Annotated in this window: 51 protein-coding genes and 1 pseudogene (2 of these 52 only partly in view); 34 read left to right on the top strand and 18 right to left on the bottom strand. The window is 64.5% G+C overall.

Annotated elements, in window-relative coordinates; translation table 11 throughout:
• The 6 genes from P9217_RS07210 to pqqE all read left to right on the top strand — a co-directional run.
• Positions 1-388: the end of an ABC transporter permease gene (locus P9217_RS07210; protein WP_278086938.1), read on the top strand. 473 nt of this gene lie to the left of the window's left edge; 388 of the gene's 861 nt are visible here — the last part of the coding sequence; its start codon lies beyond the left edge, outside the window; its stop codon occupies positions 386-388.
• Between the two features lie 300 nt (positions 389-688).
• A complete protein-coding gene (locus tag P9217_RS07215) occupies positions 689-841 on the top strand; it encodes a hypothetical protein (RefSeq protein WP_278086322.1) in 153 nt (50 codons plus the stop codon).
• 99 nt (positions 842-940) lie between these two features.
• Positions 941-1,879: a pyrroloquinoline quinone biosynthesis protein PqqB gene (pqqB, locus tag P9217_RS07220; RefSeq protein WP_278086937.1), complete on the top strand. Its 939-nt coding sequence runs from the start codon at positions 941-943 to the stop codon at positions 1,877-1,879.
• On the top strand, positions 1,876-2,634 hold the full coding sequence (gene pqqC / locus P9217_RS07225) for a pyrroloquinoline-quinone synthase PqqC (protein ID WP_095826027.1): 759 nt from the start codon (positions 1,876-1,878) through the stop codon (positions 2,632-2,634). The genes pqqB and pqqC overlap by 4 nt, the downstream gene beginning before the upstream one ends.
• Positions 2,631-2,927, top strand: a complete 297-nt coding sequence (pqqD, locus tag P9217_RS07230) for a pyrroloquinoline quinone biosynthesis peptide chaperone PqqD (protein ID WP_127213794.1) — start codon at positions 2,631-2,633, stop codon at positions 2,925-2,927. Before pqqC ends, pqqD begins: the two co-directional genes overlap by 4 nt.
• Positions 2,924-4,045, top strand: coding sequence for a pyrroloquinoline quinone biosynthesis protein PqqE (gene pqqE / locus P9217_RS07235; RefSeq protein WP_278086321.1), 1,122 nt, complete (start codon positions 2,924-2,926; stop codon positions 4,043-4,045). Before pqqD ends, pqqE begins: the two co-directional genes overlap by 4 nt.
• Before the next feature lie 101 nt (positions 4,046-4,146).
• Here pqqE and P9217_RS07240 read toward each other — a convergent pair whose 3' ends face one another.
• The gene (locus tag P9217_RS07240) at positions 4,147-4,824 is read right to left on the bottom strand and encodes a GntR family transcriptional regulator (RefSeq protein ID WP_095777416.1); all 678 of its coding nucleotides are present in this window, start codon (positions 4,822-4,824) and stop codon (positions 4,147-4,149) included.
• A gap of 126 nt (positions 4,825-4,950) precedes the next feature.
• On the opposite strand from P9217_RS07240, the gene P9217_RS07245 reads away from it, so the two are divergent.
• The 10 genes and pseudogenes from P9217_RS07245 (at position 4,951) to P9217_RS30410 (ending at position 14,494) form a co-directional block, all read left to right on the top strand.
• Positions 4,951-5,538: an amino acid synthesis family protein gene (locus tag P9217_RS07245; RefSeq protein WP_067328500.1), complete on the top strand. Its 588-nt coding sequence runs from the start codon at positions 4,951-4,953 to the stop codon at positions 5,536-5,538.
• The gene (locus P9217_RS07250; protein ID WP_278086320.1) at positions 5,531-7,324 is read left to right on the top strand and encodes an alpha/beta fold hydrolase; all 1,794 of its coding nucleotides are present in this window, start codon (positions 5,531-5,533) and stop codon (positions 7,322-7,324) included. Before P9217_RS07245 ends, P9217_RS07250 begins: the two co-directional genes overlap by 8 nt.
• Positions 7,321-8,358 carry an LLM class flavin-dependent oxidoreductase gene (locus P9217_RS07255; RefSeq protein ID WP_127248478.1) on the top strand — a complete coding sequence of 346 codons (1,038 nt, stop codon included), beginning with the start codon at positions 7,321-7,323 and terminating at the stop codon, positions 8,356-8,358. Before P9217_RS07250 ends, P9217_RS07255 begins: the two co-directional genes overlap by 4 nt.
• A gap of 22 nt (positions 8,359-8,380) precedes the next feature.
• Entirely contained in the window at positions 8,381-9,853 is a 1,473-nt protein-coding gene (locus P9217_RS07260; protein ID WP_278086319.1) for an aldehyde dehydrogenase, read from the top strand.
• Positions 9,854-9,918: 65 nt separating this feature from the next.
• Entirely contained in the window at positions 9,919-10,923 is a 1,005-nt protein-coding gene (locus P9217_RS07265) for an ABC transporter substrate-binding protein (protein WP_067328491.1), read from the top strand.
• 61 nt (positions 10,924-10,984) lie between these two features.
• Entirely contained in the window at positions 10,985-11,845 is an 861-nt protein-coding gene (locus P9217_RS07270) for an ABC transporter permease (RefSeq protein WP_278086318.1), read from the top strand.
• Between the two features lies 1 nt (position 11,846).
• Positions 11,847-12,647 (top strand): ABC transporter permease, encoded by an 801-nt coding sequence (locus P9217_RS07275; RefSeq protein ID WP_278086317.1) that lies wholly within the window; start codon positions 11,847-11,849, stop codon positions 12,645-12,647.
• On the top strand, positions 12,644-13,723 hold the full coding sequence (locus P9217_RS07280) for an ABC transporter ATP-binding protein (RefSeq protein WP_278052636.1): 1,080 nt from the start codon (positions 12,644-12,646) through the stop codon (positions 13,721-13,723). The genes P9217_RS07275 and P9217_RS07280 overlap by 4 nt, the downstream gene beginning before the upstream one ends.
• Positions 13,724-14,022: 299 nt before the next feature.
• A pseudogene (locus P9217_RS30405) lies at positions 14,023-14,094 on the top strand (hypothetical protein); the annotation flags it as partial.
• Between the two features lie 88 nt (positions 14,095-14,182).
• A complete protein-coding gene (locus P9217_RS30410) occupies positions 14,183-14,494 on the top strand; it encodes a DAK2 domain-containing protein (protein ID WP_336618889.1) in 312 nt (103 codons plus the stop codon).
• Between the two features lie 88 nt (positions 14,495-14,582).
• Here the strand turns inward: P9217_RS30410 and P9217_RS07290 are convergent, their stop codons facing one another.
• A complete protein-coding gene (locus tag P9217_RS07290) occupies positions 14,583-15,440 on the bottom strand; it encodes a LysR family transcriptional regulator (RefSeq protein ID WP_278052633.1) in 858 nt (285 codons plus the stop codon).
• Positions 15,441-15,568: 128 nt separating this feature from the next.
• Here P9217_RS07290 and P9217_RS07295 point away from each other — a divergent pair, with 128 nt between their 5' ends.
• The 3 genes from P9217_RS07295 (at position 15,569) to P9217_RS07305 (ending at position 18,245) form a co-directional block, all read left to right on the top strand.
• Positions 15,569-16,651, top strand: a complete 1,083-nt coding sequence (locus P9217_RS07295) for an amidohydrolase family protein (protein WP_278086316.1) — start codon at positions 15,569-15,571, stop codon at positions 16,649-16,651.
• Positions 16,652-16,662: 11 nt separating this feature from the next.
• A complete protein-coding gene (locus P9217_RS07300; RefSeq protein ID WP_066994002.1) occupies positions 16,663-17,016 on the top strand; it encodes a Rieske (2Fe-2S) protein in 354 nt (117 codons plus the stop codon).
• Positions 17,017-17,315: 299 nt separating this feature from the next.
• Positions 17,316-18,245 (top strand): dihydrodipicolinate synthase family protein, encoded by a 930-nt coding sequence (locus P9217_RS07305; RefSeq protein ID WP_278086936.1) that lies wholly within the window; start codon positions 17,316-17,318, stop codon positions 18,243-18,245.
• A 14-nt stretch (positions 18,246-18,259) separates the two neighbouring features.
• Here the strand turns inward: P9217_RS07305 and P9217_RS07310 are convergent, their stop codons facing one another.
• The 5 genes from P9217_RS07310 to P9217_RS07330 are packed head-to-tail and all read right to left on the bottom strand — an operon-like array spanning position 18,260 to position 23,904.
• The gene (locus P9217_RS07310; RefSeq protein ID WP_278086315.1) at positions 18,260-18,922 is read right to left on the bottom strand and encodes a TetR/AcrR family transcriptional regulator; all 663 of its coding nucleotides are present in this window, start codon (positions 18,920-18,922) and stop codon (positions 18,260-18,262) included.
• Between the two features lie 52 nt (positions 18,923-18,974).
• Positions 18,975-19,499 carry a hypothetical protein gene (locus P9217_RS07315; RefSeq protein WP_278086314.1) on the bottom strand — a complete coding sequence of 175 codons (525 nt, stop codon included), beginning with the start codon at positions 19,497-19,499 and terminating at the stop codon, positions 18,975-18,977.
• Positions 19,492-22,371, bottom strand: a complete 2,880-nt coding sequence (locus P9217_RS07320; protein ID WP_278086313.1) for a sarcosine oxidase subunit alpha family protein — start codon at positions 22,369-22,371, stop codon at positions 19,492-19,494. The genes P9217_RS07315 and P9217_RS07320 overlap by 8 nt, the downstream gene beginning before the upstream one ends.
• Positions 22,368-22,637, bottom strand: coding sequence for a sarcosine oxidase subunit delta (locus tag P9217_RS07325; RefSeq protein WP_067322843.1), 270 nt, complete (start codon positions 22,635-22,637; stop codon positions 22,368-22,370). The genes P9217_RS07320 and P9217_RS07325 overlap by 4 nt, the downstream gene beginning before the upstream one ends.
• A gap of 13 nt (positions 22,638-22,650) precedes the next feature.
• Positions 22,651-23,904 carry a sarcosine oxidase subunit beta family protein gene (locus P9217_RS07330; RefSeq protein WP_278086312.1) on the bottom strand — a complete coding sequence of 418 codons (1,254 nt, stop codon included), beginning with the start codon at positions 23,902-23,904 and terminating at the stop codon, positions 22,651-22,653.
• A 356-nt stretch (positions 23,905-24,260) separates the two neighbouring features.
• On the opposite strand from P9217_RS07330, the gene P9217_RS07335 reads away from it, so the two are divergent.
• From P9217_RS07335 to P9217_RS07345, 3 genes are all read left to right on the top strand, one after another.
• Complete coding sequence (locus P9217_RS07335; RefSeq protein WP_066993921.1) at positions 24,261-24,701, top strand: hypothetical protein; 441 nt, start codon at positions 24,261-24,263, stop codon at positions 24,699-24,701.
• Between the two features lie 9 nt (positions 24,702-24,710).
• Positions 24,711-25,295, top strand: a complete 585-nt coding sequence (locus P9217_RS07340) for a hypothetical protein (protein ID WP_245307477.1) — start codon at positions 24,711-24,713, stop codon at positions 25,293-25,295.
• Between the two features lie 254 nt (positions 25,296-25,549).
• On the top strand, positions 25,550-26,314 hold the full coding sequence (locus tag P9217_RS07345; RefSeq protein WP_095799402.1) for a pseudouridine synthase: 765 nt from the start codon (positions 25,550-25,552) through the stop codon (positions 26,312-26,314).
• A 12-nt stretch (positions 26,315-26,326) separates the two neighbouring features.
• Here P9217_RS07345 and P9217_RS07350 read toward each other — a convergent pair whose 3' ends face one another.
• Together P9217_RS07350 and P9217_RS07355 are read right to left on the bottom strand one after the other, a co-directional pair.
• The gene (locus P9217_RS07350; protein WP_278086311.1) at positions 26,327-26,908 is read right to left on the bottom strand and encodes a histidine phosphatase family protein; all 582 of its coding nucleotides are present in this window, start codon (positions 26,906-26,908) and stop codon (positions 26,327-26,329) included.
• 196 nt (positions 26,909-27,104) lie between these two features.
• The gene (locus P9217_RS07355; protein WP_067322894.1) at positions 27,105-28,439 is read right to left on the bottom strand and encodes a dicarboxylate/amino acid:cation symporter; all 1,335 of its coding nucleotides are present in this window, start codon (positions 28,437-28,439) and stop codon (positions 27,105-27,107) included.
• Between the two features lie 233 nt (positions 28,440-28,672).
• Here P9217_RS07355 and P9217_RS07360 point away from each other — a divergent pair, with 233 nt between their 5' ends.
• The 3 genes from P9217_RS07360 to P9217_RS07370 all read left to right on the top strand — a co-directional run bounded on the left by P9217_RS07360 (position 28,673) and on the right by P9217_RS07370 (position 32,390).
• Entirely contained in the window at positions 28,673-30,538 is a 1,866-nt protein-coding gene (locus P9217_RS07360; protein ID WP_095826079.1) for a sensor histidine kinase, read from the top strand.
• The gene (locus P9217_RS07365; protein ID WP_278086310.1) at positions 30,535-31,923 is read left to right on the top strand and encodes a sigma-54 dependent transcriptional regulator; all 1,389 of its coding nucleotides are present in this window, start codon (positions 30,535-30,537) and stop codon (positions 31,921-31,923) included. Before P9217_RS07360 ends, P9217_RS07365 begins: the two co-directional genes overlap by 4 nt.
• Positions 31,924-32,135: 212 nt before the next feature.
• Complete coding sequence (locus tag P9217_RS07370; RefSeq protein WP_170950361.1) at positions 32,136-32,390, top strand: hypothetical protein; 255 nt, start codon at positions 32,136-32,138, stop codon at positions 32,388-32,390.
• Here the strand turns inward: P9217_RS07370 and ggt are convergent, their stop codons facing one another.
• From ggt to P9217_RS07385, 3 genes are all read right to left on the bottom strand, one after another.
• Positions 32,391-34,130, bottom strand: a complete 1,740-nt coding sequence (gene ggt / locus P9217_RS07375) for a gamma-glutamyltransferase (RefSeq protein WP_278086309.1) — start codon at positions 34,128-34,130, stop codon at positions 32,391-32,393.
• Positions 34,131-34,355: 225 nt separating this feature from the next.
• Complete coding sequence (gene rhaI, locus P9217_RS07380) at positions 34,356-35,648, bottom strand: L-rhamnose catabolism isomerase (RefSeq protein WP_278086308.1); 1,293 nt, start codon at positions 35,646-35,648, stop codon at positions 34,356-34,358.
• Positions 35,649-35,808: 160 nt separating this feature from the next.
• Positions 35,809-37,911, bottom strand: a complete 2,103-nt coding sequence (locus tag P9217_RS07385) for a bifunctional rhamnulose-1-phosphate aldolase/short-chain dehydrogenase (RefSeq protein WP_278086307.1) — start codon at positions 37,909-37,911, stop codon at positions 35,809-35,811.
• Positions 37,912-38,098: 187 nt separating this feature from the next.
• Between P9217_RS07385 and P9217_RS07390 the strand changes: the two genes are divergently transcribed.
• The 7 genes from P9217_RS07390 to P9217_RS07420 all read left to right on the top strand — a co-directional run bounded on the left by P9217_RS07390 (position 38,099) and on the right by P9217_RS07420 (position 45,283).
• Positions 38,099-38,908 (top strand): DeoR/GlpR family DNA-binding transcription regulator, encoded by an 810-nt coding sequence (locus P9217_RS07390; RefSeq protein ID WP_278086306.1) that lies wholly within the window; start codon positions 38,099-38,101, stop codon positions 38,906-38,908.
• Positions 38,909-38,963: 55 nt separating this feature from the next.
• Positions 38,964-39,959, top strand: a complete 996-nt coding sequence (gene rhaS / locus P9217_RS07395; RefSeq protein ID WP_095782942.1) for a rhamnose ABC transporter substrate-binding protein — start codon at positions 38,964-38,966, stop codon at positions 39,957-39,959.
• 120 nt (positions 39,960-40,079) lie between these two features.
• Entirely contained in the window at positions 40,080-41,636 is a 1,557-nt protein-coding gene (locus tag P9217_RS07400) for a sugar ABC transporter ATP-binding protein (protein ID WP_278086305.1), read from the top strand.
• Complete coding sequence (locus P9217_RS07405) at positions 41,633-42,610, top strand: ABC transporter permease (RefSeq protein ID WP_067322800.1); 978 nt, start codon at positions 41,633-41,635, stop codon at positions 42,608-42,610. Before P9217_RS07400 ends, P9217_RS07405 begins: the two co-directional genes overlap by 4 nt.
• On the top strand, positions 42,607-43,608 hold the full coding sequence (locus tag P9217_RS07410) for an ABC transporter permease (protein ID WP_095799395.1): 1,002 nt from the start codon (positions 42,607-42,609) through the stop codon (positions 43,606-43,608). Before P9217_RS07405 ends, P9217_RS07410 begins: the two co-directional genes overlap by 4 nt.
• A complete protein-coding gene (rhaM, locus tag P9217_RS07415) occupies positions 43,608-43,922 on the top strand; it encodes an L-rhamnose mutarotase (RefSeq protein WP_067322795.1) in 315 nt (104 codons plus the stop codon). Before P9217_RS07410 ends, rhaM begins: the two co-directional genes overlap by 1 nt.
• Positions 43,919-45,283, top strand: coding sequence for an FGGY-family carbohydrate kinase (locus P9217_RS07420; RefSeq protein WP_278086304.1), 1,365 nt, complete (start codon positions 43,919-43,921; stop codon positions 45,281-45,283). The genes rhaM and P9217_RS07420 overlap by 4 nt, the downstream gene beginning before the upstream one ends.
• An 85-nt stretch (positions 45,284-45,368) precedes the next feature.
• On the opposite strand, the gene P9217_RS07425 is transcribed toward P9217_RS07420, so the two are convergent.
• Both P9217_RS07425 and galE read right to left on the bottom strand, forming a co-directional pair.
• Positions 45,369-46,625 carry a D-amino acid dehydrogenase gene (locus tag P9217_RS07425; RefSeq protein ID WP_095799393.1) on the bottom strand — a complete coding sequence of 419 codons (1,257 nt, stop codon included), beginning with the start codon at positions 46,623-46,625 and terminating at the stop codon, positions 45,369-45,371.
• A gap of 181 nt (positions 46,626-46,806) precedes the next feature.
• Complete coding sequence (galE, locus tag P9217_RS07430; RefSeq protein ID WP_095799492.1) at positions 46,807-47,802, bottom strand: UDP-glucose 4-epimerase GalE; 996 nt, start codon at positions 47,800-47,802, stop codon at positions 46,807-46,809.
• A 280-nt stretch (positions 47,803-48,082) separates the two neighbouring features.
• On the opposite strand from galE, the gene hemA reads away from it, so the two are divergent.
• Complete coding sequence (hemA, locus tag P9217_RS07435) at positions 48,083-49,360, top strand: 5-aminolevulinate synthase (RefSeq protein ID WP_278086303.1); 1,278 nt, start codon at positions 48,083-48,085, stop codon at positions 49,358-49,360.
• Positions 49,361-49,371: 11 nt separating this feature from the next.
• Here the strand turns inward: hemA and P9217_RS07440 are convergent, their stop codons facing one another.
• Positions 49,372-50,538 carry a pyridoxal phosphate-dependent aminotransferase gene (locus P9217_RS07440; protein WP_095826053.1) on the bottom strand — a complete coding sequence of 389 codons (1,167 nt, stop codon included), beginning with the start codon at positions 50,536-50,538 and terminating at the stop codon, positions 49,372-49,374.
• A 105-nt stretch (positions 50,539-50,643) separates the two neighbouring features.
• Positions 50,644-51,066 carry a large conductance mechanosensitive channel protein MscL gene (gene mscL / locus P9217_RS07445; RefSeq protein WP_278086302.1) on the bottom strand — a complete coding sequence of 141 codons (423 nt, stop codon included), beginning with the start codon at positions 51,064-51,066 and terminating at the stop codon, positions 50,644-50,646.
• A 250-nt stretch (positions 51,067-51,316) separates the two neighbouring features.
• Here mscL and P9217_RS07450 point away from each other — a divergent pair, with 250 nt between their 5' ends.
• Positions 51,317-54,802: a PAS domain-containing hybrid sensor histidine kinase/response regulator gene (locus tag P9217_RS07450; protein ID WP_278088277.1), complete on the top strand. Its 3,486-nt coding sequence runs from the start codon at positions 51,317-51,319 to the stop codon at positions 54,800-54,802.
• Here the strand turns inward: P9217_RS07450 and P9217_RS07455 are convergent, their stop codons facing one another.
• Positions 54,803-55,462: a response regulator transcription factor gene (locus P9217_RS07455; protein WP_066996819.1), complete on the bottom strand. Its 660-nt coding sequence runs from the start codon at positions 55,460-55,462 to the stop codon at positions 54,803-54,805.
• A gap of 121 nt (positions 55,463-55,583) precedes the next feature.
• Positions 55,584-55,863, bottom strand: the 3' portion of a protein-coding gene (locus P9217_RS07460; RefSeq protein ID WP_066996874.1) for a hypothetical protein. Its footprint extends 158 nt past the window's final position; the window shows 280 of its 438 coding nt (coding positions 159-438); the start codon falls outside the window, past its right edge; it ends in the stop codon at positions 55,584-55,586.

Consider the following 55,863-nt stretch of genomic DNA (forward strand, 5'->3'; position numbering starts at 1 on the left):
CGGTTACCTATTCGTGCTGCCGGCCCTGTTCCTGTCGGGGATGATGCTTTGCGCGCTCGGCATGCTCCTGTCCTGGATGATCAAGCAGCTCGAGAACTTCGCCGGCATCATGAACTTCGTGATCTTTCCCGGCTATTTCGCGTCGCCGGCGCTCTATCCTTTGTGGCGCATCCAGGAAGCGAGCCCGCTGCTTTACAAGCTCTGCCTCGCCAACCCCTTTACCTATGCCGTCGAGTTGATCCGCTTCGCCTTCTACGGGCAGATCGATTGGGTGTCGCTGGGCGTCGTCGCCGGCTGCACGCTGCTGTTTCTCGGGGGGGCCATCATCGCTTATGACCCTTCGCGCGGACTGATAACCCGCAAACAAGGCGCGGGAGGAAACGGTTGATGGAACGGATGCGCCTGGTTCGCAGCCTGGTTGCGGCTGTCATGCTCATGCCCCACGCCGGCGCCACGGCCGCGAACACCGATCCGGACTGGGCCCTGCATGCAGCGCAAGGTGCCGCAACTGGTCGCCGGGGTGAGCTTGATCGAACGGGAGAGACACGAAGCTAAGGAACTCATCCCTGAGCTAGGCAGTTGTGTTTTGTTCCTGGGTTTTGGCTGTTTGAGAACCCAGCGTTTCATTTGTCCGTTTGTGAGGTGATGGATGACCGGTCCCTTCGGGCTGGCTAAAGAGGAGAATGCAATGAACAAGAAGAGCTGGAAGAAACCGACGATGTGCCAGGTTGCCGCGGGCTTCGAGATTTCGCGGTATCTGCCTGCTGAAACGCCTCCCAGGAAGCAGGCCGCAGAGCTGCGTGTCCCTGGCTGCGGGGGCATGCATCCCCTTGCCGCTTGAGGTCGTCGAGACGGGGGCTGCCGCGGGAAGCGCGGGCGCGAAGCCGTTTGGCACCGAGAATTTGGCGTCGGTCAAATGGGCCGCAGAGCAGGCATCGCCATGCGCGTGAAGATCATAGGATCGGCGGCGGGAGGCGGCTTTCCGCAATGGAACTGCAACTATCGCCTGAGCCGCTCGGCTCGGAACGGCATGGCCGGCGTGCATTCGCGGACCCAGTCGTCCATTGCCGTATCGGCTGACGGGACAGGCTGGGTTCTGTTCAACGCGTCGCCCGACATTGGCCGGCAGATTGCGCAAACGCCCGAACTGCAGCCCGCGGCCGATGCGCCGCTGCGCTCGACGCCCATCCGCGCGGTCGTGCTGACGAATGGCGACGTCGACCATGTCGCCGGCCTGCTCAGCCTGCGGGAGCGGCAGCCCTTCGCAATCTATGCAACGGCACAGGTGCTGGCGACGCTGGCGGCGAATTCGATCTTCAACGTTCTCGATCCGGCGATCGTGCCGCGCCGCCTTCTGGCGCCAACGGAGCAAGTGGCGATCTGCAACGCGGACGGCCAGCAGACCGGCGTGGTCGTCGACGCCTTTCCCGTGCCCGGCAAGATCGCGCTCTATCTCGAGCAAAGAGGCGATCCAAGCGCCGATTTCAGCTCCGACACGGGCGCCACGATCGGCGTGCGTATCAGCGGGGCTGGAAGTCGCGCCGCTGTCTTCTACATTCCCGGCTGCGCGGGCATCGATGCCGCCCTGCGCACGCGTCTGGCGGACGCCGCCTGCCTTCTGTTCGACGGCACTGTCTATACAGACGACGAGATGATCATCGCCGGCGTCGGCCAGAAGACCGGTGCGCGCATGGGGCACATCGCAATGTCTGGAGAAGCGGGTTCGATCGCCGCCTTGGCCGATGTGAGGACCGGCCGCCGCGTCTTCATCCACATCAACAATACCAATCCTGTTCTCGACGAGAGTTCCGCCGAACACGCGGCGGTCAGAGCGGCTGGCTGGGAAATCGGGAGCGACGGAATGGAGATCGAACTTTGAGCGACTTCCACGACGCGGCGCGACATGGTCTGTCCAAGAGCGAGCTCGAGGCGGTGCTGCGGCAGGTCGGCGCCGAGCGTTATCACAACCGCCATCCCTTTCATCACAGGATGACCAGTGGCGTGCTGACGAAGGCCGAAATGCAGGCCTGGGCATTGAACCGCTACTGCTACCAGGCCGTCATTCCGCGCAAGGACGCCATGATCCTGGCGCATGCCGAGGATCCGGCGTTTCGCGCCGCCTGGCGCAAACGCATCGAGGATCACGACGGCGAGGACGGCTGGAGCGGCGGCATCGCGCGCTGGCTGCATCTGGCGACCTCGCTCGGGCTCGATGCCGAAGCCGTCAAGAGCGAAAGGCTGGCGCTGCCGGCGACCCGCTTCGCCGTCGGCGCCTACCTTTCCTTCTGCACGAACCGCACGCTGCTCGAGGCGGTGGCATCGTCGCTGACCGAGATGTTCTCGCCGATCATCATCGGCGAGCGAGTGCCGGCGATGCTGGCCAAATACGACTACATCACCGACGACACGCTGGCCTATTTCAGCCGGCGGCCGGAACAGGCATCGCGCGACGCCGACTTCGCCCTCGCCTATGTGCTGAGCCACGCCGACACGGCCGAGCGCCAGCAGCGGGCGATCGATGCGCTGGTGTTCAAATGCGATATATTGTGGGCGATGCTCGATGCACTTCAACATGCCTATGGCGCGCCGGGAAACGTCCCTCCGGGCGCCTTCCAGCCGGAGGCAACCCGATGATGGCGCTGCGCGAGAGAGCCATCGTCTCCTTGCAATCAATGCCATCGCTGCCGAGGCACGTGCGTATTCAGTACGACCCCGTGCGACAGGCCTTCGCCGTGCTTTCGCCGGAAAAGGTATTCTGGCCGAACGATATCAGTCTCGACATATTGCGCCGCTGCGACGGGCGGTCCGCGGTCGGCTACATCATCGCTGGTCTTGCGGCCGATTACGATGCTGAACAGGAGGCCGTAGCGGCCGATGTCATCGCCTTCCTGCAGGAATGGTCGGACAAGCTGTTGGTGAAGCTATGAGCGAGCCGCTTCTGCCTCCGATCGGCATGCTGGCGGAACTGACGCATCGCTGCCCGCTGCAGTGCCCTTATTGCTCCAATCCGCTCGAATTGCTCAAGGCCGATCGTGAGCTCGACACCCAGACCTGGCTCGATCTTTTCTCGCAGGCCGCCGATCTCGGCGTTCTGCAGGTGCATCTGTCGGGCGGCGAGCCGACGCTGCGCCGCGATCTCGAGCAATTGATCGCCGGGCTTTCGACGCGCGGCGTCTACAGCAATCTCATCACCGCCGGCATCAACATTGCCGAGGGCCGCATCGAGGTCTTTGCCGAAGCCGGGCTCGACCACCTGCAGCTGAGCTTCCAGGGCGCCCGCCCGGCGACGACCGACCGTATCGGCAACCACAGCGGCAGCCACGAAAAGAAGCTGGAGACGGCACGCCGCGCCCGCGCGGCCGGGCTGCCGCTCACCATCAATGCGCCGATCCATCGCCACAACATCGAGGAAGTGCCGGAATTCATCGACCTGGCTCTTTCGCTGGACGCCGAGCGGCTCGAGATCGCCAATGTGCAGTATGCCGGCTGGGCGCTGGCCAATCGCAATACCCTGATGCCCGAACGCGCCGCGGTCGAACGGCAGGCGGAGATCGTCGCGGCGGCGCAAGCACGGCTTGCCGGCGTCATCAACATCGATTTCGTCCCGCCGGATCATTTCGCCGTCTATCCCAAGCCGTGCATGGGCGGCTGGGCGCGCGACGCCTTCATGGTGACGCCCGACGGCACGGTGCTGCCATGCCATGCCGCGCAGACCATTCCTGCGCTCCGCTTCGAGCGTTTCGGAGAGCGCTCGCTGGCCGAGATCTGGACCGATTCACCGGCATTCAATGCCTTTCGCGGTACCGAATGGATGCTGGAGCCGTGCCGAAGCTGCGAGCGGCGCGAGATCGATTGGGGCGGCTGCAGATGTCAAGCGATGGCGATTGCCGGCGATGCCGCTGCAACGGATCCGGTCTGCATCAAATCGCCGATCCATGCCCGGGTGGGCATGCTCACCGACGAAACGCAGCGCCCCGCGGCAGACAATGCGGCGGGCGAACCCTTCATTTACCGTCGGATAGGAGCTGTGGCGGAGCTCGCCTGACCGTCTTCTCGTAGGTGGTCCCCAATAGGATAAACCGGAATTCGGCATGGCGGGATTTGGGCGAAAGCGCGTCGCCTGAATCCGTTCCAGCGCGACACGCTTTAGAGAGGGTCAAGGCGGAGTTTGTCCCGGGCGATCTTCCAGGCGGATTCGACGTGGCGCCGTGCCGCGGCTTCCGCCTCCTGCGGCTTACGCGCCCGGATCGCATCCATAATCGCGTTCATCTCGGCGATCGCCGGCTCGCGACGGTTTGCCGAGGCGATCGTCATCGAACGCAGCTGGTTGATGCGCACATTCAACCCGCTGACGATCTCCCAGGCGACACGCTTGTCCGCAGCCTCGAAAAGCGCTTCGTAGAACTTCGTCGTCGCGCGCATCACTGCCGGCGGCTTGCCCGAGGCCCAGGCCTCGAAGAGCTCGCCGAGGGCGTGCTCCAGTACGGCCAGTTGGCCATTGGTGGCCGATTGCGCGCAGGCGCGCGCCGCGATGCCCTCGAGCAAAGCCCTGAGCTCATAGATCTCGTCGGTGCGGCCGATATCCGGTTTGGCCACAGCCGGACCATGCCCGGGGATCATCTGCACAAGGCCTTCAGCCTCCAGCTGCCGCAGGACCTCGCGCACAACCGATCGGCTGACGCCGAGCTGGTCGCAAAGCGGCCGCTCGACCAGCCTTTCGCCGGGCTGGAAATGAAAATCCATTATGGCCTCGCGCATGCGCTCAAGGGCCAATGTTCTCAAGGTTTTGGCGCTGCGATCGATGCGAAGCGTGTCGTCCTGCATGTCTCTGCTCCCTTGGCCGCCACGAAAACAGATTCCATGGCAGGTTGACAAGGTATTTGGTGCTCCATACTATGGTATACCATAAGACGACAGGCGTCTCTCGAGCGCCACCTGACAGAGGTTTCCATGCAGCCGGCCATTCGCAAGATCGTCACTTACAGCGAGAACACGCTGATCGAAGGCGGCAAGGCAGCATCCAAGCCGCTGCGTCTGATCGGGGTCGCCGCCGTGCTGACGAACCCCTGGGCGGGTCGCGGCTTCATCGAGGATCTTTCGCCCGAGATCCGCGCCTTTGCGCCGGTGCTTGGAGAAACCCTGACCCGCGAGATCGTTGCCGCCGCCGGCTCGGCCGAGGCGATCGAGGGCTACGGCAAGGCCGCGATCTGCGGCACGTCGGGCGAGATCGAGCATGCCTCGGCGCTGATCCACACACTGCATTTCGGCAATCACTATCGCCGCGCCGTCGCCGCCAAGACCTATCTCGCCTTCACCAATCTGCGTGGTGGACCGAACACACCGATCATGATTCCGCTGATGGACAAGAATGACGAGGGCCGCCGCTCGCACTATTTGACCGTGCATTTCCAGATCGGCGACGCACCGGCGCCGGACGAGTTGGTCGTGGCGCTCGGTGCTTCGATCGGCGGCCGTCCTCACCATCGCATCGGCGACCGCTATCAGGACCTCAAGGAAGTGGGCGACCTGCATGGCTGACGCCGTCGCACCTGGATGGACCCGGGCAGCCGCGCCCGACGGAACCGGCTTTATCCGCGCCGGATCGGGCGCGCCGGTGCTGTTCATCCACGGCGTCGGCATGAACGCGACGATCTGGCAGCCGCAGATCCAGCGGATGGCTGACCGCTTCGACCTGATCGCCATCGACATGCTTGGCCACGGCCGCTCGCCGCTGCCGCCGCAGGAGCCGGAACTCGCCGACTATGCCGCGCAGGCGATCCGGCTGCTCGATCATCTCGGCCTCGACAAGGCGTCCGTCGTCGGTCACTCGATGGGGGCTTTGGTCGCGCAGGAACTCGCGCTGCTAGCGCCGGAGCGCATCCGCCGTGTCGTGTCGCTCAACGCCGTGTTCCGTCGTCCGCCTGATCTGGCCCAAGCCGTGCTCGAGCGCGCGGCGGCGCTCACCGGCCACGGCGATGCGGCGGGGGTCGCCCAGACCATCGCCCGCTGGTTCGGCGATCCGGTTCCGGCCGAGCTCACGGCGGCGGCCGAGAAGGCGGCGGCAGCGTTGAGCGAGGTCGATCCCGAAGGCTACGCCCGCACTTATCGCCTGTTCGCCCGTGCCGACCGCGACCACGCCGAGCGCCTGCAGACCCTGGCCATGCCGGCCCTGTTCATCACCGGCTCCGAGGACAAGAACTCCTCGCCGGCAATGTCGGCCGCCATGGCCAGGCTCGCGCCGCATGGCCGCTGCACCGTTCTCGCCGGCCAAAGGCACATGATGGCGGTGGCGGCACCGGATCTCACCTCACGATGCATCGCCGAGTTCCTGAACGAAGGTGAAAGCCTGGAGCAAGGAGCAGCAGCGGACGCCAGCTTCGACAGCGGCGAGTTCCGGCGTGCGCTCGGCTCCTTCCTAACAGGCGTCACCATCGTCACCACGATCGGCGCGGAAGGCGAGCCGCGCGGGTTCACCGCCAACTCGTTCACATCGGTGTCGCTTGATCCGCCGCTGGTGCTGGTCTGCATCGCCCACAAGGCGCTCGGTCATCCGGTGTTCGCGACATCGAAGAGCTTCGCCATCAACATTTTGAACGAGACCCAGAAAGCGGCCTCCGGCATCTTCGCCTCGAAGGCAGCGGATAAATTCGCGTCGGTCGACTGGCGCCCGGGGAAGACCGGCAGTCCGGTTCTCGACGGCTCGGTCGCAACCTTCGACTGCGATATGGAGCGGTTGGTCGAGGCGGGCGACCATTCGATCCTGATCGGCCGCGTCCGCGACTTCCAGCACAATACCTCGCAGCCTCTCGGCTATTGCCGCGGCGCCTACATCACGCCCGGGCTCAGTCAGGAGGCGCTGGCCGCCGCCCAGCCCGGCACCGATGTCGGCGCCATCCTCGAAAACGGCGGCCGTATCCTGTTCCTCGAAACGCCAGACGGCTTCCTCGAACTGCCGCGCGGCCGGGGGCTGGGCTCGGCAAGCGACGGCAAGAGCCTCAACGGGCTTCTGGCCGCAAAGGCCATCGAGGCCCAGCTCGGCTTCCTCTTCGCCGTATGGGACGACGCGGGCAATCCCTCGCGCACCCATGTTTACTATCGCGGTACCTTCGACGTGCCGGCTTCCAGCGATCGCGGCATCCGGCTGATCGACATCGACGCGATCGACGGCTTGAAGATCGCCGATCCGGCCATCCGCTCGATGCTCACCCGCTATGTGCGCGAATGCACTGAAGACGCATTCGGCGTCTATGTCGGCAACGAGGTCGAAGGCGAGGTAAGGCCGCTCGCCAGGACCGCCGCCCTCAATACAGGTGACCAGGGATGAAGTTCTCGCTCTTCGTGCATATGGAACGCTCGGATCTCGCCAAGCCGCATTCGGAGTTGTTGCGCGAGTTGGGTGAGCTGGTCCTGCTGGCGGAACAGGCGGGCTTCGAGACCGCCTGGATCGGCGAGCATCACGGGATGGAGTTCACCATCTCGCCCAATCCATTCATCAACATCGCCTATCTTGCGGCCAAGACCAGCCGCATCCGCCTAGGCACCGGAACCATCATCGCGCCCTTCTGGCACCCGATCAAGCTTGCCGGCGAGGCGGCGATGACCGACGTGATTGCCGGCGGCCGGCTCGACATCGGCATCGCCCGGGGCGCCTACAGCTACGAATATCAGCGCGTCTTCCCCGGGCTCGATGCCTGGGGCGCCGGGCAGCGCATGCGCGAGATCATTCCGGCGATCCGAGGTCTCTGGGACGGCGACTACGAGCACTCCGGCGAATTCTGGCAGTTCCCGCCAACCACCTCCTCTCCCAAACCCCTGCAAAAGCCCTACCCGCCGATCTGGGTGGCGGCGCGCGATCCGAACTCGCACGACTTCGCTGTCGCCAACGGATGCAAGGTCCAAGTGACGCCACTGGCGTCCGGCGACGATGAGGTTGCAAGCCTCATGCAGCGGTTTAACGACGCCTGCGCCGCGCATCCTGAAATCCCGCGTCCGGAAATCATGCTCTTGATGCACACGTTCGTCGCCGAGGACGCCGCCGATGCCGATCGGCTGAGCCAGGATCTGTCGAACTTCTACTGCCAGTTCGGCGCCTGGTTCCAGAACAAGAAGCCGGTGCACCAGGGCATTTTGGAACCGCTGAGCGCCGAAGAGATCGCGGCCATGCCGCAATACGCGCCGGACAAGATGCGCCAGAACCTGGTGATCGGCGAGGCGCACGAGGTGGTCGCGCGGCTGAAAGCCTATGAGACGCTAGGCTTCGACCAGTACTCGATCTGGATCGACAGCGGCCTTTCGCACGAGCGCAAGAAGAAATCGCTGCAATTGTTCATCGACCGGGTGATGCCGGCCTTCATCTGATCGCGAACGAACGGGCAAGGCCATGACCGACGCCGCATTCAGGAACTTCATCGACGGCCGCTTCGACGAGCCGTCGGCCAGCTTCGACAGCGTCGATCCGTCGACCGGTGCGCCATGGGCGAAGATGCCGGCTGCAAGCGAAGCCGATGTCGACCGCGCCGTCGAGGCCGCGCATCGTGCGCTGCGCACCGGCCCTTGGGCATCGATGACAGCAACCGCGCGAGGCAAGCTGCTGGTCAGGCTCGGCGACCTCGTGGCCGCCAATGCGGGCCGCCTGGCCGAGCTGGAGACGCGCGACACCGGCAAGATCATCCGCGAGACGCGCGCCCAGATCGCCTATGTCGGCGACTATTACCGCTACTATGGCGGACTCGCCGACAAGCACGAAGGCGCGCATGTGCCGATCGACAAGGCCGATCTCGACGTCACCATCCGCCGCGAGCCGATCGGCGTGGTCGCCGCGGTGGTGCCGTGGAACTCGCAGCTCTTCCTCTCGGCGGTCAAGCTCGGCCCGGCGCTTGCCGCGGGCTGCACGGTGGTGCTCAAGGCCTCAGAGGACGGCCCGGCACCGTTGCTCGCCTTCGCCGAGTTGGTCAGCGAAGCAGGCTTTCCGGCCGGCACCGTCAATATCCTCACGGGCTTCGGCCAGGAGTGCGGACGGCGCCTGACCTGTCATCCGCTGGTCTCGCGCGTCGCTTTCACCGGCGGCCCGGCCACGGCGCGCGCCATCGTCGGGAACACGGCGGAAAACCTCGCGCACACGACGCTCGAGCTCGGCGGCAAGAGCCCGGTCGTCGTCTTCGCCGACGCCGACCTCGACAGCGCCGCCAATGCGGTCGTCGCCGGCATCTTTGCGGCGACCGGACAGAGCTGCGTCGCCGGTTCGCGCCTGCTGATCGAGCGTACCGTAAGACAAGAATTCCTTGGTCGGTTGAAGCGCAAGGCCGAAGCGATCCGCATCGGCGATCCTCAGGATCCGGCCACCGAGATGGGGCCGCTCGCGACCCTGCGCCAGCGCGACCGGATCGAGACCATCGTGGCCGAAAGCCTCGCCGCCGGGGGCACGCTGGTCACCGGCGGCAGGCGCCCCGACGCCGGCGCCGGCTTCTACTATGCGCCGACGATCATCGATGCCGGTGATAGCAACCTGCCCTGCGTGCGCGAGGAATTGTTCGGGCCGGTGTTGAGCGTGCTCGCCTTCGACACCGAGGCCGAGGCATTGGCTCTAGCCAACGACACGCCCTTCGGTCTCGCCTCCGGCGTCTTCACCTCGAATCTCGGCAAGGCGCACCGCATGGCGCGCGACATCCGTGCCGGCGTCGTCTGGGTCAACACCTATCGCGCCGTGTCGCCGCTCGTTCCCTTCGGCGGCTACGGGTTGTCGGGTCTTGGCCGCGAAGGCGGGCTCGACGCCATCCGCGACTACACGCGCTCGAAATCGGTCTGGATCAAGACCTCGGACGAGCCGATTCCCGATCCCTTCGTCATGCGCTGAGAACGCATGCCGAGGGTGCAGCGACAAGAACAAGAAACGGAACAGAGAAATCAGAGGAGAATGACATGAGACTGATCTTAGCCGGCGTGCTCGCCGGACTGCTATCGGCAACCGCCGCCAAGGCCGACGAAATGGTATTCACCAGCTGGGGCGGCACCACGCAGGAAGCGCAGACCAAGTCCTGGGCCGAGCCGTTCGCGGCGAGCTCCGGCATCAAGGTGCTGCAGGACGGCCCGACCGACTACGGCAAGCTGAAGGCCATGGTCGACGCCAAGAACGTGACCTGGGACGTGGTCGACGTGGAAATGGATTTCGCCATCAAGGCCGCCAAGGACGGGCTGCTCGAGCCGATCGACTTCGCCGCCGTGCCGAAGGCCGATCTCGACCCGCGCTTCAGCAACGAGCACGCCGTCGGCAGCTTCTACTATTCCTTCGTGCTGGCCTGGAACAAGGGCGCCGTTTCGGGTGAGCCGACAAGCTGGGCCGACATGTTCGACACCAAGAAGTTTCCCGGCAAACGGACCTTCTACAAATGGTCGGCGCCGGGCGTGATCGAGATCGCGCTGCTCGCCGACGGCGTGCCGGCGGACAAGCTCTATCCGCTCGATCTCGAGCGCGCTTTCAAGAAGCTCGACACGATCAAGTCGGATATCGTCTGGTGGGGCGGCGGCGCGGAGTCGCAGCAGCTCATCGCTTCGGGCGAGGCTGCCTTCGGGCAGCTCTGGAACGGCCGTGTCTTCGCGCTCGAGAAGGACGGCGCCGATGTCGGCGTCTCCTGGAACCAGAACCTCACCGCCGCTGACGTTCTCGTCGTGCCGAAGGGCGCCAAGAACAAGGACAGCGCGATGAAATTCCTCGCCGCCGCGACCAGCCCGACCGGCCAGGCGAAATTCGCCGAGGCAAGCGGCTACGCGCCGATCAACACCAAGGCCAAGGCGGAAATGCCCGCCGACGTGGTGAAAGGGCTGCCCGACGCGCACGTCGAGGGTCAGATCAATCTCGACATGAACTACTGGGCCGAGCACCGCGACGAGATCGCCACGCGCTGGTACGCCTGGCAGACCAAGTAGCGCCACAGCAAGCCGGAGGCGCGGCAAGCCGCGCCCCCTTCGGGACGACGGGAACCGATCGATGCAAGCACACTCCCTCAGCCGCGGCTCGGTTGCCGGCCTGCCGGCCGGCAGCGGCGGCGCCCTGCCGGCCTTGGTGCTGGTCGGCCTGTTCTTTGTCGTGCCGGTGGTCGCGCTCTTGCTGCGCAGCGTCACCGATCCCGAGCTCGGCCTGCAGAACTATGCCGCGCTGTTCGGCAGCGGCACTTATGTGCGGGTGTTTCTCAACACCTTCCTGGTCGCGGCCGTCGTCACCGTCGTGACCATCCTCGTCGCGTTTCCGGTCGCCTGGGTGCTGGCGATCATGCCGCCGGCGCTCGGTTCGGTCGTCTTCGGCATCATCATCCTGTCGATGTGGACGAATCTCCTCACCCGCACCTATGCCTGGATGGTGCTTTTGCAGCGCACCGGTGTGATCAACCGGGCGCTGATGGGGCTCGGCGTCATCCAGGAGCCGCTGCCGCTCATCAATAATTTGACCGGCGTCACCATCGGCATGGTCTACATCATGCTGCCCTTCATGATCCTGCCGCTGGTCGGCACGCTGCGCGCCATCGATCCGATGACGCTGCGCGCCGCCGCCCTTTGCGGCGCAAGCCCGTCGCAGGCATTCCGCCGCATCCTGCTACCGCTGTCGCTGCCCGGCATCGCCGCCGGCGGGCTGATGGTCTTCGTCATGTCGCTCGGCTATTTCGTGACGCCCGCGCTACTCGGCGGCACATCGAACATGATGCTCGCCGAAATGATCGCCCAGACGGTGCAGTCGCTGCTCAACTGGGGGCTCGGAGGTGCTGCGGCCTTCGTGCTGCTCGCCGTCACCATGGTGCTCTACGCGATCCAATTGCGTATGGTCGGCGCCAGGCGCCTCGCCGGAGGGCTCTAAGATGCTGCTCGACTACGACCGGCTCGGATGGCTGCGTGCGGCGCTCGCCGGCTTCACTGCGCTCATCGCGGCTTTCCTTCTGTTACCGGTGGTCTTCATCGTCCTGTTGTCGTTCGGCTCGTCGCGCTGGCTGGCCTTTCCGCCACCCGGCTGGACGCTGAAATGGTATCAGGAACTGCTCGCCGACCCGGCCTGGGTCGACGCCGCTTTGACCAGCGCGAAGATCGCCGCGATGGCCGCCATCCTCGCGGTTCTGATCGGCCTGCTCGCCTCCTTTAGCCTGGTCAGGGGCGAGTTTCGCGGCCGGCAGCTCCTGCGCGGCCTGCTGCTGACGCCGATGGTGCTGCCGGTGGTGGTTTTCGCCATCGCCATCTACGCCTTTTTCCTGCGCATCGGGCTCGCCGGCACGACGATCGGTTTCGTCATCGCCCACACGATCCTGGCGCTGCCCTTCGCCATCATTCCGATCGCCACCGCGCTCGAAGGTTTCGACAAATCCATCGAGGACGCGGCGATCGTGTGCGGCGCCAGTCCGCTGCAGGCAAGGCTCAGGATCACCCTGCCCTCGATCCGCATCGGCATCTTCTCGGCGGCGATCTTTTCCTTCCTCGCCTCATGGGACGAGGTGGTGGTGGCGATCTTCATGGCGAGCCCGACCCTGCAGACCTTGCCGGTGAAGATCTGGGGCAGCCTGCGTGCCGATCTGAGCCCGGTCGTCGCCGCCGCCTCCAGCCTGCTCGTCGGCCTCACTCTCGCCCTGATGATCGTCACCGCACTCCTTCGCAGAAGACTGTCCAGATGACCCAGCCATTCCTGTCCATCCGCGCGGTGAGAAAGGCGTTCGGCGCCTTCGTCGCCGTCCACGACGTCACCATCGATGTGCCGAAGGGCGAATTCCTGACCTTTCTCGGGCCGTCAGGCTCCGGCAAGTCGACGACGCTCTATGCGATCGCCGGTTTCCAGGATCCGACGTCGGGCGACGTGCTTTTGGAAGACAAGTCGCTGCTTTCGGTGCCGTCGCACAAGCGCAACATCGGCATGGTGTTCCAGCGCTACACGCTGTTCCCGCATCTGAGCGTCGCCGAGAACGTAGCCTTTCCGCTGCGGGTGCGCCGCCGGCCGGATGCCGAAGTGAAGCGCAAGGTCGCCGATATGCTGGCGCTGGTGCGCCTGGAAAAATTCGCTGAGCGCTATCCCGGCGCGCTGTCCGGCGGCCAGCAGCAGCGCGTGGCGCTTGCCCGCGCGCTCGCCTACGATCCCCCGATCCTGTTGATGGACGAGCCGCTCTCGGCCCTCGACAAGAAACTGCGCCAGGAAATCCAGGCCGAGATCCGCCGCATCCACCGCGAGACCGGCGTCACCATCCTCTATGTCACGCACGACCAGGAAGAGGCGCTGCACCTTTCCGACCGCATCGCCTTGTTCAAGGAAGGCCGCATCGAGCAGATCGGCACCGGCGAGGACCTTTATCTCAGACCAGCGAGCGAGTTCGTCGCTGGCTTCATCGGCAATTCCAACTTCCTGCCGGCGGAGCACCTCGAAACAGAGAACGGCGTTGCCTTGGTGCGGTTGGCCGATGGCTCGATCGTCAAGGGCGTGAAAGCCACACAGGCGCTCGGCCGCGGCCAAAAGGCCAGACTGATGGTGCGGCCGGAAGCGTTCCGCCTGACCCCCATGGAGGGGAATGCATCGCTTGCCGTCGAGATCGTCGACACCGCCTTCTTCGGCGATCGCCGACGCGTCGTGGCGCGCACCGGGTCGGGCGACGAGATCGACGTCAGGCCAACTTCGGATACAGCCGAACCGGGCGGCACCGATGCCGCTTCGGGACGGCAGATTTTCTTCGATCCCGCTACGGCCTTCCTGTTTCCGGTCTGAAGCCGGGCTGGGTCATCCCCGCGACTGGCTCGCCGCCATCCAGTGCCACGTCGTCACAACCGCGACATGGCCGGCGCCTCGATCACCGTCATGCATCTCGATGACGAATTGCAACGCATGATCGACCATCCGTGCGACTGCGCCATGTTCCGGAGCTGAGCGAGATGGACTTCACGTCCGGGGATTTGAAAGCCCTTTTCGGCACTTTCTCCGAGCGGATGGCGACGGAACGCGACAGGCTCTGCGCGCTCGACGGAGTGATCGGGGACGCCGACCACGGCGTCGCCATGGAACAAGGCATGAAAGCCGCGGCCGAAGCGGCGCAAGCCGCCGAAGGCACGCTGCGGGATATATTCAATATCGCGGCCAAAGGCTTTCTCAACGCAGTCGGCGCCTCCTCCGGACCGCTCTACGCAACCGCGCTTTTGCGCGGTCAAGGCCGCGGGTCCGCGCGCATCGATGCCGACCGGCGAGTTGCGTACCATCATTGCGGCGATGCGCGACGGCATCGCCCAGCGTGGCAAGGCGGAACCCGGCCAGAGGACAATGCTCGACGCCTGGGGGCCGACCGCCGACGCGGCAGTCAATGGCCGCAACGCCGATGCCATAGCCGCCGCTGCCCGCCGGGGCGCGGAAGCGACGCGCGACATGATCGCAACCGTCGGTCGCGCCGCGCGTCTCGGCGAGCGCTCGCTCGGCAATGCGGACCCCGGCTCGGTCTCGGCCGCAATGCTGGTCGAAGAAATCTGCAGGGCGATAAAGATCGCTTAGGCGGTGTGCCGCCATGCGATCAGCACTTGCCAGCAGGCCTGCATTCGATACAGGAGGCGCTTCAGCCGTTTACGATCGATTGTATCGATCAACTCTCCAGCGACATGACGGCAAGGTGAAGCGCGCGGACGCCCTTCTTAATGATCGGCTCATGTCGGCGTCGGGCGAGGACCGCCGTGTAGACGGGCTGATGCAGAGTTGGAGCTTCTTCCACGATGTGGGAGGGGCGCTCGGCGGCGAAGCGTCGCGCATCGTCGGCGCGCATGTAGCATGTGCCGCCGGCCCGCCGCAGCATATTGTCCGCAAGCGTCTCGGAGCCCATCGAAAGCCGGCACGCAGTCAGGTTTGGCAGCGCCTCGGCATGAGCCTTCTCGAGCACCACCGTGTAACCCGGCCGGATGTAACTGTCGGGGCTTACATCGCAAAGCCTGCGCGCCGTGGTCGAGACCATCACATATTCCTCGACCATGAGCTGGTCATATGTGATCTCGGGCAGGTAGCGCGGAGCATAAACAACGGCAATATCGAGGTTTCCCAGGCTTAGATCCGATATCATCTGCGGCGAATAATCGGATTCGACGTGGATCGAGGACCGGGGCAAGACTTGCAGCAGCATTTCCAGCCAACCAGGCAGGATCGAGCGGGTCATCCCGACCTGGGCAGCGACCCGTAGGCTGCCCTCGAACCTGTTGAAGGCGCGCACATCGTGACGCGCCTGGGACCAGGTCGACAGCATCGACCGCGCATAGGCCTCAAACCGCCGCCCTGCCGCCGTCGGCTCGGCACCGGCGCGGCCGCGGTGGAAGAGCTCGGATCCAACGGCGGTTTCTAGATTTTTGATACGGGTGCTGACCGTCGATTGCGTCAGTCCGAGGCGCTCCGCCGACCGGTTGAAGTTCCGCGATTCGATGATGTCCAGAAAGGTCTCGACCTGTTCCAGCTGCATGGGCCAGCCAATCGATTTTTACGATCGTATCGGCCCGATCATACGCTTGATCCAAACACTGACAAGGCGGAAGTTCGATGCAGGAATCCAGAGGCGTTCAGCGGCGCCCGCATCATCAAGAGGGACAAGTGTTCATAGTCGATTGCGATTGCCACAATTACTGGTCCAGCGCGACGGTGCTGGAGCCCTACCTGTCCGGCGTCTGGAAAGACATGTTCATCGAAGGCGAGAAGACCGGCCCCGTCGGCGCCTTTCCGCACGGCCATCGCCCCTGGTTTCATCCGCAGGATTTCTCCCGGAAGGACGTGCGGCCGAAGGTCGAGGCGGACAATTACCTGATCATGAAGGAGAAGCACCTCGATAAATACAATATCGGAGTGGCAATCCTGACTGGCGACGAGCCGATCGAGGCTTCGACGCTGGCAAATCCCTATTACGCCAGCGCGCTGGTAAGCGCCTATAACGACTATCAGATCAATGAATGGCTGCCGAAAGACAGCCGCTTGATGGGCTCCATCGTCATCGCGCCGCAGGACCCACGCCTTGCGGCGGCGGAGATCCGGCGGCTCGGCGCGCATCCCCGGATGGCGCAAGTTCTGGCCTCCCAAGGCTCGGTGCGGCCGTATGGCGATCCGTTCTATCACCCGATCTTCGAGGCCTGTGCCGAGGTCGGCTTGCCGTTCGCCATACATCTTGGCGGGCATGGCGGCATCAACTGGAATGCCGTCGCGCCCGCGCCCACGACTTTCTTCTGGGAGACCCATGCGATCCTGCACATGTCGGCCATGTCGCATGTCGCGAGCATGATCGCGCATGGTGTGTTCGAAAAATGGCCGGATCTTTACTTTGTCGTCATCGAGTGCGGCATCGCCTGGGTGCCGTCGGTGCTCTGGCGACTTGACGCCGACTACAAAGCCCTGCGCAAGGAGACGCCATGGCTGAAGATGCTGCCGTCGGAATATTGTCGACGCAACATACGCTTCTCCACGCAACCATTGGAGCAACCGTCGAACGCCAAACACCTCTGGGCGATCCTGGAGGCGATGGACGGGGAGAACACGCTGCTGTTTGCGTCCGACTACCCGCATTGGGATTACGATGACGTCAACACGCTGCACATCCCGCCGGAATGGCGCGGCAAGGTGCTCGGCCAGAATGCGCTGGACGTCTACAAGCGGATCCCCCGCCCGCAAGCCGCCGCGGCAGCGTGACGAGGACCCAAATGGCCGAGAAGACGTATATTTGTCGCGCCGACGAGATCCAGGTCGGGACGCCATTCATCGCCAAGGTGCGCAGCCTGTCGATCGGCGTGTTCCGGATCGGCGATAGTTTCCATGCGCTGCTGAATGTTTGTCCTCACCGAGGCGCTCCGCTTTGCGAAGGGCCGCAATGCGGAACGACCGCTCCCGTCGAGGGACCCGAATTCATCTACCACCGCGAGAACGAAATCGTTCGCTGCGCCTGGCATGGGTGGGAGTTCGACATCCAGACGGGTGCGGCCCTGGTCAACCCGTCCGTTCGCGCGCGGACGTTCCCAGTCACCGTCGAGGCCGGGAGCATTTACGTGACGGCCTGACCAGAGCGGCGCGCGCCTTGGCGACCGGTTAGGCGCCGTTACCCGAAGCAGCCGTCTTATGCGCCCGGCTCTTGGCATGCTGCTGCTGGCGCCGATCGCATCGGCATCCGCTGCAATAGGCCGCTGACGGTCGGCGGCGGTTTTTTCGCGACAAACCGCTGGGCTATGGCGAAGACGCATTTGCGGCTTGGCAGGTCAACATGTGGCGTTAGAAATGGGAAGCTGGTGCCGACCGGCGATACGGCATGCGTCCCTTCTATGACGCCTCCGCCGGCCACACCCCAACCAAGGAGCATTCCATGACCTGGAGCGGCGTGTTTCCAGCAGTGACGACCAAGATGCAGGCTTCCGGCGCAGTCGACCTGAAAGCCACGCAAGCCAGCATCGAGCGGCTTGTTCAGAACGGCGTGTCGGGCGTAATCGTCCTGCCCATGCTTGGCGAGAATGCCACGCTGACACAGGCCGAGCGCGATGCCGTGGTTGCAGCAGCCAGGGAAGTCGTGGCGGGACGGGTGCCGCTGCTCTCCGGTCTTGCGGAATTGTCCACCGACGACGCGGCCGCGGCGGCTCGCAACTACCAGAAGCTCGGAGCCGAGGGGCTGATGACCTTCCCCAGTCTCGCCTATCGCACCGACCGCCATGAGACCGTGGCATGGTATAAGACCGTGGCCGAGGCCAGCGATCTGCCGGTGATGATCTACAACAATCCGCTCGCCTACAGGGTCGACGTCGACGTCGAGACGCTGAAGGCGCTGGTCGATGTTTCCGGCATCGTCGCCATCAAGGAAGAGACCGGCGATATCCGCAGGGTAACCGACCTGTTCAACGCCTTCGGCGACCGTTTCGACATCTTTTGCGGCGTCGACGATCTTATCCTTGAAAGCCTGACGCTCGGTGTTGTCGGCTGGGTGTCGGGCATGACCAATGCATGGCCGGCCGAGTGCGTATCGCTGTTCAACGCCGCCCGCGGCGGCGATTATGCGGCAGCGCTTCCGCTCTACCGGCTGATGACGCCGGCATTTCATCTCGATACGGACGTCAAGCTGGTGCAGTACATCAAATTCGCCGAGCATCTGGTGTACAGCGCTCCGGAACACGTTCGAAAGCCGCGCCTGCCGATCGGCGGCGAGGAACGGTCGAAAGTGGAAGCGGTCATCAGGAAGACGATTTCCGATCTCGCAGCGCTGAGGTGTTTGACAAACGAAGGTGACGGCGCTGCGGACCGCTGAGCAGTCGGCCGTGGTCAACTGCCGGTTCGCACCCGTACCTTTTCGGCGAAGGCCTCCACCTCGCCTTGACGAGGTTGCTTGCCGGTGTGCGTGAACAGGTAGGCCGGCGTCAGAGACAGACGGTTGCTCACCGGCTCGACGATCTCGAGCGAGTAATAACCGATCTGCGTGAAGTACAGCACGCGCGCCCGCACGAAGGCTTCGGTGTCTGCGTAACCGTGCCGCAAAAACATCGCCCGGATGGCATCGACCCGCGCATCGTCTTCCTCGTTCACGATACGATGGACCTTGGCGGAGTGGCGCGACCAGGCACGCACCGCGAAATCCAAGCGCGGATTGAACAGCCTCTCATCCAGCCAGCACTCGAAGACATTGAGCACGGCCTCAGTTATCGACGCGGCGGGCCGGCCGGCCTGCTCGAGGATGAAACGGGTGTTGTTGTTGCGCCAATAGTCGAGAAGCTGATCGAGCAGGTCCTGACGGCTCTTGAAATACCAGTAGAAACTGGAACGGGAGACGTTCAGCTTCTGCCCGAGCGCGAGGACGCGCACCGCCTCCACGCCTTCGGAGATCAGCGTCTCCAGCGCGAGCTTCATCCAGTCCTCGCGCGTCACCTTGGTGTTGCCGATCAGACCGGACCGTCGCACGACTGCCTCTGCACTGGAATCCGAAAGCATCTCGGGCTGGCCAGGTTTGAATGCCGGCTAGATAGACCTGAAACCGCCCCCGCTAGAATACTTGCACCTGTTCGAGCCACTCCCAAAGATACGGGGCAAGGCCCCGGTCGACGTGCACCCGCGCCCGATCGGGGTTGCCGAACCGGTAGAAGAGAACGCCGGCGCCGGCAAAAAGGATCGAAGCCGAGGGACTTGCCTGCCTCGGATCGAGCGCCGTGCCCCTGGCGACCAGACCGGCCAATCCCGGCCCTTTCATCTCGAATACATGCAGCCCGGCATCCATGACCGTGACCGCGAAACCGGCCGCGTGCCAGCCGGCCGCGACGGGCAATGGCCGTTCGCTTACGGCGAGAATGCGATCGCGCGCGATGCGCACCATGTATTTGTCGCCATTGGCAACCGCGCCGGCACCGACACCTTCCCCCGCGAGACCCGAAGCCTGCGCCCAAGCCGTCAGGTCGCCGCTGACCAGAAGCTGCTTCAGCCCGTCCAATGTGCGCACGCTGATCCCGTCCGTGTTCAGGACCGCGGTGGTCCAGTCGGGCGCTGGGGGCCATTTTTCGGCAAGGTTACGCATGCAGGCGGCTCCCTTCCGGATCGAAGGCGCAGGGCGCGACGATGGTGGCCTGGCGCAGGACGCCGAGGTGCTGAACGTCGATCGTTTGGCCATGCCGTGCGGCACCCCGTTCGATGAGCGCCAGGGCGACGGGGCGGCCCAGGGTCGCGCTTTGATAGCTGGAGGTGACGAAGCCGATGCTCCGGAGCCGGTCGCCGCTTTTCTCCACACCATGCGCGCCGGTCGCCAGCGGCGCCTCGCCTTCGCCGACAGCCAGGCCGACAAGCTGATTGCGATCGGTTCGGCTCGCCGCTTCGGTGAAAAGCGAGCGCCGGCCGACGAACTCACCTGTACGCTTGGTCCGCGGTCCCGCGACGCCGAGGTCGTGCGGCATGACGTTGCCGTCGGTGTCCTTGCCGATGACGATGAAGCCCTTCTCGGCGCGCAGGATCATCAGGGATTCAAGCCCGAGCAGCACGGCGTCGAACGCGCGGCCTTCCTGCTGCATTCTTGCCCAGAGCGCCTCGGCCCGGTCGGCGCGGATGGAGATCTCGTAGCTTCGGTCGCCGGTGAAGGAGACCCGGGCAATGCGCACCTCGTCGCCGGCAAAGCGGCCGGCGGTAACCGCCATGTGCGGCAGGCTGGCATCGTCCAGCGCAGCACCCAGATCGAGCGCCTCTATCAGCCCGCGCGCTTTCGGACCCGAAATGGTCAAGGTGGCGTATTGCGCGGTGGCGTTGTGGATATAGACCGCATCGCGGCCGAAACGATCCTGCCGCCATTCCTCGAGACGCGCGTGGACAGCGGCGACATGCGACGACGAGCAGGAGACGATGAAGCGGTGCTCGTCGAGACGAACCAGGACGCCGTCATCGAAGACGACGCCATTTTCCGACAGCATGAAACCGTAGCGGCAATGGCCGGGTTTGAGGGTCGACATGGTGTTGTAATAGATGAAGTCGACGAATTCGGCCGCGCGTGGACCGATCACCTCGATCTTGCCGAGCGCCGAGCCGTCGAAGAGCGCAACGGACTGCCGGGCGCGCCGCGCATCCTCCTGGATCGTGGCTCCGGCTTCGCCGCTTCCGTAATAGGCCGGCCTCAGCCAGCCGCCATATTCCTGGAACACTCCGCCTGCTGCGCGATGGTTTGCCTCCAGCGGTAGGCGACGGACCGGGGCGTGCATGCTGCCCCGACGCGCTCCCGCCAGGCTGGCGAACGGCACAGGCGTGAAAGGCGGCCGGTAGGTGGTGATGCCGACATCCGAGATGGCGCGGCCGGTAGCCGCGGCCAGCAGCGCCAGACCGTTCAGGTTCGACGTCTTGCCCTGGTCGGTCGCCATGCCAAGGGTCGTATAGCGCTTCAGGTGCTCGACGGAGACAAAATTCTCCCGCGCCGCCAGTTCGACGTCCTTGGCGGTGACGTCGCTCTGGTAGTCGATCCAGACGCGGCCCTTGGCTTTGGGCTTCGGCCACAGGCTGACGACGCCAAGCGTTCTTTCCTCGCCAGTGCTGCGAGGTGCCGGCGGCGCCGAGCCGAACCCGCCGAGGGCCGCCAGGCCGCTGGCCAAGGTCTCGGAAAGCGAGACCGTGCCGGCGACGGCGCCGGCTACGCCGATCGCCTCGATCGCTTCTGCGGGAATGAAAGCCGACAGTTGATCGCTCCAGGCGAGCTTGCCTTTTGCCTGCGAGAACAGATGCACGGTGGGTGTCCAGCCGCCCGAGACGAGCAGGCAATCGGCCGCAAGGGCGGTACCGTCGTCGAGCAGAACACTCTGAACGGCGTTGCGGCCGCGCGCCGCTGCAATGGCGCGTCCGGCGAGGGCCCGAATACCGCTCTTCGCCTGTACGCCACCCTCACGCCGGCAATCAACCACCGTCACCGAAGCGCCGGCCGCAGCCAGCGCCGAGGCCGGCTCGTAGGCGCTGTCATTGTTGGTTGCGACCACGATCTGCCGGCCGACAAGGACGCCATGCCTGCGCAGGTAGCTCAACGCCGCGTCAGCGGAGAGTATGCCCGGAAGGTCGTTGTTGGCGAACGGGACCGGCCGCTCGATCGCGCCCGTCGCCAGCACGATGCGGCGCGGGCGCACGCGCCACAGCGTGTCGGGTCGGCCGTCGCGGTGAAGCTGGTTGAGCGCGACCAGATTGTGATCATATAGGCCGAAGGCGGTCGTATCGCTGAGCACGAGATGCCCACTGCTCTTCAGCCGGGCCACCGTCGCATCGATCCATGCCGCACCCTTGACACCGTCGACTGCGCCTGCACGGTGGCGCAGCGACCCGCCGGGATGCGTCCGCTCGTCGACCAGCACGACCGAGTGCCCGGCTGCCGCCGCGCCGGCAGCCGCGGCGAGGCCGGCCGGTCCGGCGCCGACCACCAGGACGTCGCAATGGTGATTGAGATGGTCCGAGACGTGACGCGGCTTCCAATTGCGGTCGACGACGCCGAGCCCGGCCATGGCGCGGATGCGCGGCTCGAACAGGTGCCAGTCCGGCCACATGAAGGTCTTGTAGTAGAATGCGGCGGGCAGGAAACGGGCAAGGCGGTCCAGCATCGCGTTGCGGTCGGCCAGCGCCGTCGGCGACGCGTTGACGCTCTTGACCGTGAGGCCGTCCCGCGCCGGCACGGTCGTTGCCCGCGCATTCGGCGCGCGGCCGCCGGCGCTTTCGACATCGATCAGCGCGTTGGGCTCCTCCACGCCGGATCCCCAGATGCCACGCGGCCGATGATATTTGAAGCTGCGGCCGACGATCGCCCGGCCGCTCGCCAGCAAGGCAGACGCGATCGTGTCGCCGGCAAAGCCGTCGACGCGCGTGCCGTCGAAAGTGAAGCTCAGCGGGCGGGCCCGATCGATGTCGCAGCCGCCATTGGCAAGACGCGAAGCGCTCATGCGCCATGCTCCGCGTCGCCGAGCACGGAGGAACCCGACACCTTGTGATTGACGCTGTCGCGGCTCATCGCAAAGCACTCGCCGCAGGTCAGGTGCATCCAGATCTCGCGAGTCGGCCCCTTCGGGTTGTTGCGCATATGGAGATAGCCGGCCCAGCGCTCGGCCGTCACGTCCCCGCCGTCGGGCCGCAAATTGCCGGCCTCGCCGCCATAGTGAAACTCGCTTTCTTCGCGCGGCCCGCAGAACGGACAGGGAAAGAGCTGCATCTTTTCTACACCTTCAATGGGCAATGCCGGAGCCGGCAGCCTCGTCGATCAGCCGGCCGCGGGCGAAGCGGTCGAGATCGAAAGGCCGGCTGATGTCGTGGTGCCTGCCGGTGGCAAGCAAATGGGCAAGCAGCGTGCCGCCGGCGGGAATCGCCTTGAAGCCGCCCGTGCCCCAGCCGCAATTGAGGAAAAGCCCGGGCAGTGGCGATGCGCCGATGATGGGCGAGGAATCGGGGACGACGTCGACGATGCCTGCCCATTGCCGCATCATCTTCAGCTGGCCGAAGATCGGGAACATTTCGAGCATGCCTGCGATCACGCCTTCCAGCACCGGCAAGTTGCCGCGCTGGCCATAGGACGGGATGCGGTCGAGCGCGCCGCCGATCACCAGTTCGCCCTTGTCCGATTGGCTGACATAGACGCCCGTATCCGGCGAGATCACCACCGTGTCGATGATCGGCTTGACCGGCTCGGACACGCAGGCCTGCAGTGCATAGGAATTGACCGGCAGCCGGAATCCCGCCTTCGCCGCCAGCACCGAGGAGTGGCCGGCCACCGCCATCCCCGTACGCTCGGCCCGGGTTGCGCCGCGCGACGTGACGACCCCACGGCAGCGCCCGTTCTCAATGATAAAGTCGCTGATCTCGCAGTTCTGAATGATGTCGACGCCGAGACGGCTGGCGGCGCGCGCATAGCCCCAGGCGACAGCGTCATGACGGGCCGTGCCGCCGCTCGGCTGCCAGGTGCCGCCATAGACGGGGTAGCGGGCATCCGGGCCGAAATTGTAGATCGGCACCACCCGGCGGACGTCCTCGACCGAGAACAATTCGCAATCGATGCCGTTGACCTGGATGGCGTTGACGGACCGGGCAGCGGTTTCCATTCCCGCTTCGCTATGCGCGAGGGTGAGAATGCCGCGCGCGGAAAACATCACATTGTAGTTCAGATCCTTCGATAGCCTTTTGTAGAGACTATGCGCCAATCCGTAGATCGCCGCGCTTTCAGGGTAGAAGTAATTTGAGCGGACGACGGTTGTGTTGCGGCCGGTGTTGCCGCCGCCGATCCAGCCTTTCTCGAGCACCGCCACATTGGTGACGCCGTGGTTCTTTGCGAGATAGTAAGCCGTGGCGAGGCCGTGGCCGCCACCGCCGACGATGACGGCGTCGTAACGCGGTTTGGGCTCCGGCGAGCGCCAGGCCTTCTCCCAGCCCGTCTGGCCGGCGACGCCTTCCTTGAATAGCGAAAGCGCTGAATAGTGCCTTGTCATGCGCTCAGGCCCGCATCACGTGAGCGATAGTGCAACGGGCCAAGAAACCTTGAGACGCCATATCGGCGGCGCAGTACCGAACCGGCGCAATCAACTCGCCCCGTCCTCGAAAGTCCATAACCCATCCCGTTCTGCCGCGGTTCGACAAAGTCGTCCACCTTCGCGCGGGGCGAACTTAGCTTGAATGGACACCTGTGTCCATTGAGGAATCGAGGCTGCGCCTCGCAGGGAGCGCGGCAACCGGCCATCTAAGCCAAGTGAAATGCATTTGCGCGTGTCAGGCGCATGGCGGATTTCATTTGCTTGGTGATCCTCCTCCCATGGGCCAAACTCCCGCCGGGCTGTCAGGAGGATAAATGAGAGCACGCGCAGCGACGGTCGGAGATCTCGAGGATGTTTTCCGCGGCCTGTCCAAGCGAATGTCGGACGAGTACCTGGCGGCCGGCAAGGACAGCAAGGCCGCCTACGACAATCTGATGATGAACCTGAAGGAAGGCCGGGCCCATGCGCTGGTCGAGGGCGCGCAGGCCGTCGCCTTTATCGCCTGGCATGAGCATGGCGACGCGGCCGACACGCTGTTTGCCGCGCAGGAGGACTTCTTCAGAGCGGCAACCGTTCGCTTCTGCAGGCGTCACATCCGCCACATCCAGGCGCTCGCCGGCAACCTGCCCGTGCACTCGCGCAGCTGGCTCGATGGACCGGACGTCGCAAAATGGTTTCGGCTCATCGGCTATGTCGAGCGGGGACAGGAGAATGGCGCCACCCTGTTCGAACTGCCGCCGGCGCCCAATGGGTGACACGGGTTATTGGCGCAGCGGCTTGCACCGCGCAGCAATTGGCGGGATGGTGTGGAAGGCAGCCGGGGGCGCTGGCAGGCCGGAGATGCATGGCTGCTGGAAATCAAAATGGTGCGAGCTTGTTTGGCCCTTGTCGCCCTTGTTGCCCTTGCGAGGCCAACAGAAGCAGGCGAGCGAGCGGCTCCTCTCTTCGACCGCTCCGATCTGGCGTCCGCGTATTCGGGTGAGTCCGACCTCGTAACCGCATATACGACCGGGATGGCCCGGTACCGTCTTCAGCTCATGGCGCGTACCGGCACCGCCAATCTCGCCGCCCCTCTCGAACCTTTGGCCCTGCGGCCGGAATTTCGCCAGCGGACATGGCGCTCGGCCGATGGCAGCCTGCTGCAGGGCTTCGCCGGCAAAGGCGGCTTCCGGCTGACTGTCGGCAACTGCCTTGCCCGCCTCTGCGCGGCCAGCGAATGCAGCGAGGCCGGCTGGCCGGTCTATGCCTGCAGCGACGGCCATAAGCGCAAGATGTCGGTGAAGAGCTTCGTGACGGCAACCTTCGACGGCGTCCCTTACCGGCGGTTGAGCGCTCCGCCGGAACCGTGATTTGATTGCGGTCGACGACGCTGCCGGTTCAGCAAAGTCAGGTACTCGTCACCACCCGAAACGCTGGCTGCACCGCTTCTCGTCACCGGAGCAGTCACATCAGCACGGGACCGCCAGCGAGCGTGGCGACCAGGCCGGCCGGGATCTGGCGCGGGATCAAGGTGCGGCCGATCTGCGAGCGAAAGGCAATGCGAGAAGTGCAAGCACGGCGGCCAGGTTGCGCCGGCGTTGCCCGGCATGGCATCTGTCGGCCGATGACACGCAAGCCCCTACGACAGCTTCCCGAATTCCCGCGACGACCGATCGCTGGAAAAGTCAGCCTCAACCGAGCGCTGTCGAAGCTAGGATTCTGCTCGCGCAAGCAGGCCGAACTGATGATCGCCGAAGGACGCGTGCGCGTTGCCGGCAAGGTGGCGCGCGATCCGTCGCTGCGCGTCGATCCGGATCGCGACCGCATCGCAGTCGATGGCGCACAGGTCGCCGCGGAACGAAAAGTGTATCTGATGCTCAACAAGCCGCGCGGGCTGGTCACCACGCGCGACGACCCCGACGGGCGCGGCACGGTCTATGACTGCCTTGCTGATCTTGACCTGCCCTTCGTGTCGCCGGTCGGCCGTCTCGACAAAGCGAGCGAAGGTCTGCTGTTGATGACCAACGACACGCGCTGGGCGAACGGCTTGCTCGATCCTGCCTCGCATGTCGCCAAGACCTATCATGTGCAGATTGCTTCCGCGCCCGACGAGAAGATGCTCGAGCGGTTCCGCCAAGGCGCTGTCGTCGACGGGGAATTGCTGACGGCGAGCTCGATCGCGCTCTTGCGCAGCGGCGGGCGCACGGCCTGGCTGGAGATCGTGCTCGACGAAGGCCGCAACCGCCAGATCCGCCGCATGCTCGGCGCCTTCGACATCGAGGTGCTCAGGCTGGTGCGGGTGGCGATCGGGAGGCTGCAGTTGGGTGATCTCGCGAAGGGCAAGGCGCGGCATTTAACGGCCGTGGAGCTGGCGATGCTTGCCGCTTAACAGGGGCCGGAACTACTTTTGGTTCCAGCGGCGGATGACCGGTTCGGTCAGGTCGTGCTCGTAGCCGAGGATGCTGAGGCTCGCGGTATCGAGGACGAAATGTTCGCCGCCTTCCGGCGGCAGGCTGATCCAGCGCGCCGCAAGCACGCGCAGGAAATGCGAGCTCGAGAAGATGAGCACATTGCCGGCCGCCGTCCGGATTTCGGCCACGATCGCATTGGCCCTGGCGCCGACATCGGTTGCCGTCTCGCCGCCCGGGCAGCCGTCGCGAAACAATTGCCAACCGGGGCGTCCGGCAAGGATTTCCTTCGTTGTCACGCCTTCATAGGCGCCGTAGTCCCATTCCTGCAGATCGGCCTTCTTGAGCGCGCGCTCGCCGAAGCCGGCCAGCCGGCAGGTGTCGAAGGCGCGCTGCGACGGGCTCGACCAGACCGCCTGGAAGGCCTGGTCCTTGAGGCGGTCGGCGACGCCGCGTGCGGCCTGTTCGCCTTTCGCGGTCAACGGAATGTCGGTGCGGCCGGTATGCTTTCCCGATGCGCTCCATTCCGTCTCGCCATGGCGGACAAGGTAGACCTCGGGAAACGCGCTGCTCATCCGCCGGCCCTCACGCTTGGATGCACCGGCAAGAATGCCGGCCCGCGCCACCCTATGCGGCGTCCGACAAAAAGAACAGGCCGCGGCGGAGCCACGGCCTGTTTCGGCTTGGGTGGACGCTCTTTGTCTGTGCAACTCCGGATCGAAGGCTACGGTGAAGTCACCGAGGCAATTTTCCGGGAATTGTTTCGATCGCTCAGGCCGGCTGCAGGCCGCCTGAGAGCGCGAGGTCTGCCTCCTCCGGCATCTGGCCGGCCATGGCGGCGGCGAACTGCTTCTGGTCGAGCTCGCCTTCCCAGCGCGCCACCACGATGGTCGCGACGGCATTGCCGACGAAGTTGGTGAGCGCGCGGCATTCCGACATGAAGCGGTCGACGCCGAGGATCAGCGCCATGCCGGCAACCGGCACCGAAGGCACGACCGAAAGCGTGGCCGCCAAGGTGATGAAGCCCGCGCCGGTGATGCCGGCGGCTCCCTTGGAGCTCAGCATCGCAACGAGCAGCAGCAGGATCTGGTCGCCGAAGGTGAGCGGCGTGTCGGTCGCCTGGGCGATGAACAGCGCTGCCAGCGTCATGTAGATGTTGGTGCCGTCGAGGTTGAAAGAATAGCCGGTCGGGATGACAAGACCGACCACCGAGCGATTGCAGCCGGCGCGCTCCATCTTGGCCATCAGGCCGGGAAGTGCTGCCTCCGACGATGAGGTGCCGAGCACCAGGAGCAGCTCTTCCTTGATGTAGCGGATCAGCGCGAGGATGGAGAAGCCGTTGTACCATGCCACCGCGCCCAGCACGATCAGCACGAAGAGCAGCGACGTCAGGTAAAAGGTGCCGATCAGGAAGGCGAGATTGGCGATCGCACCGATGCCGTATTTGCCGACGGTGAAGGCCATGGCGCCGAAGGCGCCGATGGGCGCAGCCTTCATCAGGATGGCAACAAGACGGAAGATCGGCGCCGTCAGCGCCTGCAGGAAGTCGACCACCGGACGAGCGCGCTCGCCGACCAAAGCGAGAGCGACGCCGAACAGCACCGAGAAGAACAGCACCTGCAGGATGTCGCCTTGGGCGAAGGCGCCGGTGATGGTGTCGGGGATGATGTTCAGCAGGAAGCCGACGATCGTCGTATCATGGGCCTTCTCGGTGAAGGTCGAGACCTTCGAGGCGTCGAGCGTCGCCGGATTGATGTGCATGCCGGCGCCGGGCTGGACGACATTTGACACGATCAGGCCAACGATGAGCGCCAGTGTCGAGAAGACGAGGAAATAAATCATCGCCTTGCCGGCGACCCGGCCGACCTTATGCAGGTCGGAGACGCCGGCGATGCCGGTCGCGACGGTGAGGAAGATCACTGGCGCGATCACCATCTTGACCAGCTTGATGAAGGCATCGCCGAGCGGCTTCAACGAGGCGCCGATGTCGGGATAGAAATGGCCGAGCAGGATGCCGGCGGCGATCGCCGCCAGGACCTGCACGTAAAGATGCCGATAAAAGGGAACTTTGCCGCGCGGTTCCGCGGCAGCGATTGCCGTCTGCATGATGTCCTCCGTTCGGCCCCGATCGAGAAGCTCGACCTCCCGGGGCAGTTGACCTTCACAGCCTCGCGGCTGCTGCGGATGCATTTGCAACGGCCGTGCCAGATTGCGCCTTGAGGCGTCGAGCATTGATTTTGTTTGTTTTCTGACGCAACGCGCTTTGCCATTCGACAGCGCAGTGCGGCGATCCGCATAGCTCGAATTGTGCTTTGTGCGAAATCATGCACAAATGGGCGATGCTGCAACGCCCCGCCGCTGCCCTCGCTTCGACGCCCGAACTGCTCGCCGGGCGGGCGCGGCGCGCCTGGCTGCTGTTTGCGGCGGTGGCGCTTCTCATCGTCTTTGCAGCGCTCTATGGCGCCGGCCTCTACGGACGCTCGACCGAGATCGAGGCGCTGTCGGCGCAAGGGCGGACCGACGCCAATCTCAAGGTGGCGCTGCTGCGTGCGGTGCTCGAAAACCCGCGCGCGCTGCCGCTGCTTCTGTCCGAAGACCAGCAGGTGCATGACGCGCTCGCTGAGCGCAGCCCCGCCTCGATCGACGTGCTGAACCGCAAGCTCGAAGGGCTGGTTTCGGGCACCAAGGCCTCGGTGCTTTACGTCACCGGCCCGGACGGGCTGGCCATCGCTTCCAGCAACTGGCGCGAGCCGGTTAGCTTTGTCGGCAATGACTACGGTTTTCGCGCCTATTTCTCGGGCGCCATGCAATCCGGCACGGCCGAGTATTTCGCGCTCGGCAATGTCAGCAAGCGCCCGGGCCTCTACATTTCGCGCCGTGTCGGGAGTGCGGCGGCCCCGCTCGGCGTCGTCGTGGTCAAGATGGAGTTCGACCAGCTCGAAGCCGACTGGCACGAGGCGAACCGCCCGGCCTATGTCAGCGACGAGCATGGGGTGGTGCTGATCACCAGCGTGCCCTCCTGGCGCTTCATGACGACGGCGCCGCTGGCCGCTCCAGTCGCGGCCGACATCCGCGCCAGCCAGCAGTTCGGCGAGGCTCCGCTGGTGCCGTTGCCCATCACGAGACCGCAACCGCTGAGCCTCGATGTCGCACTGGTGCACGCCATCACGCCCGGCGGCAGCGACGCGGAGTATCTGCGGCTATCCACCGCCGTGCCGTCGACGCCATGGCGCCTCGACTATCTCGTGCCGGCGGAAGCGCCGATCGCGGCGGCGCAGCGCGAAATGCGTTTGTTGGCCCTCGGCGTCCTTGTCCCGCTGCTCGCTTTGGCCGCTTATCTGTTGTGGCGCCGGCAGTCCGCGCAGATGCGGATCGCTGCCGAGCAGGCGGCGCGCGCCGAACTCGAACGGCGCGTCGTCGAGCGCACGCAGGACCTCAGCCTCGCGCGCGACCGGCTGCAGGCCGAGATCGCCGACCACCGCAGCACCGAAGCCAAGCTGCAGGTCATGCAGCAGGAGCTGGTGCAGGCCAACCGCCTGGCGACGCTCGGCCAGGTTGCCGCGGGCGTCGCGCATGAGATCAACCAGCCGGTGGCGACCATCCGCGCCTATGCCGACAATGCGCGCGTTTTCCTGGAACGCAAGCAGACGGCGCCGGCGGAGGAAAATCTCGGCGCCATCGCAGCGCTGACCGAACGCATCGGCTCCATCACCGAGGAGCTGAAAGCTTTCGCCCGCAAGGGTCGCACCGCCGCCGAGCCGGTCGAGTTGCGCAGCGTCATCGAAGGCGCAGTGGTGCTGCTCAGGAGCCGCTTTGCCGGCCGATTGGACGCGCTGGCGATCACGCTGCCGCCGGCGACGCTGAAAGTGATGGGGAACCGGCTGCGGTTGGAGCAGGTGCTGATCAACCTGTTCCAGAACGCGTTGGAAGCGCTCGAGGGGCGTGACGGTGCTCGGGTCGAAGTGTCCGCCGCGGAAACCGCCGACGGCGTCGCGCTGATCGTGTCCGATAACGGACCGGGGATTCCGCCGGCGATCCTGAAATCGCTGTTCACGCCTTTCAATACCTCGAAGGAAAAGGGCTTGGGGCTCGGGCTCGTCATCTCGAAGGACATCGTCGCCGACTATGGCGGGCGTATCGAGGTGACAAGCAGCGGGACCGGCACCCGCTTCACCATCCATCTCTCGAAGGCTGGCCCGAGATGACAGACGGCAATCCGGTCGTCCTGATCGATGACGATAGTGACCTGCTCAAGGCGACGAAGCAGACGCTCGAACTTGCCGGTTTTGCCGTGTCTGCCTTTTCCTCGGCAAGCGAGGCACTCGCCGGCCTCGATGCCGGCTTTGCCGGCGTCTTGGTGTCAGACATCCGCATGCCCGAAATGGACGGCCTGCAGCTTTTCGACCTCGTGGTCGACCTTGACCCGGATATCCCCGTCATCCTCGTCACCGGGCACGGCGATATCGCCATGGCGGTAAAGGCGATCAAGGACGGCGCCTATGACTTCATCACCAAGCCCTTCGCGGCCGACCGGCTGGCGCAAAGTGTATGGCGCGCCGCGGAAAAGCGCCGTCTTGTTATGGAGAACCGCGCCTTGCGCGAAGCGGCCGAGCAGGCGCAGGAAGGCCTTCCGCTGATCGGCCAGACACCGGCTATGGAGCGGCTGCGCCGCACGCTGAGACAGATCGCCGACACCGATGTCGATGTGCTCGTGACCGGCGAGACAGGCTCGGGCAAGGAGGTGGTGGCGAGCCTGCTGCATCGCTGGAGCCGCCGCGCCAAGGGCAATTTCGTCGCGCTCAATTGCGGCACGTTGCCGGAGACGGTGATCGAAAGCGAATTGTTTGGCCATGAGGCCGGTGCCTTCACGGGCGCGCAGAAGAAGCGCGTCGGCCGCATCGAGCATTCGAGCGGCGGCACGCTGTTCCTCGATGAGATCGAAAGCATGCCGCCCTCCACTCAGGTGCAGATGCTGCGCGTGCTCGAAATGCGCGAGGTGACGCCACTCGGCACCAACGAAATCCGGCCGGTCGACCTGCGCGTCGTTGCCGCCGCCAAGATCGATCTCGGCGATCCCGGCCAGCGCGGCAATTTCCGCGAAGACCTCTATTATCGGCTGAATGTGGTGACGCTTTCGATCCCGCCATTGCGCGAGCGCCGGGACGACGTGCCGTTGCTGTTCGGGTATTTCGCCGAGCGCGCCGCTGCCCGCTTTCATCGCCAGGTGCCCGCGGCGCCGGCCGCCGTCCAGCGCCATCTGCGCGAACACGACTGGCCCGGCAATGTCCGCGAGCTCGCCCATTTTGCCGAGCGCTTCGTGCTCGGTCTGGAAGAGATCGGCAGCAGCCCCGCCGCTCAGCCGACAGATTTGGACGTCTCGATGCCCTTGCCGGAACGGCTGGAGCGCTACGAGGCCGAGATCATCCGCGAGACACTTGGCCGCAATGGCGGCGATGTCCGGCGTACGATCGAGGCGCTCGGCATTCCGCGCAAGACCTTCTACGACAAGCTGCAGCGGCACGGCATCGTGCGCAGCGATTTTTCCAGAGAGATCAAGCTTGTGGAACCCGATCGAAGCCCCCGGCGTTGAGGCTATCCAGAAAACCGTGGCACGTTGGCACCAGCCGGTTGGCGAACGCATGATGGCGGTGGCCTTGCCGGTTGCACTTGGCAAGCGTTGATGGTTTGTTGCCGCTCAGCGGAGAACGAATGATGCGCGAATCCCTCGGTCAAGACGAATACGGCTCGGCCAGCCCCTTTGATCCCGACGATCTGCCGAATCTCAACGCCATGGGACCGGCGATGGGCAGCGGCAATGATTTCGAGAAATATGCCGTTGCCGTCATCATCGTGTTCGGCGCGCTGATCATCGGCGGCCTGATGGCCGCGTCGATGACCTTCGGCCACCGCAACGGCTTCCTGTTTGCGTTGGGCGGCGCCACTTCGGCCTGGATTTCGGGCAACGCGCTGCTGATTGACCGGCCGCGCATTTATGCGCTGTTCGTCGGCATTGCCGCGGTGCTGCTGATTGCCTCAACCATCACCCTTGTCGTGTAGTCAGTAGCCCAGCGCGTCGCCGGAAGCGGCGCGGCTGTCGATGGCTCCGTTGTAGCGGGCGCCGCCGCCTTTCTCGATCTCCGCCAGGCTCTTGCCGCCGACCAGGATGCCGGCCGCCTGGCCCCAGGTCTGGTCGCTGAGATCGAGATGATAGCCCATGCCGGCAAGCAGCCTTTCAGTGTCGGGAGAAAGCCCGAAAGGCTCGACATAGACGGTGTCGGGCAGCCATTGATGGTGGATGCGCGGAGCGTCGATCGCCTCCTGAATGTTCATGCCGTGGTCGATGACGTTGACGATTGCCTCCAGCGTGATGGTGATGATGCGCGAGCCACCCGGGCTGCCGATGACCATGAACGGCTTGCCGTCCTTCACAACGACGGTCGGGCTCATCGAGGACAGCGGCGTCTTCTTCGGCTGGATCGCGTTGGCCTCGCCTTGGACCAGTCCGTAGAGGTTGGGCACGCCGGGCTTCTGGGTGAAATCGTCCATTTCGTTGTTGAGCAGGATCCCGGTGCCGTCGGCGACGACGCCGGCGCCAAAGGAACCATTGAGCGTATAGGTGACGGCTACCGCGTTGCCGTCCCTGTCGATGATAGAATAATGGGTGGTTTCCTTCGACTCGCCGAAGCCCTTGGGCATCAAGTCCTTCGAGACACCGGCGCGGAACGGATCGATCTTGTCGCGGATGTCCTTGGCATAGCCCTTGTCGAGCAGTTTCGAGACCGGATTGTCGACGAAATCCGGATCGCCGAGCGCCGAATTGCGGTCGACATAGGCATGACGCATGGCCTCGACCATGACGTGGACGGTCTCGGCCGAGCCGGCTCCGAGATAGGACAGCGGATATCCTTCGAGCACATTGAGGATTTCGCAGATGATGACGCCGCCCGAACTCGGCGGCGGCGAGGAGATGATCTCGTAGCCGCGATAGGAACAGGTCACCGGCTTCAGCTCGCGCACCGCGTATTGCTCGAAATCGCCTTTGGCGAGGATGCCGCCCTTGGCGCCGCTCGCCTTGACGATCGCGTCGGCAATCGGCCCCTTGTAGAAGGCATCGGACCCTTTCTCGGAGATCGCCGAGAGCGAGGCCGCAAGGTCCGGCTGAACTAGCTTCTCGCCGATACCATAGGGCTTGCCGTCTTTTTTCAGAAAAATAGCGGCCGCTGCCGGATCCTTGGCCAGCCGGTCGGCGCTGCCGGCGAAGGAGGCCGCGTCGCCCTGGTTGAGCACGAAGCCGTCCTTGGCATAGGCGATCGCCGGGGCCATCAGGTCCTGTCTGGACAAGGTCCCGTATTTCTCGCGTGCCATCTCGAAGCCGGCCACCGAACCAGGCACGCCGACGGCGAGATAGCCGTCGAGGCTGGCACCTTTGATCGGCTTGCCGTCCTTGTCGAGATACATCGTCTTGGTCGCCGCCAGCGGCGCGCGCTCGCGAAAATCGATGAAGGTCGAATGGCCGTCCTTCAAGCGGATGGTCATGAAACCGCCGCCACCGATATTGCCGGCATTCGGATAGACGACGGCCAGCGCATAGCCGACGGCGACCGCCGCATCGACGGCGTTGCCACCCTTCTTCAGCACGTCGACGCCGACTTCGGTGGCGAGATGCTGGGCGGTCACAACCATGCCGTGCTCGCCCTTGGCGGGAGCCGGCGCAGCCGCAAAAACGGCGGTCGATGGTGTGAAGGCAACAGTGAGCGCAAAGCTGACGGCGATCAGCGTCCGGCGGGTGAGATGCATGGTGGGTCTCCAAGGCGGGGGGACACCCAGGAAAGACCGTTGGAGCGCGTTAGTCCAATAACAATTGGAGTAGCATTGGGCAGAGCCCCTCACCTGCCCCCCGAATTGCGAAGGGCAATTCGGGGCAGTCCGACCTCTTCCCGCTGGGGAAGGAGCTCGTCAGCGCCGACGCCAACCTCTTCTGCCTTGGGAGAAAGGCGGCCGCGAAGCGGCCGGATGAGGGTGTCAGACAATCCCGCCGCCACCGCCGGCGACGCCCGGCCGCTCCGCCGCGACCTTCGCCCGGTAGCCGGCCTCGCGATAGGCGGCGACTGGATCAATGGCGCCGCCGGTTCTCAGCCGCGCCATGGCGAGGATCGGCTCGACATCGGTGCGGTAGGCGGTCTTCAGCGTCTGCGTCGCCATCAGCGCGTCGTTCGCTTCCTGAAAACCGTCCAGCGCCTTGCGGTCGACCAGCAGCGCCTGCGCATAGGCGCGCTGCACCTCGACCGCGGACAGCATCAGGCTTTCGATCGGATCGGTGACGTTATGGCTCTGGTCGAGCATATGCGCGGGATGGAAGCCCTTGGCACCCGAAAGCTCTGCATCGACCAGCTCGTTGAAGACCAAAAACAGCCGGTAAGGATCGATCGAACCGGCGTCGAGATCGTCGTCGCCATATTTGGAATCGTTGAAGTGGAAGCCGCCGAGCTTGCCGAAATGAATCAGCCGCGACACGATCATCTCGATGTTGACGTTGGGCGCGTGGTGGCCGAGGTCGACGAGGCAGAAGGCCTTGTCGCCGAGCTCCTTGGCGATGATGTAGTTCGTGCCCCAGTCCTGCACGACGGTCGAATAGAAGGCCGGCTCGTACATCTTGTGCTCGGTAAACAGCCGCCAGTCGTCCGGCAGGCCGGCGTAGATTTGCCGCATGGCGTCGAGATAGCGCTCGAAGGCCTTGGCGAAACTGACCTGGCCGGGGAAGTTCGAGCCGTCGCCGATCCAAACCGTCAGCGCCTTCGACCCAAGCGTCCTGCCGATCTCGATGCATTCGAGATTGTGCTCGACCGCCTGGCGGCGCGTGCCGGCATCGGCGTGCGACAGCGAGCCGAATTTGTAGGAGAGCTTCTGGTCCTTCGCGTCGGAAAACGTGTTGGAGTTCATCGCATCGAACCCGAGCCCGAAACGCGCCGCCGCCTGCTTCAGCCGGTTCGGATCGGCCTTGTCCCACGGGATATGCAGCGAGACGGTAGGCGTCGCTTGCGTCAGCTGGCTGATGACGGCGCAATCCTCGATCTTGTCGAAGATGTCGCGCGGCTCCCCGGCGCCGGGAAAACGGGCAAAACGCGTGCCGCCGGTGCCGACGCCCCAGGACGGGATCGCGACGCCGAATTTTTCGACCGTGTCGCGGATCGCATCGATAGCGATGCCGCGCCGGTCGAGGCGCTCGCCGAGGGAGGCGTAGTCACGCTCGAGGGCGGGTTGGCGAGCTGAGTTGTGGTTGGCGACGAGGTCGGCTGAGATGATCTGTTCGGGCATTTTTTTCCTCCCAATTCGTCGGCGCTGCCCCTCATCCGCCTACTGGCACCTTCTCCCCGTATAGTGACGGGGAGAAGGGACGCGCTCCAGCGCTGGCGCCCCCTCTCCCCGTTCTTATGGGGAGAGGGTAAGGGTGAGGGGCAGCGCTGGCTCTGACAATTTACCGCGTAAAGCTCTGCGCGTTGCCGGCGTCGACATTGACGATGTTGCCGGTCGACTTGGCCGACATGTCGGAAGCGAAGAAGTAGATCGCTTCGGCGATATCTTCCGGAAATACCGAGCGTTTCAGCATCGAACGCGACCGGTAATGCTCCTCGAGATCGTCGGTCGACATCTTGTAGGCGGCGGCGCGCTGTTCCTTCCATTCGCCGGTCCAGATCTTGGAGCCGCGCAGCACGGCGTCCGGATTGACGACGTTGACCCTGATCTGCGCCTCCGCACCCTCAAGCGCGAGACAGCGCGCGAGATGGATCTCGGCCGCCTTGGCCGTGCAGTAAGCGGCGGCGTTGGGCGAAGCGGCAAGGCCGTTCTTGGAGGCGACGAAGACGACATTGCCGCCGATCTTCTGCGCGCGGAACAGCCGGAAAGCCTCGCGCGAAACGAGGAAATAGCCGGTCGACAGGATGTCCATATTCTTGTTCCACAACGCCAGCGTCGTTTCCTCGATCGGCGCCGAGGAGGCCAGGCCGGCATTGGAAACCAGAATGTCGATGCCGCCGAACTCGACCGAAGTTTCGGCAAAGCCCGACGTGACCTGATCTTCCGAGGTCACGTCGATCCGCACCGGACGGACGAAGTCTTTGCCGTAGGCTTTCGACAGCTCTTCGTGAGCGCCGGCAAGCGCGGTCTCATCGATATCGGCCAGCACGACGCAGGCGCCTTCGCGGAGCAGCCGGTTGGCCGTGGCGCGGCCGATGCCGCCGGCACCGCCGGTGACCAGCGCGATCTGTCCCGCCAGCGCCTTCGGCTTCGGCAGGCGCTGGAGCTTGGCTTCTTCCAACTGCCAGTATTCGATGTCGAAGGCCTCCTGTGCCGGCAGGCCGACATAGGACGAGACCGTCGAGGCGCCGCGCATGACGTTGATGGCGTTGACGTAGAACTCGCCGGAGATGCGCGCCGTCGCCTTGTCGCCGGCGAAAGTGAACATGCCGACGCCCGGCATCAGATAGACGACCGCGTTCGGATCGCGGATGGCGGGCGAGTCCGGATGTTTGCAGCTGTCGTAGTAGGCCTGGTAACCGACGCGATACGCTGCAATGTCGTCGGCGAGGCGCGCGATGACGGCATCGACATCCGGCCTTGCCGGATCGAACTCGATCACCAATGGCCGGATCTTGGTGCGCAGGAAATGGTCCGGGCAGGACGTGCCCAGGGCCGCCAGCGGGCGCAGGTCTTTCGAATTGACGAATTCGAGCACTGCCGGCTGGTCGTCGAAATGGCCGAGCTTATGGCTCTTTTCCGAGATCAGGCCGCGGATTCTCGGCATGAGTTTCGCGGCAATGGCACGCCGTGCCGGCGCCTCGAGCGCCTTCACCATCTCGCCGCCGAAGATCGCCTTGCCCTCGGATTTGCGCTCGAACCAGTCGATCGCCTGGTTGATCACCGAAGTCGTCGTTTCGTAGCATTCCTTCGGCGTGTCGCCCCAGGTGAACAGGCCGTGGCTTTCGAGAACCACGCCCTTGGCGTCGGGGTTCTCACGGCAGAATTTCTCCAGCCAAAGCCCAAGCTCGAAGCCCGGCCGCTTCCAGGGCAGCCAGCCGATGGCCTCGCCAAACACCTCTTTCGTGATCGCTCTGGAGTCCTTCGCCGCGGCAATCGCGATAATGGCATCGGGATGCATGTGGTCGACGCAAGCCTTCGGCACAAAGGCATGCAGCGGCGTGTCGATGGAGGCCGCGCGCGGATTGAGGTTGAAGGTGCAGTGGGGCAGATAGCCCACCATCTCATCCTCGTGGTCGACGCCGCGATAGAGGCTCTTCAGCGCGCGCAGCTTGTCCATGTAGAGGGTCGCAAACCCGTCGAGCTTGATCGAAGCGCTGTCGCCGCCCGAGCCCTTGACCCACAGCACCTCGACGTCCTCACCGGTCAGCGGGTCTTTCTGCCACACCTTGGACGAGGTGTTGCCGCCGCCATAATTGGTGACGCGCTTGTCTGAACCCAGCGTGTTCGAGCGATAGACCAGAAGCTCGGGACCGCTCATCCCTTCAGCCTTTGCGTCGTCCCACAGATTGGCGAGGCGCGAGCCAGAGCGCTTGTCGAGCATAGGTATCCTCCCTTGGGACGCTAAAAAATGCGCAGTCCAATTTGGTTGAAATGTCTACGCAACAGGACCTCTTGTCAATCATAAACGATCAAGATCGATCATATTGCACTGCACAATGAAAATATGTGATCGGAAATGATTGACACTGCGCGTTTTCTGGTGCCTGATAGCCAGGCAGGGAGGAACCATGCACGAAAAAGAGCGCCACAGGATTATTCTGTCCGCCGTCCAGGAAAAGCCTGTGGTGACGGTGCAGGAAATGGTCGACCTGACGGACTCCTCCGAGGCGACGATCCGGCGCGATATCGCGGCGCTGCATGTGCAAAAGCGCCTGCGCCGGGTGCGCGGCGGCGCCGAGGCGATCTCACCGCCGCAAGTCATCGGCCTTGCCGGCCGGCCCTTCTCGGTCAACGAAACGCTGAACGCCGCGCAGAAGCGGGCGATCGCGCGGGAAGCGGTGAGCCTTTGCAAGGACGGCGAGCCAATCATCATCAATGGCGGCACCACGACCTTCCAGATGGTGCATTTCCTGACCGGCCGCCGCATGCCGATCTTCACCAACTCGTTCCCGATCGCCGAGCATCTGCTCAAGCACTCGAAGAACACGGTGATGATGTCGGGCGGCACGATCTATCGCGAGCAGAACATCATCCTGTCGCCCTTCGACAATGACGTGACGCGCAATTTCTATGCGCGGCGCATGTTCATGGGCGCTCAAGGGTTGGGCCCGCTCGGCCTGATGGAAGGCGACCCGCTGCTGATCCAGGCGGAGCAAAAACTGATCGACCAGGCCGACGAGCTGGTGGTGCTGGTCGATTCCTCGAAATTCCGCATGCGCTCCAGCCTGATCCTGTGCGGGCTGTCGCGCATCACGACCGTGATCACAGACGACGGTCTCGACGACCGCGAAGCCAAGATGCTGGAAACCGCGGGCGTGGCGCTGATCGTCGCCCGCAAACAGTCAAGCGACAAGGAGGAATCTTCGCTGCAGGCCTGAGGACAGCTCGCGCCCGCGGCGGCGATGGAATGCAACGCTCAAGGGAGGATATTCGATGAGCTTTTTGAAGAAACTGCTGGTCACGGCGGCCTTTTCCGCCGCCATGTTCGTGAATGGCGCCTATGCCGAGAACGTCAAGATAGCGCTGGTCGTGAAGTCGCTCGGCAACGGCTTCTTCGACGCCGCCAACAAGGGCGCCGAGGAAGCGGCCAAGGAACTGGGCGACGTCGACGTCATCTACACCGGTCCGACCAAGGCGACGGCGGAGGCACAGATCGAGGTGATCAACTCGCTGATCGCGCAGAAGGTCAATGCCATCGCCGTCTCGGCCAATGACGCCGATGCGCTGGTGCCGGTGCTGAAGAAGGCGATGGATCGCGGCATCACCGTGATCTCGTGGGACTCCGGCGTCGCCAAGGAGGGCCGCCAGCTCCACCTCAACCCGTCCGACACCAATTTGATCGGCGAGACCATAATCAAGCTCGCCGCCGACTACCTGCCGGAAGGCGGCGATGTCGCCATCCTCTCGGCATCCTCGACCGCGACCAACCAGAATGCCTGGATCGAAGCGGCCAAGAAGGTGCTGCCGGAGAAGTTCCCGAAGATCAAGCTGGTCGCCACCGTCTATGGCGACGACGACTCCGCCAAGAGCACCGACGAAGCCAAGGGCCTGTTGAAATCCTATCCGAACCTCAAGGCGATCATCGCGCCGACCACCGTCGGCGTCGTTGCCGCCGCGCAGGTCGTCACCGACGAGAACCTGATCGGCAAGGTCAACGTCACCGGCCTCGCGCTGCCGTCGGAGTTCAAGAAGTTCATCGACAACGGCGCCAGCCAGGCGGTCGCGCTGTGGAACCCGATCGACCTCGGCTACTCGGCGATCTATCTTGCGCATGACCTGGCGGTGAAGAAAGAAGAGGCCAAGCCCGGCGCCACGCTGTCGATCGGCCGCGTCGGCAAGGTGACGCTCGACGACACCAACTCGGCTGCGATGGCTCCGCCCTTCCAGTTCGACAAGACCAACATCGAGAAGTTCTCAAAGATCTATTGATCTGAGGAGCCTGCACCCTCCCCCCTTGTGGGGAGGGTCGGCGAGGCGGTGTCGCGAAGCAAAACCGGCGAGACGGGGCGGGGGTGACGACACCTCCATGCACCAGGACCTTAACTTGATATGCTAGACAACCCCCACCCCGCTCACGTTGTTCGCGAGCCTCCCCGCGAGGGGGAGGGCAAAGTGGCCCCGCGCCTGACGCTCTCAGGCATCTCCAAGAGTTTTCCGGGCGTGCGGGCGCTGCACAATGTCAGCCTGTCGCTCTATCCCGGACAGGTGACGGCGCTGATCGGCGAGAATGGCGCCGGCAAGTCGACGCTGGTCAAGATCATGACCGGCATCTACCAGCCCGATGCCGGCGAGATCAGCATCGACGGCCAGGCCACGGCGCTGCCCAGCGCCCATGCCGCGTTCGGCCACGGCATCACCGCCATCCATCAGGAGACGGTGCTGTTCGACGACCTTTCGGTCGCCGAAAACATCTTCCTCGGTCATGCGCCGCGCACCCGCTTCGGCACGATCGACTGGCGCACCATGCGCAAAAATGCGCGCGAGGTGCTGGAGACGATGCGCGCCGGCCAGATCGACGCCGATGCTCGGCTAAAGGACCTTGGCATCGCCAACAAGCATCTGGTGGCTGTGGCACGCGCCATGTCCATCGACGCGCGCATCGTCATCATGGACGAGCCGACCGCCGCACTTTCGATGAAGGAGATCGAGGAGCTTTTCCTCTTGATCGAATTCCTGAAGAGCGAAGGCAAGGCGGTGCTCTTCATCAGCCACAAGTTCGACGAGATCTACCGCATCGCCGACCGCTACACCGTCTTCCGCGACGGCGAGATGGTAGGCGAAGGCCTGCTCAAGGACACCGGCCAGAACGAGATCGTGCGTATGATGGTCGGCCGCAACGTCGACCACATCTTTCCGCAGCGCGAGCCGAAGATCGGCGCGCCGGTGCTGTCGGTCTCCGGCCTGTCGCACCCGACCGAGTTCGACGATATCGGCTTCGAATTGCGCAAGGGCGAAATCCTCGGCTTCTATGGCCTCGTCGGTGCCGGCCGCAGCGAGGTGATGCAGGCGATCGCCGGCATTACGCGCACAAGCCGCGGCACGATCTCGCTGGACGGCAACTCAATCGCGCCGAAATCGGCGGCGGATTCGATCGAGGCCGGCATCGTCTATGTGCCGGAAGAGCGCGGCAAGCAGGGTGTCGTCATCGGCCTGCCGATCTTTCAGAACGTATCGCTGCCTTCGCTTGCGCGCACCTCGAAATCCGGTGTGCTCAAGCTGGCGGAAGAATTCTCACTTGCCCGCTCCTACACCGAGCGGCTGGACCTGCGCGCCTCGTCGCTCAGCCAGGATGTCGGCACGCTTTCCGGCGGCAACCAGCAGAAGGTGGTCATCGCCAAATGGCTGGCGACGACGCCGAAGGTCATCATCCTCGACGAGCCGACCAAGGGCATCGACATCGGCTCCAAAGCCGCTGTGCACGGCTTCATGGCCGAGCTCGTGGCGCAGGGGCTATCGGTGATCATGGTCTCCTCGGAACTGCCGGAAATCCTCGGCATGTCCGACCGGGTCGTGGTCATGCGTGAAGGCCGTATCGCGGCCACCTACGACAACAAAGGCCTCGACGCCGAGACGCTGGTCAGGACCGCAGCGGGGATCGCGGCATGAAGAATTTTCTCAAATATCGCGAGATCTGGCTGCTCGCCGGCATCGTCCTGCTGATCGGGCTGATCTCGACCCGCTTCCCCGGTTTTGCCGATCCGGCCAATCTGCGCCAGGTGTTCAACGACACCTCGATCCTGATGATCCTGGCGCTCGGCCAGATGGTGGTGATCCTGACGCGCTCGATCGATCTGTCGATGGCGTCCAACCTCTGCTTCACCGGCATGGTAGTGGCCATGCTCAACGCCGCCCATCCGGCGATCCCGATCCCGGTGCTGATCGTCATCGCACTGCTTGTCGGCCTCCTGCTCGGCGCCATCAACGGCTTCCTGGTGTGGCGGCTGAATATCCCGTCCATCGTGGTCACGCTCGGCACGCTCACCATCTATCGCGGCGCCACCTTCGTCGTCTCCGGCGGCGCCTGGGTCAATGCCGACCAGATGAGCCCCGACTTCATCAACTTCCAGCGCGCCGCCTTCCTCGGCCTGCCGGTCCTGTCGTGGATCGCGCTTCTCGTCATTGCGCTGTTCTTTCTGGCGATGACGCGCACGCAGATCGGCCGCTCGATCTATGCCATCGGCGTCAACCCGACCGCCTCGGTCTATGCCGGCATCGATGTCGGCCGCACCAAGTTCATCGTCTTTTGCATTTCCGGCATGATCGGCGGGCTAGCCGGGTACTTATGGATCTCGCGCTACGTGATCGCCTCGGTCGAAGTCGCCAACGGCTACGAGCTCAACATCATCGCCGCCTGCGTCATCGGCGGCATCTCGATCGCCGGCGGCATTGGCTCGGTCGGCGGCGCGGTGCTCGGCGCGCTCTTCCTCGGCATCATCTCCAACGCGCTGCCGGTCATCAACATCTCGCCCTTCTGGCAGATGGCGATCTCGGGCAGCGCCATCATCCTGGCCGTGGTGCTCAACGCGCGCGGCGAGCGCCGGCAGGGTCGCATCATCCTCAGAAAGGCGGAAGCGGCATGACCGACACCCCTGCCCCGCGCCATATCCCCGACCGGCTCGACAAGCCGCTTTCTTCGGCGATCTTTTCCTGGGAGGCACTGCTCGTAGTCATCGCGATCCTCATCTTCGCGGTGAACAGCTTCGCCTCGCCCTATTTCCTCGACCCGTGGTCGCTCTCGGATCTGACCTTCAACTTCACCGAAAAGGGCCTGATTGCGCTTGCAATGGCGCTGCTGATCATCTCGGGCGAGATCGACCTGTCGGTTGCCGCGATTGTCGCGCTCGCTTCGACGATGATGGGCATGGCGGCGCAGGCGGGCGCCGGCACGCCGGTGCTGGTCGCGATCGGCATCGCCGTGGGGCTCGGCTGCGGCGCCTTCAACGGATTGCTCGTCACCAGGCTCGGCCTGCCTTCCATCGTCGTCACCATCGGCACGATGAGCCTGTTTCGCGGCATCGCCTTCATCATCCTCGGCGACCAGGCCTATAAGGGATATCCGGAGAGTTTCGCCTTCTTCGGCCAGGGTTATGTCTGGTGGGTCTTCTCGTTCGAGCTGGCGTTGTTCCTTTTCGCGGCGCTGGTCTACTGGTTCGTGCTGCATCGCACGAGCTTCGGCCGCCGCGTCTTTGCCATTGGCAACAATCCGGTCGCCTGCCAGTTCTCCGGTGTGCGCGTCGACCGCATCAAATTCATCCTGTTTTGCCTCACCGGGCTGATGTCGGGCATCGCCTCGGTGCTGATCACGTCACGGCTCGGCTCGACAAGGCCGTCGATTGCGCAGGGCTATGAGCTGGAGGCCATCACCATGGTGGTGCTGGGAGGTGTGTCGATCCTCGGCGGCGCCGGCAGCATCCTCGGCGTGGTTCTTGCCGCCTTCATCATGGGGCTGGTGACCTTCGGCCTCGGCCTGCTCAACGTGCCCGGCATCGTCATGTCGATCTTCATCGGCCTGCTGCTGATCATCGTCATTGCGCTGCCGATCGTCTGGCGGCGGCTGCGCGAAGGACGTTTCGCCTGATGGAGAAACACGCCTTCAAGATGAAGCTCAATCCCGGCATGAAGGCCGAGTACAAGCGCCGCCATGACGAGATCTGGCCTGAGCTGGCGGAGCTGCTGAGAGATGCCGGCGTCTCCGACTATTCGATCTATCTCGACGAGGAGACCAGCATCCTCTTCGGCGTGCTGTGGCGACGCGACGATCACGGCATGGCCGACCTGCCGAAACATCCTGTGATGCAGCGCTGGTGGGCGCATATGGCCGACCTCATGGAAACCAAACCCGACAATGAGCCGGTGGCGGTGCCGCTGGAAACCATGTTCCATATGGCATGATCCGCCACGTCGCCGTCATCGATATCGGCAAGACCAACGCCAAGGTGGCGCTGGTCGAGCTCACGACGCCGAGCGAGATCGCGCTGCGCCGCACCGCGAACGCGCCCGTTTGGCAGGCGCCCTACCCCCATCACGATGTCGAGGCGCTGTGGACGTTCATCCTGAACAGCCTCGCCGATATCAACCGCGAGCGGCGGATCGATGCGATCTCGATCACCACGCATGGCGCGACCGGGGCGCTGGTCGACGCCGCCGGCGAACTGGTGCTGCCGGTGCTCGACTATGAGTTCGACGGCCCCGACCAGCTTGCGGCCGACTACGACGCCGTACGCGCTCCCTTCGCCGAAACAGGCACGCCGCGGTTGCCCATCGGCCTTAATCTCGGCGCGCAATTCTTCTGGCAGCAAAAGCGCTTTCCAGTGGAATTCGCCAAGTCCGCCGCGATCCTCATGTATCCGCAATATTGGGCGCTGCGGCTGACTGGCGTCGCCGCCAACGAAGTGACATCGCTGGGCTGCCACACCGATCTGTGGAACCCCTGGACGTCCGACTATTCCTCGCTGGTCGACAGGATGGGCTGGCGTCCGCTGATGGCGCCCGTGCGTCGGGCGAAGGACAGGCTCGGATCGATCCTGCCGGCGATTGCCCGACTGACAGGGCTCGACCCCGCGACTCCCGTGTTCTGCGGCCTGCACGACTCCAACGCCTCGCTTCTGCCGCATCTGTTGTCCGATCGGCCGCCCTTCTCCGTCGTCTCGACCGGCACATGGGTGGTCTCGATGGCGGTCGGCGGCAAGAAGGTCGAGCTCGATGCGGCGCGCGACACGCTGGTCAATGTCAATGCGCAGGGCCATCCCGTGCCGTCGGCGCGCTTCATGGGTGGACGCGAGTTTTCGCTGCTGACCGAGGGCCAGGCGCAGGACTGGACCGAGGCCGATGTTGCCGCCGTGCTGGCACGCCAGGCCTTGCTGCTGCCTTCAACCCAACAGGGGTCTGGGCCATTCCCGCACCATGCCGCGCAATGGGTCAACGCCGAGGGCTTGCCCCCCGGCCAGCGCTTCGCCGCCATCTCGTTCTATCTGGCGCTGATGACCGCGACCTGCCTGGAGTTGATTGGCGGCGACGGGCGGACGACGGTCGAAGGGCCCTTTGCGCGGAACCCGCTTTTCATCCGCATGCTGGCGGCGGCAACGGGACGGGCTGTCATTGCGTCGGAGACGTCGACAGGAACGAGCATCGGCGCGGCACTGCTGGCGTCAGACGGCGCTACGGTCATCAGCAAAGGCGAGCGGACCGAGCTACCCGCAGATCCGGCTTGGCATGATTACGCGCGAGCGTGGCAGCGGGTCGTCGGGACGTGATCCCCGCCATGGTATTTGCCACAACTTGACAGGTCACGCCGACCAGCGCCGACATAGGCCGGTGGCAACTTGCGGACCGAACGTCTCAGCCCGCTGTCGCGTAAAGCAACCCTTGCGGATCGATCTCGGGCTTGCGGCCGGCGACGAGGTCGGACAGGAATTTTCCCGAGCCGCAAGCCATGGTCCAGCCGAGATGGCCGTGGCCGGTGTCGAGATAGAGGTTGCGGTATTTCGCCTGACCGAAGATGGGCACGGAACTCGGCATCATCGGCCTCAGGCCTGCCCAAAGCAGCGCCTTCTTCTCGTCGAAGGCGCCCGGGAACAGGTCCTTGCCGGTTTCCAGGATGGTTCTGAAATCACGCGGCTTGAAGCTGCGATCGAAGCCTATGAATTCCGCCGTCGAGGACATTCGCAGCCGGTTGCCCAGCCTCGAATAGCCGATCAGCCGGTCCTCGTCGGCGCCGCCCATGGTCGGACCCCTGCTCTCGTCCTCGAGCGGGACGGTCACGGTGTAGCCCTTCACCGGGTAGACCGGCAGGTCGATGCCGTAGCGGCGGCCGAACAGGCCGCTTTCGGGTCCCATCGAGATGACGACGGCGTCGCCCGCAACCGGTCCGGCCGAGGTCATCACGGCTCGCACCCGGTCGCCCTCGATGTCGAGACCCTCGATTGTCGTGCCGAACAGGAACCTGACGCCAAGCTTCTCGGCCGCATAGGCGGCGAGCTTGTCGACGAATTGCTTGGAATCGCCGGTCTGGTCGATCGGCGAATAGATGCCGCCGGCGATCTTGTCCTTCACGCCGGCAAGGCCCGGCTCTAGCTCGGCTAGGCGGTCGCGGCCGACGATCTCGATCGGTAGGCCGTGCTCGCCGAGATAGCGGTAATTGTCGGTGCCGGTGTCGAAGCTTTTCTGCGAGCGGAAGAAGTAGAGGATGCCTTTCTTGCGTTCGTCGTAGTGGATGCCGGTCGCCTCCGAGAGCGCATTGATGCAGTCGCGCGAATAGAGCGCGAGCCTCAGCTTGACGTCGGTGTTGGCGCGCAGGCGCGCTATGGTGCATTCGCGCAGGAAGCGCAGGCTCCAGGCATAGAAATACGGATCGAGGCGCAGCCGGACCTTGATGCCGAGGTCATGGTTCCAGAGCGCGCGCAAAAAGGTCTTCAGCGCCGCCGGCGAGGCCCAGGCGGTGGCGTCGCCCGGCGAGACCAGGCCGGCGTTCGACTGGCTGGTGCCGCGCGCCGCTGCCTCATGGCGCTCGATCACCGTCACTTCATGACCGTCTTTAGCCAGATAGTAGGCGGCCGCCGTGCCAACCACGCCGGCGCCGAGCACCAAGACCTTCATGCCGTCCCTCAAGGCTCATTCCAATAGTGCGCCTTCGGCGCACCGCCGCATGAGCCTCAATACCGCGTCTAAAAGCGCCGGACGAGCCCTTGGCCCAACAAGTCAGTGTCATTTACGCAATTCCGGATGAAGGCTACGGCGAAGTCGCCGAACCCAACCGCCACTCACTTTCCTGAACTGCTTAGTTTCGAACGGAGTTCTTGGTCGTCAGGATGCGTTCCCAGGCCAGCGCGTCCTTGACGATCTGGTCGAGATCGTCGCGCTGCGGCGTCCAGCCGAACTCCTTGCGGGCAAGATCGGAATTGGCGACCACGGCGGCGGCGTCGCCCGGCCGTCGCTCACCCATGCGAACGTCGAAATCATGCCCGAAGGCGCGGCGCACGCTGTCGATCACTTCCAGCACCGAATAGCCGTGGCTGTAGCCGCAATTGGCGACGAGGCTCTCCCCGCCATCGCGCAGCCGCTGCAGTGCCAACCGGTGCGCCGCCGCCAGATCGCTCACATGGATGTAGTCGCGGATGCAGGTGCCGTCCGGTGTCGGATAGTCCTTGCCGAAGACCTGCATGAATGGCCGCTTGCCGAGCGCCGTCTCGCAGGCGACCTTGATCAGATGCGTGGCGCCGGGCGTCGACTGTCCGGTGCGGCCCTTGGGATCGGCGCCGGCGACATTGAAATAGCGCAGCGCCGTATAGCGGATGTCGTGCGCAATCGCGGCATCCCGCAGCATCCACTCGCTCATCAGCTTGGAGAGGCCGTAAGGGGATTCCGGCGCCAGCCGCGCGTCCTCACGCACCGGCTCCAGCCCGGCGCCGCCATAGACGGCTGCGGTGGACGAGAAGATGAAATGTGGCACGCCCTCGCGCACGGCGGTTTCGATCAGCGCGCGTGTCTTGCAGGTGTTGTTCTCGTAATAGCCGAGCGGATCGGCGACCGATTCCGGCACCACGATCGAGCCGGCGAAATGGATGATGGCGTCGACCTTGTTTTCCCGGATGATCCGGCCGACCAGATCGCGATCGGCGACGTCGCCGACGACGAGCTTCGCCTCCGGCGCCACCGCCCATTCGAAGCCGGTGGAAAGCCTGTCGAGCACGACGACGCTTTCGCCAGCGTCCAAAAGCTCCCAGACCATGTGGCTGCCGATATAGCCGGCACCGCCCGTCACCAAAACCGTCATCGCTTCCTCGCTGATCAAGATTTATCGGAAACTGTCTCAACAGCCGCCGTGCTGGAAACCCCGCCGTAAGCCCATTAGCCTCCCATTTTAGTGTTAAGTCTGTAACAGTTCCGCCTGCCCGAGGCATCGTACCGAAACAAAGCTGGTTCACATCCCCGGGAATAGGCCATGATCCGGCATCGTTAGGAACAGGCGCGGGGCGTGGCATTTTGACCGGTGCGGCGCGGTGGACGTAACATAGGCCCGTGACTATGATCCGGCGCAAAATTGGGAAGCCGACATGAACTACCAGCGGTTCTTCGAAGACGCGATCGACCAGCTCCATGCCGAGCGGCGCTACCGCGTTTTCGCCGACCTCGAGCGCATCGTGGGCAAGTTTCCACGCGCCATCTGGCGCTCCAACGGTCGCGCCCAGGAAATCACCGTCTGGTGCTCCAACGACTATCTCGGCATGGGCCAGAATCCGGACGTCATCGCCGCCTTCCAGAACGCGGCGGGCCGGATGGGCTCGGGCGCCGGCGGCACCCGCAACATTTCCGGCACGTCCAACCCGCTGGTCGAGCTCGAGCATGAGCTCGCCGACCTGCACGACAAGGAGGCGGCGCTGGTCTTCACCTCCGGTTTCGTTTCCAACGAAGCCTCGATCTCGACCATCGCCAGGCTCTTGCCCAACTGCCTGATCATCTCGGACGAGTTGAACCATGCCTCGATGATCGAAGGCGTGCGGCGTTCCGGGGCCGAGAAGAAGATCTTCCGCCACAACGACGTTGCGCATCTGGAAAGCCTGCTGCAGGCGGCAGGACGCGAGCGCGCCAAGCTGATTGTCTTCGAAAGCGTCTATTCGATGGACGGCGACATCGCGCCGATCAAGCAGATCGTCGAGCTCGCCGAGCGCTACAACGCCATGACCTATATCGACGAGGTTCATGCTGTCGGCATGTACGGTGCGCGCGGCGGCGGTATCACCGAGCGCGAGGGTCTTGCCGACCGCATCGACATCATCGAGGGGACGCTGGCCAAGGCCTTCGGCACGCTGGGCGGCTACATCACCGGCACAAGCGCTGTGATCGACGCGGTGCGCTCCTATGCGCCGGGCTTCATCTTCACCACCGCGCTGCCGCCCGCGATCGCGGCGGCCGCCACCACCTCGATCAGGCATTTGAAGCGCTCGCAGGCCGAGCGCGACGCCCAGCAGCGCCAGGCAGCGCGGGCCAAGCAGGTGCTTGCCGCGGCCGGGCTGCCGGTGATGGAATCGGCCACCCATATCGTGCCGGTGCTGGTCGGCGATCCCGAGCTTTGCAAGATGGCGAGCGACCGCCTGCTTGGCGTCCACGGCATCTACATCCAGCCGATCAATTATCCGACGGTGCCGCGCGGCACCGAACGGCTGCGCATCACGCCCACCCCGTTCCATTCGGACGCGCTGATCGCCGAACTGCAGGACGCGCTGGTCGAGACCTGGGATGCGCTCGGCATCCCCTATGCCGCCTCCGGCCGTCCGGCCGTCGCCAAGAGCGACCGGGTTATTCCACTCCTGGTGCCGAAGTCAGGCGGCTGAAGCCGCCCGTCTCACACCGTCTTCATCCATTTCGCCAGGCGATTTGCCGCTTCCTCGAGCTGATCGAGGCGGCGGTGGAAGCATAGCCTGAGGAAGGCCTCCCCGCCGGGGCCGAAGGCCGTGCCGGGCGCCAGCCCGACATTGGCGTTGTCGACGATGTCGAAGGCGGCGGCGCGGGAATCGGTGATGCCGTCGACGGTGAAGAACAGGTAGAACGCACCTTGCGGCACGGTGAAGCGCGCCTTGCCGGTGGCACCCAGGATGTCGCAGACCAGATCGCGCGCCGCACGTGCCCGCTCCACCTGCTCGACGATAAAGCCGTCACCCTTGTCGAGGGCCGCAACCGCGCCGCGCTGCATGAACTGGGCGACGCCCGAGGTCGAATACTGGATCAGGTTCTCGAACACCTGCTGCAGCGCCGGATGCGTCTTGATCCAGCCGACTCGCCAGCCGGTCATCGCCCAGTTCTTGGAGAAGCTGTTGACGAACAGGATGCGGTCTTCCGCCGTTGCGATATCGAGGAAAGACGGCGCGCGGCCGTGGCCATAGTGGAACAGCGCATAGATCTCGTCGGCGATGATCCAAAGCTTCTTCGTGCGGGCCAGATCGAGGATCGCTTGAAGCGTTTCCTTGTCGGCTGTCCAGCCGGTCGGGTTCGAGGGGGTATTGATGAACAGCGCCTTGGTACGCGGCGTGATGGCGGCTGCGATCTTGTCGACATCGCAGGACCAGCCATTCCCGGACTGGTCGAGCGTGACCGGCACGGGAACAGCGCCGGCGACACCGGCGGCGGCAGCGAAATTCGGCCACGCCGGCGAGAGATAGACGACCTCGTCGCCGCTGCCGGCGATCGCGTCGATGGCCAGTTGAATGGCATGCATGCCCGAGCCGGTAACGATGAATTCTTCCTCGGCGAAGCGCTGGCCGAAATACCTGGCATAGTAGCGGGCGAGCGCCTGCCTGAGCTCGGGAATGCCTTTCTGCCAGGTGTAGAAGGTCTCGCCATTGGCGAGGCCGCCTGCGGCGGCATCGCTGATGAAGGAAGGCGTCGGCAGGTCGCCCTCTCCGGCCCAGAGCGGGATCAGGCCTTCGCGCAAGCGGCCGTGATTGACGACGGCGACAATGCCGCTTTCGGGGGCAGCACGGGCTTCGGCGCGCAAGGTCTCAATCAGGGTCATGGACAAAATCCGTGCTCGTTTTGCTGCGCTCTTACCAGATGACCGAACAGAAAACCCCAGCCGCAAGCGGCCGGGGTTTTGGTCCAGCAAAGAACGTTGGATGCGTTATTTCCTGGCGAGCAGGTCGCGGATTTCGGTCAGAAGCTGGACATCCGCCGGCGGCGGCGCCGCGGCAGGGGCGGGCTTCTCTCGCTCCAGCCGCCTGCGCAGATTGTTCACCGCCTTGACCATCAGGAAGATGATGAAGGCGAGGATCAGAAAATTCAGCACGACGGTGATGAAGCTGCCATAGGCGAAAACGGCTCCCTCTTTCTTGGCTTCGGCCAGCGTGGCCGAGTGCACATTGGAGGACAGCCCAAAGAAGTAATTGTTGAAGTCAAGCCCGCCGAAAATCGCGCCGATGATCGGCATGATGATGTCATTGACCAGCGAATCGACGATTTTGGAGAAGGCGGCGCCGATGATGACGGCGACGGCCAAATCCATCACATTGCCCTTGGAGATGAATTCCTGGAATTCTTTCAGCATCCGACCCTCCTTGTCATTACGGGCCGCGCTGCCGCCCCGGCTCTCCGGCGCCGACCCCGAAGCCACAATAACAAAAACCCCCAGTTGCAAAACCGGAAAAAGGGCGGAACCGTCGGTTTGTGCCTAACCGGTTCGCGCTTCCGAGGTCACCGCGCACCTATGCGCCGAAAGCCGCGGGTGGACTTGGCGTCAAAGCTGTGGTTGCGTTTGATAACCGGACGAGCAGCCGGTCAGGAAGGAAGTTCGAACCGTGCAAGGCTGGTTCGTCGTCATCATCGCGATCGCCTATGTGACGCTGCTTTTTGCGATCGCCAGCGTCGGCGACCGGCGCTCCGTGGCAGCCGGGCTCGGCCGCGCACGGCCCTCCATCTATGCGCTCAGCCTCGCCATCTACTGCACCTCCTGGACCTTCTTCGGCTCGGTCGGGCTCTCCTCCGAGCGGGGTCTCGAATTCCTCGGCATCTACACCGGCCCGGTGCTGGTCTTCGTGTTCGGCTTCCCGCTGCTCAACCGCATCGTCCGGCTGGCAAAGAGCGAAAAGATCACCTCGATTGCGGACTTTCTCGGCGCCCGCTACGGCAAGAGTTTTGCCGTCGCGGCGATCGCGACCCTGATCGCCACGGTCGGCGCCGTGCCCTATATCGCGCTGCAGCTCAAGGCGATCTCCGGCTCGGTCAGCCTGATGATCGAGCACTATACGGGATCGCCGCCTTCCTTTGATCCTTTTGTAAGCGACATCTCGCTGGTGGTGGCGATGCTGCTGGCGCTGTTTGCGGTCCTGTTCGGCACCCGCCACGCCGACGCCACCGAGCACCAGGACGGGCTGGTGCTGGCAGTCGCGGTCGAGACGGTGGTCAAGCTCGCCGCCTTCCTCGCCATAGGCCTTATGGTCACGTTTCTCATCTTCGGCGGCCCCGGCGACATGCTGGCGACGCTCGGGGCGAATGCCGAGGTGCGCCAGGCGATGGGCTACAACACGTCCTTGGTCACCTGGCTTGTGCTGACGACCTTGAGCGGCTTCGCCATCCTGATGCTGCCGCGCCAATTCTACGTCACCATCGTCGAGAATCGCAGCGAGGCCGAGCTGCGCACCGCGACCTGGGTGTTTCCGCTCTATCTCGTGGCGATCAACCTCTTCGTCCTGCCGATCGCCTTTGCCGGGCTGTCGCTGGTCGGCGCAAGGACCAGCAGCGACCTCTACGTCCTGTCGCTGCCGCTTTTCAGCGGCCACGACGTGCTGGCGATGATCGCCTTCATCGGCGGCCTGTCGGCGGCCACCGCCATGGTCATCGTCGAGAGCGTGGCGCTGTCGATCATGATTTCCAACGATCTCGTCATCCCGCTGTTCGTGCGTCGATTGCTCAAGACCACTTCTTCGGAGAACGAAGACTGGTCGACGCTGATCCTGAACGTTCGGCGAGCGTCGATTTTCATCATGCTGTTCATCGCCTTCCTCTATTACCGCGAGAGCACCAACAGCGCGCGGCTGTCCTCGATCGGGCTGATGTCCTTCGCAGCGATCGCGCAATTCGCGCCCGCCCTGATCGGCGGGCTGATCTGGCGCCGCGCCAATGGCCGGGGCGCCGCGCTCGGCATGGTCGCCGGCATCGCGGTCTGGGGTTACACGCTGCTGCTCCCTTCGCTTGTCGGTCCCGGCTCCGACTTTGTCGTCCATGGACTGTTCGGCTTCGAGGCGCTGAGACCCCAGGCGCTGTTCGGCACCGTCGGCGAGCCGCTGAACCATGGCGTGCTGTGGAGCCTGTCAGTCAACACGCTGTTCTTCGTGATGGGTTCGCTGTCCCGCGCATCGGTGCCGCTGGAGCGCATCCAGGCGGCGATCTTCGTGCCGCGCGAGGCGGGGCCGATGCCAAGCCTGCGCCGCTTCCGCACCGCCGTCACGGTCAACGACCTCAAGGACACGATTTCCCGCTATCTCGGGGTCGAGCGCACCGAGCGCTCCTTCCAGTCCTTCGAGAAGAACGCGAACGTCTCCCTGCACGGCAAGGAACAGGCCAGCATGGACGTCATCCGTTTCTCGGAGCAGTTGCTGGCGAGCGCCGTCGGCTCGTCGTCTGCTCGGCTGATCCTGTCGCTGCTGTTCCGCCGCAACGACCGCGACTCCAAGGATGCCTTCCGGCTGCTCGACGACGCCACCGAGGCGCTGCAGCACAACCGCGACCTGCTGCAGATCGCACTCGACCAGATGGAGCAGGGCATCACCGTCTTCGACCGGGATTTGCGGCTGATCTGCTGGAACCGGCAATACCGGGCGCTGTTCGATCTGCCCGACGAGATGGGCCAAGTGGGCGTCTCGCTCGACCAGATCCTGCGGCATCTGGCCGAGCGCGGCGATATCGCCGCCGACCAGCGGGTGACGATGCTCAACCGGCTGACCAGCTTCGTCGGTCCTTGGCAGATGGAGCTCAGGACCAGCGGCCGCATCCTGGAGCTGCGTTCCAACCCGATGCCCGACGGCGGCATCGTCGCCACCTATGCCGACATTTCCGGCCGCGTCGAGCAGGACCTGGCGCTGAAGCGGGCCAATGAATCGCTGGAGCAGCGGGTCAGGAGCCGCACCGCCGAGCTCACCCGCGTCAACGAGGAGCTGGCGCAGGCGCAGATGCTTGCCGAGGAGGCCAATCTCAGCAAGACGCGCTTCCTCGCCTCCGCGGGCCACGACATCCTGCAGCCGCTCAACGCCGCCAGGCTCTATTGCTCCTCGCTGATCGAAAAGGCCGGCAAGGGGCCGGCCGGCAGGGCCGCGACCAACATCGAATCCTCACTGGAATCGGTCGAGACCATCCTCGGCGCGGTGCTCGACATATCGCGGCTCGACGCCGGCGCGTTGAAGCCCGAGGACACCGCCTTCAGCCTCGGCGGGCTGCTTGGCCAGATCGGCAACGATTTTCGCCCGCTCGCCGCCGAAAAGAAGCTCGGCCTGAAAATCATGCCGTCGTCGCTCGGCGTGATGACCGACCGCAATTTGCTTCGCCGGCTGATCCAGAACCTCGTTTCCAATGCGATCAAATACACGCGCGAAGGCCGCATACTGGTCGGCGTGAGAAGGCGCGGCGAGCTGGCCGAGATCCAGGTGATCGACACCGGCATCGGCATTGCCGCCGACAAGCTCAACACCGTCTTCCACGAATTCACCCGGTTGGACGAGGGCGCGCGCGAAGCCGAAGGCCTTGGCCTTGGCCTTTCCATCGTCGACCGCATCGCCAGGGTTCTCAGGCTCGAAATCCGCATCTTCTCCAACCCCGGCAAGGGCACGCGTTTTTCCGTCATCCTGCCGGTCGCCGCGATCGCGGCGCCGCCGCGCGAGACGGGAAAGGCCCCCGCGCGCGCGCCATCCTCTCTTGCCGGGCTCAATGTGCTGTGCATCGACAATGACGCGCGCATCCTCGACGGCATGCGCCTGCTGCTCGAAGGCTGGGGCTGCAGCGTCGAGACCGCTTCGGGATCGCAGGATCTGATGCACCCGGGTGCGGCAAGGCCGGATGTGGTGCTCGCCGACTATCATCTCGACGGCGGCACCGGGCTCGACGCCATCGCCAGGCTGCGCGCCGCCTACGGCCAGGACCTGCCCTGCGTGCTGGTCACCGCAGACCGCTCGAGCGCGGTGCGCACTGCTGCTGGTCAGCTCGATGTGCCTGTGATCAACAAGCCGCTGAAGCCTGCCGTGCTGCGCTCGATGATGGCAAGGGTCAGGGCGCTGGCGCCGGCGGCGGAGTGATCAGCTCACCGGCTGCAGCGGGTCGCCGCCGATCTTGGAAAGCTGGATGACCGCCTGGGTGCGGCTGTCGACACCGAGCTTCTGCAATATGGCCGAGACATGCGCCTTGATGGTGGCTTCGGAGACGCCGAGCTCATAGGCGATCTGCTTGTTGAGCAGGCCTTCGGCCAACATGCCGAGCACCCTCGTCTGCTGCGGCGTCAGCGCCTGCAGGCGCTTGATCAGATCGGAAATCTCCGGGTCGCGCTCGACGCCGAGCTCGATGCCGGCGGGTGCTGCGATATCGCCGGCAAGCACGGTCAGGACGGCGCTGCGTATCTCCTCCATGCTTGCCGATTTGGAGATGAAGCCGGACGCGCCGAGATCGAGCGCGCGGCGGATGGTGGCTGGATCGTCATGAGCCGACACCACCACCAGCGGCACCGAGGCATGGATGCCGCGCAGCGAGATCAGTCCGGACAGGCCGCTGGCGCCCGGCATCGACAGATCGAGCAGCACCATGTCGATGTCTTCATTGGCGACGACCAGCGCCTTGGCGCTTTCGAAATCGCCGGCCTCATGGATGGCGGCGACGTCGCCTATGCCGGCGAGCGCTTCCTTTAGTGCGCCGCGAAACAGCGGATGGTCGTCGGCAATGACGAAAGTGTGGCCCGACGGCAAATACTCCTCCCCGGATCCCATTGCTGATTGTGTGCTTTCTTAGGGGATCGGAACGATTATGCGGCGGCGCGGCGCGTTTTCAAGCAGCAAAGGCCGCGCGCGCAGGCTTTTTCCCGGGAGCTCAGGTCTTTTGCGGGCTGGGCTTCGTGCCACCGTCGCCTTCCTGCCTGTCGATGTCCTTGACGATATCCATGAAGCTGCGGAAGAAGCGCTCCATGTAGCTCATCGTCTTGTTGAAATCCTCCTCGCTCGGCAGTTGGGACTCCAGCCGGGCCGAGAGCGAGTTCTCGAGCTTCGCGACGCGCTCGTCGAGTGCCTTCACCGTGCTCTGCAGCCGGTCGATCTCGTCCTGGAAGGCGGAGCGCTCGTCGGCGGCCAACTTGCAGACGAGCTGACCGGAG

This window comes from Mesorhizobium sp. WSM4989, assembly GCF_029625795.1.
Classification (GTDB): domain Bacteria; phylum Pseudomonadota; class Alphaproteobacteria; order Rhizobiales; family Rhizobiaceae; genus Mesorhizobium.

What these genes read in the sequence shown, in the direction of transcription:
- P9217_RS07215 (WP_278086322.1), top strand. Translation starts at nt 689, where the DNA reads ATGAACAAGAAGAGCTGGAAGAAACCGACGATGTGCCAGGTTGCCGCG.
- pqqB (WP_278086937.1), top strand. Translation starts at nt 941, where the DNA reads ATGCGCGTGAAGATCATAGGATCGGCGGCGGGAGGCGGCTTTCCGCAA.
- pqqD (WP_127213794.1), top strand. Translation starts at nt 2,631, where the DNA reads ATGATGGCGCTGCGCGAGAGAGCCATCGTCTCCTTGCAATCAATGCCA.
- pqqE (WP_278086321.1), top strand. Translation starts at nt 2,924, where the DNA reads ATGAGCGAGCCGCTTCTGCCTCCGATCGGCATGCTGGCGGAACTGACG.
- P9217_RS07240 (WP_095777416.1), bottom strand. Translation starts at nt 4,824, where the DNA reads ATGCAGGACGACACGCTTCGCATCGATCGCAGCGCCAAAACCTTGAGA.
- P9217_RS07245 (WP_067328500.1), top strand. Translation starts at nt 4,951, where the DNA reads ATGCAGCCGGCCATTCGCAAGATCGTCACTTACAGCGAGAACACGCTG.
- P9217_RS07250 (WP_278086320.1), top strand. Translation starts at nt 5,531, where the DNA reads ATGGCTGACGCCGTCGCACCTGGATGGACCCGGGCAGCCGCGCCCGAC.
- P9217_RS07255 (WP_127248478.1), top strand. Translation starts at nt 7,321, where the DNA reads ATGAAGTTCTCGCTCTTCGTGCATATGGAACGCTCGGATCTCGCCAAG.
- P9217_RS07260 (WP_278086319.1), top strand. Translation starts at nt 8,381, where the DNA reads ATGACCGACGCCGCATTCAGGAACTTCATCGACGGCCGCTTCGACGAG.
- P9217_RS07265 (WP_067328491.1), top strand. Translation starts at nt 9,919, where the DNA reads ATGAGACTGATCTTAGCCGGCGTGCTCGCCGGACTGCTATCGGCAACC.
- P9217_RS07270 (WP_278086318.1), top strand. Translation starts at nt 10,985, where the DNA reads ATGCAAGCACACTCCCTCAGCCGCGGCTCGGTTGCCGGCCTGCCGGCC.
- P9217_RS07275 (WP_278086317.1), top strand. Translation starts at nt 11,847, where the DNA reads ATGCTGCTCGACTACGACCGGCTCGGATGGCTGCGTGCGGCGCTCGCC.
- P9217_RS07280 (WP_278052636.1), top strand. Translation starts at nt 12,644, where the DNA reads ATGACCCAGCCATTCCTGTCCATCCGCGCGGTGAGAAAGGCGTTCGGC.
- P9217_RS30410 (WP_336618889.1), top strand. Translation starts at nt 14,183, where the DNA reads ATGCCGACCGGCGAGTTGCGTACCATCATTGCGGCGATGCGCGACGGC.
- P9217_RS07290 (WP_278052633.1), bottom strand. Translation starts at nt 15,440, where the DNA reads ATGCAGCTGGAACAGGTCGAGACCTTTCTGGACATCATCGAATCGCGG.
- P9217_RS07300 (WP_066994002.1), top strand. Translation starts at nt 16,663, where the DNA reads ATGGCCGAGAAGACGTATATTTGTCGCGCCGACGAGATCCAGGTCGGG.
- P9217_RS07305 (WP_278086936.1), top strand. Translation starts at nt 17,316, where the DNA reads ATGACCTGGAGCGGCGTGTTTCCAGCAGTGACGACCAAGATGCAGGCT.
- P9217_RS07310 (WP_278086315.1), bottom strand. Translation starts at nt 18,922, where the DNA reads ATGCTTTCGGATTCCAGTGCAGAGGCAGTCGTGCGACGGTCCGGTCTG.
- P9217_RS07315 (WP_278086314.1), bottom strand. Translation starts at nt 19,499, where the DNA reads ATGCGTAACCTTGCCGAAAAATGGCCCCCAGCGCCCGACTGGACCACC.
- P9217_RS07320 (WP_278086313.1), bottom strand. Translation starts at nt 22,371, where the DNA reads ATGAGCGCTTCGCGTCTTGCCAATGGCGGCTGCGACATCGATCGGGCC.
- P9217_RS07325 (WP_067322843.1), bottom strand. Translation starts at nt 22,637, where the DNA reads ATGCAGCTCTTTCCCTGTCCGTTCTGCGGGCCGCGCGAAGAAAGCGAG.
- P9217_RS07330 (WP_278086312.1), bottom strand. Translation starts at nt 23,904, where the DNA reads ATGACAAGGCACTATTCAGCGCTTTCGCTATTCAAGGAAGGCGTCGCC.
- P9217_RS07335 (WP_066993921.1), top strand. Translation starts at nt 24,261, where the DNA reads ATGAGAGCACGCGCAGCGACGGTCGGAGATCTCGAGGATGTTTTCCGC.
- P9217_RS07345 (WP_095799402.1), top strand. Translation starts at nt 25,550, where the DNA reads ATGACACGCAAGCCCCTACGACAGCTTCCCGAATTCCCGCGACGACCG.
- P9217_RS07350 (WP_278086311.1), bottom strand. Translation starts at nt 26,908, where the DNA reads ATGAGCAGCGCGTTTCCCGAGGTCTACCTTGTCCGCCATGGCGAGACG.
- P9217_RS07355 (WP_067322894.1), bottom strand. Translation starts at nt 28,439, where the DNA reads ATGCAGACGGCAATCGCTGCCGCGGAACCGCGCGGCAAAGTTCCCTTT.
- P9217_RS07360 (WP_095826079.1), top strand. Translation starts at nt 28,673, where the DNA reads ATGCTGCAACGCCCCGCCGCTGCCCTCGCTTCGACGCCCGAACTGCTC.
- P9217_RS07365 (WP_278086310.1), top strand. Translation starts at nt 30,535, where the DNA reads ATGACAGACGGCAATCCGGTCGTCCTGATCGATGACGATAGTGACCTG.
- P9217_RS07370 (WP_170950361.1), top strand. Translation starts at nt 32,136, where the DNA reads ATGGGCAGCGGCAATGATTTCGAGAAATATGCCGTTGCCGTCATCATC.
- ggt (WP_278086309.1), bottom strand. Translation starts at nt 34,130, where the DNA reads ATGCATCTCACCCGCCGGACGCTGATCGCCGTCAGCTTTGCGCTCACT.
- rhaI (WP_278086308.1), bottom strand. Translation starts at nt 35,648, where the DNA reads ATGCCCGAACAGATCATCTCAGCCGACCTCGTCGCCAACCACAACTCA.
- P9217_RS07385 (WP_278086307.1), bottom strand. Translation starts at nt 37,911, where the DNA reads ATGCTCGACAAGCGCTCTGGCTCGCGCCTCGCCAATCTGTGGGACGAC.
- P9217_RS07390 (WP_278086306.1), top strand. Translation starts at nt 38,099, where the DNA reads ATGCACGAAAAAGAGCGCCACAGGATTATTCTGTCCGCCGTCCAGGAA.
- rhaS (WP_095782942.1), top strand. Translation starts at nt 38,964, where the DNA reads ATGAGCTTTTTGAAGAAACTGCTGGTCACGGCGGCCTTTTCCGCCGCC.
- P9217_RS07400 (WP_278086305.1), top strand. Translation starts at nt 40,080, where the DNA reads ATGCTAGACAACCCCCACCCCGCTCACGTTGTTCGCGAGCCTCCCCGC.
- P9217_RS07405 (WP_067322800.1), top strand. Translation starts at nt 41,633, where the DNA reads ATGAAGAATTTTCTCAAATATCGCGAGATCTGGCTGCTCGCCGGCATC.
- P9217_RS07410 (WP_095799395.1), top strand. Translation starts at nt 42,607, where the DNA reads ATGACCGACACCCCTGCCCCGCGCCATATCCCCGACCGGCTCGACAAG.
- rhaM (WP_067322795.1), top strand. Translation starts at nt 43,608, where the DNA reads ATGGAGAAACACGCCTTCAAGATGAAGCTCAATCCCGGCATGAAGGCC.
- P9217_RS07420 (WP_278086304.1), top strand. Translation starts at nt 43,919, where the DNA reads ATGATCCGCCACGTCGCCGTCATCGATATCGGCAAGACCAACGCCAAG.
- P9217_RS07425 (WP_095799393.1), bottom strand. Translation starts at nt 46,625, where the DNA reads ATGAAGGTCTTGGTGCTCGGCGCCGGCGTGGTTGGCACGGCGGCCGCC.
- galE (WP_095799492.1), bottom strand. Translation starts at nt 47,802, where the DNA reads ATGACGGTTTTGGTGACGGGCGGTGCCGGCTATATCGGCAGCCACATG.
- hemA (WP_278086303.1), top strand. Translation starts at nt 48,083, where the DNA reads ATGAACTACCAGCGGTTCTTCGAAGACGCGATCGACCAGCTCCATGCC.
- P9217_RS07440 (WP_095826053.1), bottom strand. Translation starts at nt 50,538, where the DNA reads ATGACCCTGATTGAGACCTTGCGCGCCGAAGCCCGTGCTGCCCCCGAA.
- mscL (WP_278086302.1), bottom strand. Translation starts at nt 51,066, where the DNA reads ATGCTGAAAGAATTCCAGGAATTCATCTCCAAGGGCAATGTGATGGAT.